The 57671-nt window shown below is 71.2% G+C and carries 37 protein-coding genes, 1 pseudogene and 1 riboswitch (1 of these 39 running past the window's edge); of the genes and pseudogenes, 20 read left to right on the top strand and 18 right to left on the bottom strand.

Features of this window, described 5'->3' with window-relative positions; genetic code table 11:
- Window positions 1–575: the end of a PA14 domain-containing protein gene (locus ACTOWY_RS40170; protein ID WP_441314842.1), read on the top strand. 6337 nt of this gene lie to the left of the window's left edge; only the last 575 of its 6912 coding nucleotides appear in the window; its start codon lies beyond the left edge, outside the window; its stop codon occupies window positions 573–575.
- A 7-nt stretch (window positions 576–582) separates the two neighbouring features.
- On the opposite strand, the gene ACTOWY_RS40165 is transcribed toward ACTOWY_RS40170, so the two are convergent.
- The 3 genes from ACTOWY_RS40165 to ACTOWY_RS40155 form a co-directional block, all read right to left on the bottom strand.
- On the bottom strand, window positions 583–1053 hold the full coding sequence (locus ACTOWY_RS40165) for a DUF4279 domain-containing protein (RefSeq protein ID WP_441314841.1): 471 nt from the start codon (window positions 1051–1053) through the stop codon (window positions 583–585).
- 23 nt (window positions 1054–1076) lie between these two features.
- Window positions 1077–1982 carry an NADP-dependent oxidoreductase gene (locus ACTOWY_RS40160; RefSeq protein ID WP_441314840.1) on the bottom strand — a complete coding sequence of 302 codons (906 nt, stop codon included), beginning with the start codon at window positions 1980–1982 and terminating at the stop codon, window positions 1077–1079.
- 75 nt (window positions 1983–2057) lie between these two features.
- Window positions 2058–5900: an nSTAND1 domain-containing NTPase gene (locus ACTOWY_RS40155; RefSeq protein ID WP_441314839.1), complete on the bottom strand. Its 3843-nt coding sequence runs from the start codon at window positions 5898–5900 to the stop codon at window positions 2058–2060.
- A gap of 103 nt (window positions 5901–6003) precedes the next feature.
- Between ACTOWY_RS40155 and ACTOWY_RS40150 the strand changes: the two genes are divergently transcribed.
- Together ACTOWY_RS40150 and ACTOWY_RS40145 are read left to right on the top strand one after the other, a co-directional pair.
- The gene (locus ACTOWY_RS40150; RefSeq protein WP_441314838.1) at window positions 6004–7038 is read left to right on the top strand and encodes a methyltransferase; all 1035 of its coding nucleotides are present in this window, start codon (window positions 6004–6006) and stop codon (window positions 7036–7038) included.
- Between the two features lie 353 nt (window positions 7039–7391).
- Window positions 7392–8153: an AfsR/SARP family transcriptional regulator gene (locus ACTOWY_RS40145; protein ID WP_441314837.1), complete on the top strand. Its 762-nt coding sequence runs from the start codon at window positions 7392–7394 to the stop codon at window positions 8151–8153.
- A gap of 25 nt (window positions 8154–8178) precedes the next feature.
- Here ACTOWY_RS40145 and ACTOWY_RS40140 read toward each other — a convergent pair whose 3' ends face one another.
- Window positions 8179–8487, bottom strand: coding sequence for an EthD family reductase (locus ACTOWY_RS40140; protein WP_441314836.1), 309 nt, complete (start codon window positions 8485–8487; stop codon window positions 8179–8181).
- Between the two features lie 166 nt (window positions 8488–8653).
- On the opposite strand from ACTOWY_RS40140, the gene ACTOWY_RS40135 reads away from it, so the two are divergent.
- Window positions 8654–11257, top strand: a complete 2604-nt coding sequence (locus ACTOWY_RS40135) for a LuxR C-terminal-related transcriptional regulator (protein ID WP_441314835.1) — start codon at window positions 8654–8656, stop codon at window positions 11255–11257.
- On the opposite strand, the gene ACTOWY_RS40130 is transcribed toward ACTOWY_RS40135, so the two are convergent.
- Both ACTOWY_RS40130 and ACTOWY_RS40125 read right to left on the bottom strand, forming a co-directional pair.
- Window positions 11236–15993, bottom strand: coding sequence for a type I polyketide synthase (locus ACTOWY_RS40130; protein WP_441314834.1), 4758 nt, complete (start codon window positions 15991–15993; stop codon window positions 11236–11238). The genes ACTOWY_RS40135 and ACTOWY_RS40130 overlap by 22 nt on opposite strands.
- On the bottom strand, window positions 15990–26306 hold the full coding sequence (locus tag ACTOWY_RS40125) for a beta-ketoacyl synthase N-terminal-like domain-containing protein (protein ID WP_441314833.1): 10317 nt from the start codon (window positions 26304–26306) through the stop codon (window positions 15990–15992). Before ACTOWY_RS40125 ends, ACTOWY_RS40130 begins: the two co-directional genes overlap by 4 nt.
- 193 nt (window positions 26307–26499) lie before the next feature.
- Between ACTOWY_RS40125 and ACTOWY_RS40120 the strand changes: the two genes are divergently transcribed.
- Genes ACTOWY_RS40120 through ACTOWY_RS40095 form a run of 6 tightly spaced genes read left to right on the top strand, consistent with a single transcriptional unit; the run spans window position 26500 to window position 33652 of the window.
- Window positions 26500–27540, top strand: a complete 1041-nt coding sequence (locus tag ACTOWY_RS40120; protein ID WP_441314832.1) for a methyltransferase — start codon at window positions 26500–26502, stop codon at window positions 27538–27540.
- Between the two features lie 29 nt (window positions 27541–27569).
- Window positions 27570–28898 carry an aspartate aminotransferase family protein gene (locus tag ACTOWY_RS40115; RefSeq protein ID WP_441314831.1) on the top strand — a complete coding sequence of 443 codons (1329 nt, stop codon included), beginning with the start codon at window positions 27570–27572 and terminating at the stop codon, window positions 28896–28898.
- A gap of 14 nt (window positions 28899–28912) precedes the next feature.
- The gene (aroF, locus tag ACTOWY_RS40110) at window positions 28913–29965 is read left to right on the top strand and encodes a 3-deoxy-7-phosphoheptulonate synthase (RefSeq protein WP_441314830.1); all 1053 of its coding nucleotides are present in this window, start codon (window positions 28913–28915) and stop codon (window positions 29963–29965) included.
- 9 nt (window positions 29966–29974) lie between these two features.
- The gene (locus ACTOWY_RS40105; protein WP_441314829.1) at window positions 29975–30244 is read left to right on the top strand and encodes a hypothetical protein; all 270 of its coding nucleotides are present in this window, start codon (window positions 29975–29977) and stop codon (window positions 30242–30244) included.
- Complete coding sequence (locus tag ACTOWY_RS40100) at window positions 30234–31832, top strand: class I adenylate-forming enzyme family protein (protein ID WP_441314828.1); 1599 nt, start codon at window positions 30234–30236, stop codon at window positions 31830–31832. Before ACTOWY_RS40105 ends, ACTOWY_RS40100 begins: the two co-directional genes overlap by 11 nt.
- Window positions 31829–33652: an FAD/NAD(P)-binding protein gene (locus ACTOWY_RS40095; RefSeq protein ID WP_441314827.1), complete on the top strand. Its 1824-nt coding sequence runs from the start codon at window positions 31829–31831 to the stop codon at window positions 33650–33652. Before ACTOWY_RS40100 ends, ACTOWY_RS40095 begins: the two co-directional genes overlap by 4 nt.
- On the opposite strand, the gene ACTOWY_RS40090 is transcribed toward ACTOWY_RS40095, so the two are convergent.
- Window positions 33640–34782, bottom strand: a complete 1143-nt coding sequence (locus tag ACTOWY_RS40090; protein WP_441314826.1) for a PucR family transcriptional regulator — start codon at window positions 34780–34782, stop codon at window positions 33640–33642. The genes ACTOWY_RS40095 and ACTOWY_RS40090 overlap by 13 nt on opposite strands.
- Before the next feature lie 129 nt (window positions 34783–34911).
- Window positions 34912–37734 (bottom strand): ATP-binding protein, encoded by a 2823-nt coding sequence (locus tag ACTOWY_RS40085; protein ID WP_441314825.1) that lies wholly within the window; start codon window positions 37732–37734, stop codon window positions 34912–34914.
- A 184-nt stretch (window positions 37735–37918) separates the two neighbouring features.
- Here ACTOWY_RS40085 and ACTOWY_RS40080 point away from each other — a divergent pair, with 184 nt between their 5' ends.
- On the top strand, window positions 37919–38350 hold the full coding sequence (locus ACTOWY_RS40080; RefSeq protein WP_441314824.1) for a hypothetical protein: 432 nt from the start codon (window positions 37919–37921) through the stop codon (window positions 38348–38350).
- Between the two features lie 194 nt (window positions 38351–38544).
- On the opposite strand, the gene ACTOWY_RS40075 is transcribed toward ACTOWY_RS40080, so the two are convergent.
- Complete coding sequence (locus ACTOWY_RS40075) at window positions 38545–39318, bottom strand: helix-turn-helix domain-containing protein (protein WP_441314853.1); 774 nt, start codon at window positions 39316–39318, stop codon at window positions 38545–38547.
- Window positions 39319–39441: 123 nt separating this feature from the next.
- Between ACTOWY_RS40075 and ACTOWY_RS40070 the strand changes: the two genes are divergently transcribed.
- The 3 genes from ACTOWY_RS40070 (at window position 39442) to ACTOWY_RS40060 (ending at window position 40776) form a co-directional block, all read left to right on the top strand.
- On the top strand, window positions 39442–39861 hold the full coding sequence (locus tag ACTOWY_RS40070; protein WP_441314823.1) for a nuclear transport factor 2 family protein: 420 nt from the start codon (window positions 39442–39444) through the stop codon (window positions 39859–39861).
- Complete coding sequence (locus tag ACTOWY_RS40065; protein WP_441314822.1) at window positions 39851–40252, top strand: hypothetical protein; 402 nt, start codon at window positions 39851–39853, stop codon at window positions 40250–40252. Before ACTOWY_RS40070 ends, ACTOWY_RS40065 begins: the two co-directional genes overlap by 11 nt.
- Window positions 40253–40449: 197 nt before the next feature.
- The gene (locus ACTOWY_RS40060; RefSeq protein WP_441314821.1) at window positions 40450–40776 is read left to right on the top strand and encodes a hypothetical protein; all 327 of its coding nucleotides are present in this window, start codon (window positions 40450–40452) and stop codon (window positions 40774–40776) included.
- Window positions 40777–40902: 126 nt separating this feature from the next.
- Here ACTOWY_RS40060 and ACTOWY_RS40055 read toward each other — a convergent pair whose 3' ends face one another.
- Entirely contained in the window at window positions 40903–42258 is a 1356-nt protein-coding gene (locus ACTOWY_RS40055; protein WP_441314820.1) for a haloacid dehalogenase-like hydrolase, read from the bottom strand.
- 11 nt (window positions 42259–42269) lie between these two features.
- Window positions 42270–43658 (bottom strand): fumarylacetoacetate hydrolase family protein, encoded by a 1389-nt coding sequence (locus tag ACTOWY_RS40050; protein ID WP_441314819.1) that lies wholly within the window; start codon window positions 43656–43658, stop codon window positions 42270–42272.
- Window positions 43659–43792: 134 nt separating this feature from the next.
- Between ACTOWY_RS40050 and ACTOWY_RS40045 the strand changes: the two genes are divergently transcribed.
- The 4 genes from ACTOWY_RS40045 to ACTOWY_RS40030 all read left to right on the top strand — a co-directional run bounded on the left by ACTOWY_RS40045 (window position 43793) and on the right by ACTOWY_RS40030 (window position 48493).
- Window positions 43793–45370, top strand: coding sequence for a PucR family transcriptional regulator (locus ACTOWY_RS40045; protein WP_441314818.1), 1578 nt, complete (start codon window positions 43793–43795; stop codon window positions 45368–45370).
- A gap of 164 nt (window positions 45371–45534) precedes the next feature.
- Window positions 45535–47175, top strand: coding sequence for a cellulase family glycosylhydrolase (locus ACTOWY_RS40040; RefSeq protein ID WP_441314817.1), 1641 nt, complete (start codon window positions 45535–45537; stop codon window positions 47173–47175).
- A gap of 104 nt (window positions 47176–47279) precedes the next feature.
- Complete coding sequence (locus tag ACTOWY_RS40035) at window positions 47280–48041, top strand: DddA-like double-stranded DNA deaminase toxin (protein WP_441314816.1); 762 nt, start codon at window positions 47280–47282, stop codon at window positions 48039–48041.
- Window positions 48038–48493: an Imm1 family immunity protein gene (locus tag ACTOWY_RS40030; protein ID WP_441314815.1), complete on the top strand. Its 456-nt coding sequence runs from the start codon at window positions 48038–48040 to the stop codon at window positions 48491–48493. Before ACTOWY_RS40035 ends, ACTOWY_RS40030 begins: the two co-directional genes overlap by 4 nt.
- A gap of 35 nt (window positions 48494–48528) precedes the next feature.
- Here ACTOWY_RS40030 and ACTOWY_RS40025 read toward each other — a convergent pair whose 3' ends face one another.
- Window positions 48529–48840 carry a DMT family transporter gene (locus ACTOWY_RS40025; RefSeq protein ID WP_185005597.1) on the bottom strand — a complete coding sequence of 104 codons (312 nt, stop codon included), beginning with the start codon at window positions 48838–48840 and terminating at the stop codon, window positions 48529–48531.
- A gap of 36 nt (window positions 48841–48876) precedes the next feature.
- A riboswitch (guanidine-III (ykkC-III) riboswitch) is annotated at window positions 48877–48941 on the bottom strand.
- A 76-nt stretch (window positions 48942–49017) separates the two neighbouring features.
- On the opposite strand from ACTOWY_RS40025, the gene ACTOWY_RS40020 reads away from it, so the two are divergent.
- Complete coding sequence (locus tag ACTOWY_RS40020) at window positions 49018–49998, top strand: aldo/keto reductase (RefSeq protein ID WP_441314814.1); 981 nt, start codon at window positions 49018–49020, stop codon at window positions 49996–49998.
- A gap of 19 nt (window positions 49999–50017) precedes the next feature.
- Here the strand turns inward: ACTOWY_RS40020 and ACTOWY_RS40015 are convergent, their stop codons facing one another.
- The gene (locus ACTOWY_RS40015; RefSeq protein WP_441314813.1) at window positions 50018–50797 is read right to left on the bottom strand and encodes an SDR family oxidoreductase; all 780 of its coding nucleotides are present in this window, start codon (window positions 50795–50797) and stop codon (window positions 50018–50020) included.
- A gap of 163 nt (window positions 50798–50960) precedes the next feature.
- Entirely contained in the window at window positions 50961–51704 is a 744-nt protein-coding gene (locus ACTOWY_RS40010; RefSeq protein ID WP_441314812.1) for an AfsR/SARP family transcriptional regulator, read from the bottom strand.
- Window positions 51705–51867: 163 nt separating this feature from the next.
- Here ACTOWY_RS40010 and ACTOWY_RS40005 point away from each other — a divergent pair, with 163 nt between their 5' ends.
- Entirely contained in the window at window positions 51868–53463 is a 1596-nt protein-coding gene (locus ACTOWY_RS40005; protein ID WP_441314811.1) for a BTAD domain-containing putative transcriptional regulator, read from the top strand.
- 9 nt (window positions 53464–53472) lie between these two features.
- Here the strand turns inward: ACTOWY_RS40005 and ACTOWY_RS40000 are convergent, their stop codons facing one another.
- The 4 genes and pseudogenes from ACTOWY_RS40000 to ACTOWY_RS39985 all read right to left on the bottom strand — a co-directional run.
- Window positions 53473–54288, bottom strand: coding sequence for an alpha/beta fold hydrolase (locus ACTOWY_RS40000; RefSeq protein WP_441314810.1), 816 nt, complete (start codon window positions 54286–54288; stop codon window positions 53473–53475).
- Between the two features lie 10 nt (window positions 54289–54298).
- Window positions 54299–55489 (bottom strand): cytochrome P450, encoded by a 1191-nt coding sequence (locus ACTOWY_RS39995; RefSeq protein WP_441314809.1) that lies wholly within the window; start codon window positions 55487–55489, stop codon window positions 54299–54301.
- Window positions 55486–57393: a B12-binding domain-containing radical SAM protein gene (locus ACTOWY_RS39990; protein ID WP_441314808.1), complete on the bottom strand. Its 1908-nt coding sequence runs from the start codon at window positions 57391–57393 to the stop codon at window positions 55486–55488. Before ACTOWY_RS39990 ends, ACTOWY_RS39995 begins: the two co-directional genes overlap by 4 nt.
- Before the next feature lie 151 nt (window positions 57394–57544).
- Window positions 57545–57671 (bottom strand): annotated as a pseudogene (locus tag ACTOWY_RS39985) (IS630 family transposase); the annotation flags it as partial.

Raw genomic sequence — 57671 nt, 5'->3', positions numbered from 1 at the left:
GGACCTACACGCCGTTTGGTGAGCCGTTGAAGGCTGACGGTGTTGTCGCGCCGGACAATGTGCCGGACAACCAGCCGGGGCAGATGGATTATGGGTGGCTTGGGCAGCACCAGCGTCCGTACGAACATGCCGGGGCACTCACGCTGGTGCAGATGGGCGCCCGGCCGTATCTGCCGGTGCTGGGGCGGTTCCTGTCGGTGGATCCGGTTGAGGGCGGTTCGGCCAACGATTACGACTACACCGCAGCGGATCCGACCAACAAGCTCGACCTGGACGGGAAGTTCTGGTGGGTGGTCGCCCGGCTGGCTTTCCAGGTAGTGGTGGTGGCGGGGCGCCTGCTGGCCCGGAAGATCGCCGCCAACGCGGCACGGGCGGTGGCCCGATACGCGGTGTCCAACTATCTGGCCAAGCACTACATCCGGGTGCAGGCGGTGCATATCTACCGGAGTCTCGTTTACCGGATCTATCTGTCTGAAAGGCAGGAGATTTCCCGATCGGTAGCGGAGAAACTGTGGGACTACTCCGCCAAGGTGTCGAAATGGTTTGCCTGCGCCAAGTTCGGGTGGTGCTTCTGAGCGAGGCTCAGCCGTACTCGTCGAAGTCGATGCAGGCGTCCACGGCCACCAGGAACCGCATCCACTCGGGTTCCAGCGCAAAGCCCAGTAACTGGTGCTGGCCGCCGAACTTCTGGAGGGAGGCATCCGGTGGGCTGAGTTCCTCCTCCTCACCGTCCTCGTCGTTGAAGTAGCGCACCACGTTCAGCTTCGCACCACCCTGGTCCGGATCAGCGAGTTTCAAGTCGCGGACGAGTTCGATGATCCGGGCCTGGTGTGGGCGGAGGCGGTTCATGACGTGCTCGATCTGGTCGTCGACGGTCAGGCCCGGTTCGTGGCAGACCAGTTTCCATGTGTGCGCTATCGGCCGTGGTGGATCGGCCTGTCTGCTGCCCCGGACGTTGGTTTCGTCCGGGGCCAGCGACAGCCGCTCGGCCATCTCCTGGGCGGTGGTAGTGCTGCTGTACAAGGCGAAATAGGTGAACTGGCTCATTCGCATCGGCCGACCGTAGCGCCATGCGGTCAGAAGCTCAGCGTGATTTTCCCGTTCCCGCCGCCCACCCCGAACCGTTCGTGCGCGGCCTGCACGTCCCGCACCGCGAACCCGGCCGCCACCCGCAACGTCACCGCCCCCGCGTCAACCAGCCCGCTGAGTTCACCCAACCCAGCGCCGTCCTCGACCACCTGGTTGATTGTCGTGCGCACGCCCCGCGCGGACAGGTCAGGCACCGGCCCCGCCTGACTGGCGATCGAGGCGTACCGCCCGCCGTCGACCACCGCGCCGGTGATGAACGCCCCGAAGGTGTCGAACACCGCGTCGTAACCACGATCGGCCAGGTCAGCCGGATCAGTGGTGGCGAACTCCGCGCCGAACCCCTTGACCACAGACAGCTGGGCCTCCCGGGAGACCAGGGCGTGTACCTGGGCGCCGCGGGCGCGAGCCAGTTGCACGGCCACACCGCCGACCGCGCCCGCCGCGCCCGCGATGAGCAGGCGGTCGCCCGCGGCGACGGCCAGCCAGTCCAGGGTTTGCAGCGCGGTCAGACCGGCCAGCGGCAGGGTGGCGGCTTCGGTGAGGCTGACCGTGCTGGGGGCGGGGGCGACCACGTCGGCGGCCAGGACGACCAGGTCGGCCCAGGTGCCGCGGGTGCTGGCCAGCTGGTGGGACATGGCGATGACCCGGTCGCCGGGGCGGAAATCGCTACTGCCTCCGTCCACGATCACGCCACCCAGATCCCAGCCCAGGGTGAGCGGCCGGGGCGGGGTGGCCTCGCCGATGGCGCCGGTGCGGGTTTTGTCGTCGACCGGGTTGATGCTGGTGGCGATGGTGCGGATGAGCACCTCGCCGGGTCCGGGGGTCGGCTCGGCGACTTCCTCGACCCGCAGGACCTCGGGTCCGCCGAAGCGGTGGATCCGGACAGCACGCATGAACAGCCCCCTCAGAACGCGATGATCACTGTCCTCTTGCAACAGTGCGGATGGCCCGCTGATTCCCGGGGGCGGTCAACCGCAGGGGCGGGGGTTCGCCACGCCGGGCAGGTGCTGCTCGCGCTTGCGGTCGGTCAGCACTCCCCGGGTGGTGGCGCAGACGCGCTGGATCGCCTGCTCGACGTCCAGATCGAGGAGGTGCACCGCGCCGGAGCCGTCGGCGGTGGCCAGGTGGCGGCCGTCCGGAGCGAAGGCCAGCGCGTAGCCGTCGCCGTTGCCGGTGCTGATCGGTTCACCCAGCGGGCCCGGCGGCGGGCCGGTGTGCCAGCGGCGGAGGGTGGCGTCGGTGCTGGTGCTGGCCAGGGTGCCGCCGTCGGGGCTGAAGGCGACCGCGGAGACGGATCTGCCGTGCCCGGTCAGCGCCTCGCCGAGTTGTTCCGGGGTGGCGGAGTCGGTGATGCGCCACAGCCGGACGCTCTGGTCGGCGCTGGCGGTGGCCAGGGACCGGCCGTCGGGACTGAAGGCGACCGTGACCACGGCGCCCTGGTGGCCGGTGACCTTGCCGAGCAGTCGCGGCTCGCGGGGATTGCCGACCTGCCACAGCCGCACCGTGTGATCACCGCTGGCGGTGGCCAGGATCCGGCCGTCGGGGCTGAACTCGGCGTGGCCGAGGTAACCCTCGTGACCGGTCAGCCTGGACACCGAAACCGGGCGCGCCGGATCGCTGATGTCCCGCAGCTGCCCGGTTTCCTCGGTGTCACCGGTGGCCAGGGTGCGGCCGTCGGGACTGTAGGCCAGCGCGGCGGTGTGCCGGGTGCCCAGGGTGAGCACCGGGGAGATCGGCCGGGGCCGGGCGGGGTCGGCGACGTCCCACAACTGGAGGATCCTGGCGTGGCTGAGCACCGCCAGGGTGCGGCCGTCGGGGCTGAACCTGGTGTAGGTGCGGCAGGCACTACAGGACTTGAGCACACCGGGCACGGCCGGGATCTCGCCCAGCTGCCGGGGAGTGGCCGGGGTGGCGGTGTCCCACAGGCGGACCGTGCTGTCCTTGGCGCCGGTGGCGGCGAGCCTGCCGTCCTTGGTGAAGGCGACCATGTTGACCGTGGAGCGGTGCCCGATCAGCTGCGCGGCAGGCAGCGACCACAGCCGGACCAGGTGGTCGGAGCTGCCGGTGGCCAGGGTGGCGCCATCGGGGCTGAAACCGACCGCGAACACATCGCCGCCGCCGGCCAGTGGCGTGCCGAGCGGGGCGGCGGTGGCCGGGTTGGCCACGTTCCACAGCCTGGCCGTGCCATCGGCGGCGCCGGAGGCCAGGATCGCCGGGTTGACCGGGCTGAAGGCGACCGACCAGACCCCGCCGGTGTGCCCGGTCAGCGGTGGGCCCAGCGGGCTGCCGTCGGCGGCGTTCCACAGCCGCACCGTGTTGTCCTGACTGCCGGTGGCCACCGTGCGGCTGTCGGGGCTGAACGTCACCGAGTGCACCAGGAAACCGTGTCCGGTCAACGGTTTGCCGCGGCGCTGCGGGCGGGCCGGATCGCCGATGTCCCACAGCAACGCGGTGGTGTCATCGCCACCGGAGGCCAGCGACCGGCCGTCCGGGCTGAACGCCAGCGAGCGCACCGGACCGGTGTGCCCGGCCAGTGGCCGTTCCAGCAGCACCGGGCGGGCCGGGTCGGCGACCTGCCACAGCCGGACGGTGCGATTGTCGTTGCCCGCGGCCAGGATCCGGCCGTCCGGGCTGAACGCGACCAGGTAGATCGAGCCCTCGCCGGTGCGCAGCGGCTCGCCCAGCCGGACGGGGCGGTCCGGATTGGTGAGGTCCCACAGCAGCACAGCGCCGTCCTCGCCGGAGCTGGCCAGCACGCGGCCGTCCGGGCTGAACACCGCCGCGCTGAGCCAGCCCTTGTGCCCGCTCAACGGCTGGCCGAGCAAGCGCGGACTGGTCCGGTCCCGCACGTCCCACAGCCGGACCTGGCCGTCCTCGCCCGCGCTGGCCAGCAGCTCGCCGCGAGGGCTGAAGGTGGTCAGGTAGACGTTGCCGCCGTGCCCGCTCAGCGCGGTGGCCAGCGCGCTCCGCTGGGTGCCGAGCAGCCGGGTGCGCACCTGCTCCTCGGCCGGGCGCAGCCGGTGCGCGGTCAGCAGCAGCTGCGCGGACAGCGAGGGGTCGCTCTCCCGCAGCCGGTCCGCCTCGGCCACGGTCTGCCGGAACACCGCCTCGTCCCGCTGGGCCAGCGCGGTCGAGCGCTGCTGCACGGCCACCACCGCCGCGGTCGCCGCGACCAGCGCGAACCCCACCACTGCCGCCACCAGTCTGCGCAGCCTGCGGTTCTGCCTGCCCGCCCTGGCCGTCTCGTCCTCGTGCACGGCCACGCTGGCGCGCAGGAACCGGGTCTCGCCCTCGGTGAGCATCGGCCGGTGCGCGACGGCGAAATCCCTGGCCAGGGACAGCCGGGTGCCGCGGTAGAGCGCGCCGGGATCGCGGTCCAGGCTCTCCCACTGGGCGGCGGCCTCGGTGAGCTGCCGGTGCAGGCGCAGGCCCTCCCGGTCGGTGGCCAGCCACTCGCGCAGCCGGGGCCAGCAGCGGATCAGCGCCTCGTGGGTGATCTGCACACTGTCGGTGTCCAGCACGATCAGCCGCGCCTCGGCCAGCCGGTCCAGCACCTCGGTCGCGGCCGGATCGGCCAGGTCCAGCTCGGCCCGGCGCACCCGCCGCCCGGTGTCCTCAGCACCCTCGCCGAGGGCGATCAGCCGCAGGAACAGCTGCCGCGCCCACGCCTGCTGCTCGCCGCTGAGTCCGATGTAGACGGTCTCCGCGGTGTGCGCGATGGCATGCGTGATCCCGCCACTGGCCTGGTATCCGGACAGGGTCAGCGCACTGCCCCGCCGTCGCCGCCAGGTCTCCAGCAACGCGTGCGAGACCAGCGGCAGCACTCCCGGCCTGCCGGTCGCCTCGGCGATCACCTGCGACACCAGCGCGGTCTCCGGCACCGCGCCCGCCTCCACCGCGGGCCGGGTGATCACCTCGCGTAGTTCCGCGGTGCTCAGCGGCCCGACCACGAGTTGCGCCGCACGCAGTACCGGCACCAGCTCCGGATACCGGGTGCAGTGCCCGTAGAAGTCGGCCCGCACACCCAGCACGATCCGCACCCGGCTGGTCGGCGCCCCGGCCGCGGTGCTCAGCAAGGTCAGGAACCGCGTGCGCTCGGCCTCCTCGGCGCACAGCGTGAACAACTCCTCGAACTGGTCGGCCACCAGCACGAGTTCGGTCTCCGGCGGCCGGTCCGCCAGCGCCTGCAACACGGTCAGGTGCAGTGCGGCCGGATCCGCGAACTCCCGCAGCAGCTCCGCGGCCGACCGGCCGGTCAGCGCGGCCAGCCGCACCGCGCATTCCTCCACCGGCCGGGGACCAGGGGTCAGCAGCACCGTGGGCAGCCCGCCTGTCCGCACCTGGTGCAGCAACCCGGCCCGTAACAGCGAGGACTTGCCCGACCCGGACGGCCCGACCACCGCCACGAACCGGTGCCGCCGCACCAGCCCGTCCAGTTCCGCGACCAGCTGTTCCCGGCCGAAGAACCGGGCGGCGTCCTCGATCTGGAACGCGCCGAGTCCGAGGTAGGGCTCCGGGCCGGGGGTGGCGGGCGGTGGCGTGTCGGCGAGTTCGGCGGCGACGGCGTGCCAGCGTTGTTCCCACCTGGCCACGTCACCGCCACAGGCCCGGACGTAGGCGAGGGTGACCACCAGGCTGGGCAGCTTGCGGCCACCGGCGGCCGCGGAGAGCACGGAGGCGGAGACGTGCGCGCGTTTGGCCAGGGTGCGGTAGGGGATGCCGCCTGCCTGTCTGCGCAGTGCGCGCAGGTCGGCGGCGAACCGCGGCAGTGCGCCGTCACCGGACTCCAGCGGCTGCTCCGCGCGTGGCACGGCGCTCCCTCCCGTGCTTGTGCTGACCCTCCGCGGTCAGTTCTACACGCTGTGCCCGCCGCGGTCCGATTCGGCGTTGACAGGTGTGCCACCGTGGATCTCCGTGAATGACCACCACGTCGCCAAACTCCGCGAACTGGCCGGGCTGGCCACCCCGATGGCGCTGCGGGTCGCGGTGACCCTGGGCCTGCCGGACCGCCTGCGCGGCACGCCCGCTACCGCCGAACAGCTCGCCACCGAGCAGCGGCTGTCCCCGATCGCACTCGACCTGCTGCTGGCCCACCTCACCGCCCTCGACGTCCTCGAACGCACCGGCGGCGGCTACCGGACCACCGAGTTCGGCGCGGCCCTGTGCACCGACGCGGACAACGGCCTGGCCAACTTCCTGCACTTCGAGCTGGCCGGTGGCCGCGCCGACCTGGCCTTCACCGAACTACTGCACAGCATCACCACCGGCGAGGCCGGCTACGCCCGCAAACACGGGCAGGACTTCTGGGCTGACCTGGCCGAACAGCCGCAGCTGCGCGAGTCCTTCGACCGGCAGATGACGCACCGCTTCCGCGAGCAGGTGCCGAGGATCGTGGCCGGTCACGACTGGGGCCGCTTCGAGCACCTCGTCGACGTCGGCGGCGGGGTCGGCACCCTGCTCGCCGCGATCCTGACCGCCCATCCCGGCCTGCGCGGCCACCTGGTCGACCTCGAACCCACCGCCGCCGTGGCCGACCGGACCTTCCGCGAGCAAGGGCTCGGCGACCGGGCGGTGGCCAGTGCGGGCAGCTTCTTCGACCCACTTCCACCTGGGGCGCAGGCGTATCTGCTGTGCGACATCTTGCACGACTGGGACGACGAGCACGCGCACCGCATCCTGGCCCGCTGCGTGGACGCGGGCGAGCACGCGCACCGCATCCTGGCCCGCTGCGTGGACGCGGTGCCCGCGGACGGGCGGATCCTGGTCATCGAACCGGTCGGCGGCCGCAAGGCCAACACCGAGTTCGAACTGGCCATGCTGGTGATCTTCGGCGGCCGGGAGCGCACCCTCGACGAGTTCCGCGCCCTGGGCTCGGCACATGGACTGGCGCTGGACGCGGTCACCGACCTGACCGACCAGCGCTGCCTGCTGGAGTTCCGGGTGAACTGACCCCCGCAGCCGGGACCACTTGGGCCAACTGGTACGCCCACTTGGGCCAACTCGGCGTACCGGTTGGGCCAACTCGCCGGACATCGGCCGGGTCCTGTTGGCAGGCCAACACAAAACCACCCGGATCCGCGCTCAGCACGCGCATCCGGTGACAAGACCGCGCCACCCCGTCCGGGCCAGACTGAGCGGGCGACACCAGCCACCCCGGTGGCCACTGCTCCCGGTGGCCACCGCCCGCGGCGGGCCGGACGGACCCCCAGCCGTTCGGCCGCCACCCGGCCGGTGCGCGGACCGCCCCATCCGGCCCCGGGTCCGCGCACCGGCCGCCCACCTGCGAAGGAGATGGCGGAGCTGTGCGGTTTCGGGTGCTCGGCGCACTGGAAATACCCCTCGGTGTACGGCCGGTGCGCGGCGGCAACCAGCGGGGTGTGCTGGCCCTGTTGTTGCTGCGACACAACTCGGTGGTCGCCACCGGCGAGTTGCTCGGCGCGCTGTGGCCGGGCAACCGACCGCGCACGGCCCGCAAAATGCTGCAGAACGCGGTGTGCGGACTGCGCGGCGCGCTCGCGGCGGAGGCGGCCACACCGGATTCGCCGTTGCTGCTGACCCATCCGCCCGGTTACCTGCTGCGAGTGGCCGAGGACGATCTCGACCTGGTCCGGTTCCGTCGGCTGGTGCAGCGCGGCCGGGCGGAACTGGCCGCGGGGGAGGCCCTGACCGCGGCCGGATCACTGTGGGCGGCGGCCGCGTTGTGGCGCGGACCGGCCCTGGCGGACCTGCCGATGAGCAGGGACTGGCCGGAGGTGGCCGGGTTGCGCCAGGAGTTTCTGTCCACAATGGAGGATTGGGCGGTGGCCGAACTGTGCGCGGGCGGGCATCGGCTGGTGGCCGATGAGCTGGAACCGTTGGTGCGGGCCGAGCCGCTGCGGGAACGGTTGTGCGTGCTGCTGATGCAGGCCTTGTACGCCGCAGGGCGGCAGGCGGACGCGCTCGCGGCTGGGCGGCGCAGCCGGATCGCGCTGGCCGACCGGCTGGGCCTGCGACCTGGACCGGAGTTGCGGGACACCGAACTGGCCATCCTCCGGCACGAACTGCCGCCCCTGCCCGGCCGGTGAGCCGGACCGGGGCGCGCAGCACGGCTCAGTCGACCTCGCCGCGCAGGATCACCACCCCGCCGGTGGCGAAGTTGACCACGTCCTCGGCGGCGGCCAGCCCGTCCGGACTGGCCAGCGCGGCGTCCATCACCTCGGCCGAGTCCGCGGCGATGTCGACCTTGAGGTGGTAGGCGGCCGGGGTGCCGTCCGGCTCGGGCCGGAACCTGGTGATGGTCGCCCCGCGCAGACCGCGGTCGAGCACCCGCTGGGCGAGCGGGGCGTGCACCCGGATGAAGTACTCGTCGAAGGCGGCCGGATCGGCCGGCTGACCGTACAGGGCGGTGAGGACGTGCATGAACTACTCCTTGGAACGAGGATTTCCGTTGGGGCACAAAGTAGACAGTCGCTTGGCGCGGGCAAAGGGGTGTTGTTCCACCAGACGGTCATTCGCGCTGGAGGCCGGGTCCGCCGGACCGGTGTACTGGATCACCACAACCGAGACAGGCCAAGGAGATCCGCGGATGTTGCTGGTGGAGCGGGACGAACAACTGGCCCGGCTGGCCGGGCTGCTGGTCGGGTGCGTGCGCGGGCGGGGCGCGGTGGTGCTGCTCGGCGGTCCCGCGACCTGCGGGCGGACCAGCCTGCTGGAGGTCACCAGCCGCCGGGCCGCCGACAGCGGATTCCTGGTGCTGAGCGCGAACTGCTCGGCCGCGGAACGCGACTGCGCGCTGGGCGTGGTCAGCCAGTTCGCTCCTGGCGTGCGGGACGCCGACGGGTTGGTGGCGCACGTGCGCGCGGCCGCGGCGGGACGGCCGGTGCTGCTGCGGATCGACGATGTGCACGAGGCGGACGCGGCTTCCTTGCACTGTCTGCTGTATCTCGTGCGCCGCCTGCGCACCGCGCCGGTGCTGGCCGTGTTCACCGAGGTGCCCCGGTCACGCCCCGACCTGGCCACCTTCCGCACCGAACTCCTCGATCTGCCGCACTGCCACCGGATCCGGCTCGGTCCGCTGAGCCGGGACGGGGTTGAGCTGCTGCTGGCGGACCGGCTCGGCCCGATCCGCGCTCGCACCCTGGCGCCGGAGGTCTGGGCGCACACCGGCGGCAACCCGCTGCTGGTGCACGCACTGGCCGAGGACGACGAGCAGGCGGCCTTCACCCAGGCTGTGCTGCGCTGCGTCCGGCGGGCCGACCGGGCCGCAGTGCGCCTGGCCGGGGTGCTGGCCCTGCTGGGCGCGGAGCTGACCCCGGCTGACCTGTCCGCGCTGACCGGGACCGGTGTGGAGCGGGTGGCCGAGGTGCTGACCGCCCTGTCCGCCGCCGGAATCCTGGACGGCCAGCACTTCCGGCACCCGGCCGCCCGCACCGCCCTGGCCGCAGAACTGTCCATAAAGGACCGTCGCGAACTGGGTGTACGGGCCGCCCGACTACGTTATGACCAAGGGGCTTCCGCGTTGGAGGTCGCCGGGCACCTGCTCGCCGCCGGACACAGCCGCGGCTCCTGGGGACCTGGCGTGTTGCGCACCGCGGCAGAACAGGCGTTGCTGGACAACAACATCGAGCTGTCCGTGCGCTGCCTGGAACTGGCCTTGCGCTGCTGCCAGGGCGAGCGGGAGCGACTCGCGATCCAGGTCACCCTGGCCAGGGTGGAGTGGCGGCTCAATCCGGTGGCCGCGGCCCGGCACCTCGATCCGCTGATCACCGCCGCGACCCAGGGCAGGCTCGGCGATCGGGACGGGGTGGAACTGGCCGCACTGCTGCTCTGGCACGGCAGGCTCGATGCGGCTTCCAGGGTGCTGGCGCACAGTCAGGCGCCCGCGGGCGAACTTGGCGCGGAGTGGCTGGCCCGGCTGTGCCCGCCGCTGGCCGGGGAACTGCACGGCAGCACCCGCCGGGAGTCGGTGACCGAACCCTGGCTACGCTGGTCGGCCTCGCTGCCGGACGAGCTGGGCCGCGGCGGCCGGGAGATCGCGGTGGCCCAGGCCGAACAGATCCTGCGCGGGATCCGGTTGCGGCACACCACCTCCTTCGGCTTGGAACCCCTGCTGCTGGCCCTGCTCACACTGATCTACGCCGACCGCAACGACCTCGCCCGGCCCTGGTGCGAACGGATGCTGGCCGAGGCCGCGGGCTGGCACTCCCCGACCTGGCTGGCCCTGCTGACCAGCGTGCAGGCCGAAATCGCGCTGCGCCAAGGAGAACTGCTCACCGCCCAGGAACTGGCCACCTCCGCACTGGAGCAGCTCGGACCCGAGGGCTGGGGTGTGGTGGCCGGATTCCCGCGGGCCTGCCTGGTGCAGGCGGCCACCCAGGCCGGCGACTACGACCTGGCCGCGGAATGCCTGGCCCAGCCGGTGCCGGAGACCATGTTCCAGACCGTGCCCGGCCTGCACTACCTCTACGCGCGTGGCGGCCTGCACCTGGCGATGGGCCGTTGGACGGCGGCGCTGGCCGATTTCCTGGCCTGCGGCGACCGGATGCTGGCCTGGCGACTGGACCTGCCAGGGGTGCTGCCGTGGCGGGCCGGGGCCGCGCAGGCCCTGCACCACCAGGGCCAGACCGGGGAAGCGGACCGGCTGATCGAGGAACAACTCGCCCTGACCGACGGCGAACACACGAGGAGTCACGCCATGGGACTGCGCCTGCGGGCCCTGCACCTGCCCTTCGCCCAGCGACCCCGGCTGCTCACCGAGGCGGTGGCCATCCAGGAGGACCGCGGCGACCGGGTCGAACTGGCCCGCACCCTGCTCGACCTGGCCTGCGCCTTCGAAGCCCTCGGCGACACCCGCCGGGCCGCCGGGGTGCGCAGGCAGGCCGGTCAGGTGGCCCGCCAGTGCGGCGCGGTGCCGCTCTACCAGGACGATCCAGCGGTCGCCGAGCTGGCCGCGGACCGGTTGCGTGGGCTCAGCGAGGCCGAACGCCGGGTGGCCGCACTGGCCGTGCTGGGCTACACCAACCAGCAGATCGCGGCCCGGCTGGTGGTCACCAGCAGCACGGTCGAGCAGCACCTGACCCGGGTCTACCGCAAGCTGCGGGTGCGCAACCGGGCCGCACTGCCCGCCGTGCTGGTGGGCGTGCCCGCGACCGGGGCACGCCGGCACCCTCAACTCGGCGGCGGGAAATAGCCGGCGCGCACGAAGAATTCCACGTAGGTGCTGAACAACTCCTTGTCGATACGCGGACAGCGCAGCTCGGGCAGCGCACTGTCGGTGTCGCCGATGTCGAAGGCGGGCAACGGCGGTCCGCCCGCGCTGGTGCGTGCGTCGAAGACCTCCAGCAGTGGCAGCGCCGCGTTGCCCCGGCTCGCGCGTACGGCCGCCTGCCAGTCCGCCCTGGGCACCGGGTCCAGGCGGTGGCCCAGTGCGCGCAGGGCGTCCGCGATCCAGCTCAGGCGGACGGGTTCCGGGTTGTGCAGGTGGAAGGTGCGGCCGAGGGAGCCGGGTCGCCGGGACAGCGCCACGATCGCGGCGCTGACGTAGTCGACCGGGGTGAGGGTGAACTCAGCCTCGGCGTCCTCGGGCAGCACACCCGCCTGCAGGCAGCCCTTGAGGCTGAGCCAGAGGAAGTCGTTGGGCTGGCAGGCGCCCGCGTGCTGGTCGCCGGAGATCACGTCCGGCCGGTACACCACCACCGGTAACCCCCGCTCGATTGCCTGCCGCACCAGCTGTTCGGCCGCCTGCTTGCTCTGCTGGTAACCACTGGACAGCGCGGCGAGCGGTCCGGTCGGATCCTCCGGTCGTTGTGCTGCGGCGCCCGCGGGTGGCTGGGCGAACACACCGAGGGAGGACACGTGGTGCACCGGCACGGTGCGGTGCCGGGCGGCCAGCCGCAGCACCTCCTCGGTGCCATTCACGTTGGCGGGGGCCAGTTCGCGGTAGGGGTGCAGCCAGTTCACCGCCGAGCCCGCGTGGTAGATCACCTCGATCCGGCGGGCCAGCTGGTCGAATCGGCGGGCACTCAGGCCCAGCCTGGGGGCGGCCAGGTCGCCGAGCACGATCCGGACCCGGGTCAGGTCGACCTCGGTCAGCAGGCCGTACCACTTGAGCTGGGCCCGCAGCCGTTCGGTCGCGGCGGTCACATCCTGCCCGCGCACCAGGCAGTGCACGGTCGCCTGGGTTTCCCGGACCAGATCGCGGAGCAGGAACGCGCCGAGGAAGCCGGTGGCGCCGGTGAGCAGGATCTGGCTGGGTGGCTGGCTCATCGCGATTCGTTCTTTCGCGGGGAGGATGTCCTCGGCCAGCTTCAGTTCGACCGGAAGTGGACTGTCCGAAGTGGACTCTCCGCCGCTGAGTCTGCGATCCAGGTAGTCGGCGAGTTGTCGCGGGGTGGGGTGTTCGGCTACCAGGGAGCCGGGCAGGGACAGGCCGGTGGCGGCGGCGAGGTGGGTGCGTAGTTCGGCGGCGGTGAGGGAGTCCAGACCGAGTTCCTTGAAGCTGGTGACCAGGTTGGGGTCCTCGGTGTGGCCGAGCACGGTGCGGATGGTGGCACGAACCAGGTCGAGCATGCTGGCCGTGGCCGGGGAGGCGGCACTTGCCATCCGTCGCTGGGGTCTGGTCGGTGCCGCGCGGGATGTGCGCGGTGGGGACGGGAGGGTACCGGGGATGATCAGGTCGGCGGTGAGCACCGGTTGGTTGGCGGGGCAGGTCGCGGTGAGTGCGTAGCCGTTTGCGGTGGGGGTCAGGTGGACCCGGAGCGTGGTCGCGGACACCGCGTGCAGGCGGAGGCCGTGCCAGGCGACCGGGGTGCCGATTGGGCGCAGGGCCGCGTCGAGCAGGTCCGGGTGCAGGTCGTAGCCCGCGCTGTCCGGCACCGTGACCTCGGTGTGGTCCCCGGCTGGTGGCCAGGGACCGGAGTGGTCGTCCTTGGCCAGAATGCCGGTGGCCCAACGAATCCAGTCCGAGTCCGCGGTGCGAATGGACACTGTCACCGGCCATTTGTCCACTTCGGACGGTCCCAGGAGCAGTCGCAGTTCGACTGGTTCGGGCGGCAGTTCGGTCTCGATGGTCAGCCGCTCCACCAGGTCGCAGCCTGCTTCCGCGCCCGCGCGCAGCACCAGTTCGACCAGGGCGGTGGTGGAGATCCCGGCCGGGAGCGAGCCGGTGAGCAGGTGGCCGCCGGGCTGGTCGATCACCGCGTTGAGCAGCGGATGACCTGCCGCCCGGCCGTCGCCGTGGGTGGGGGCGTCGAGCCAGTAACGCTTGTGCTGGAAGGGATAGGTCGGCAGGTTGGCTCGCGCGAGGCCGGGATGGCTGGGCCAGCGCACCGGCACGCCGTGCACGTGCAGGGTGGACAGGGACAACAGGAATCTTTCCCGGCCGCCCTGGTCGCGGCGCAGCGTGCCGGTGACCACGGCGGGGACGGTGTCCTGAATGGACACGGTCAGCACCGGGTGCGGGCTGATCTCGACGAACACCCCGTGTCCCGACTCGGCGAGTGCGCGGGTGGCCTGCTCGAAGCGGACCGGCAGGCGCAGGTTGCGGTACCAGTACTCGGCGGTGAGCGCGGTCCCGTCCACCCAGTCGGCCGCCGCGGTGGAGAAGAACGGCACCCTGCCTGATTGCGGGGTGTGCCCGTCGAGCTGGTCGAGCACCTGTTCATGCAGTTCCTCGACGTAGTGGCAGTGCGAGGCGACCCCGGCGGCGATCCGGCGCACCTGGATGTCCTCGGCAGCGCAGATCGCGGCGAACTCGGTGAGCGCGTCGTCGGCGCCCGCGACCACCACCGACCGCGGCCCGTTCACCGCGGCCACCGCGAGTTCCGCCGCCCACGGGGTGAGGCGCTGCTGGACCTCGGCCTCGGGCAGGGCCACCGACAGGATGCCGCCGCTGCCGACCAGTCTGGTCAGCAACCTGCTGCGGCGCACCACGATCCGGGCCGCGTCGGCCAGGGTGAGCGCGCCCGCGATGTGCGCGGCGGCGATCTCGCCCTGGGAGTGCCCGACCACGGCATCGGGTCGCACGCCGTGCGCCTGCCAGAGCCGGGCGAGTGCGACCATGATCGCGAACAGGACTGGTTGCACCACCTCGATCCGGTCCAGCTCGCCGCTGCGGAGCACGTCCAGCAGCCGCCAGTCCACGTGCGCCTCGATCGCCTGCGCGCACTCACCAAGGGCCTCGGCGAAAACCGGTTCGGTATCCAGGAGTTCCAGGGCCATGCCCGGCCATTGGGAGCCCTGGCCAGGGAAGACGAACACCACCTTGCCGGGGTTGGTGGCGATGCCGGTGACCAGGTTCGGTGCGCTGTCACCACCGGCCACTGTGGACAGTCCGGCGCGCAGCTCATCTTGGTCGGCAGCGATGAGGACGGCGCGGTGCTCGAAGCCGGTGCGGCCCCCGGCCAGGGTTGCGGCCAGGGCTGGCAGGTCCGGATTGGGTTGCGAGAGCAGGCGTTCGGCCTGGGCGCGCAGGGCTTCCGGGGTGCGGGCGGAGAGCAGGATCGGGACAGGTCCGGGTGGGGGTTCTGTCGCCGGTGCTGGGGGTTCGGGGTGTTCGAGGATGAGATGGGCGTTGGTGCCGCTGACACCGAAGGAGGACACCGCGGCCCGGCGGGCGCGGCCGTGTGCGGGCCACGGGGTGGCCGAGGTGAGCAGTTCGACCGCGCCGGAATCCCAGTCCACGTGCGGGCTGGGCTCGGTGATGTGCAGGCTGCGCGGCAGCATCCCGCGTCGCATGGCCATGATCATTTTGATCGTGCCGCCGACACCCGCGGCGGCCTGGGTGTGGCCGAGGTTGGACTTGAGTGAGCCGAGGTATAGGGGTGTCTCGCGGTCCTGGCCGTAGGTGGCCAGCAGGGCCTGTGCCTCAATGGGATCGCCGAGTTTCGTGCCGGTGCCGTGTGCTTCGACGGCGTCCACTTCGGACGGTGTGAGTCCGGCGTTGGTCAGTGCCTGGCGGATCACTCGTTGCTGGGCCGGTCCGTTGGGTGCGGTCAGCCCGTTGGAGGCGCCGTCCTGGTTGACCGCCGAGCCGCGGATGATCGCCAGGATCGGGTATCCGGCACGCTGGGCGTCGGAGAGGCGGGCCAGCAGCAGCACCCCGACGCCCTCCGACCAGCCGGTGCCGTCGGCGTTGGCGGCGAAGGGTTTGCAGCGGCCGTCCGGGGCGAGCGCGCGCTGTCGGCTGAACTCGACGAAGGTGCCGGGGGTGGCCATCACGGTCACCCCACCGGCCAGCGCCATTTCGCATTCGCCCTGCCGGAGCGCTTGCGCGGCAAGGTGAATGGCGACGAGAGAGGAGGAGCAGGCGGTGTCCACGGTGATCGCCGGGCCGGTGAGGCCGAGGGTGTAGGCGATCCGGCCGGAGGCGACGCTGCCCGCGCTGCCGGTGCCCAGGTAGCCCTCCACCTCCTCGGGGATCCGGCGGTACAGCCGGGAGGCGTAGTCGTTGTACATCACCCCGGTGAACACGCCGATCTGCCGGTCCCGCAACGTGATCGGGTCAATGCCCGCCCGTTCCACCGCTTCCCAGGAGGTCTCCAGCAGTAGCCGCTGCTGCGGGTCGACGGCCAGGGCCTCGCGCGGGGAGATGCCGAAGAAGCCCGCGTCGAATTCGGCTGCCTCGTGCAGGAATCCGCCCTCGCGGACGTAGCAGGTGCCCGGACGGGTGGGATCCGGGTCGTAGAGCCGGTCCAGGTCCCAGCCCCGGTCCACCGGGAAGCCGCCGATGGCGTCGGTGCCGGCGGCCACCAGGTCCCACAGGTCCTCGGGGGTGCGGATGCCACCGGGGAAGCGGCAGCCGATGCCGAGCACCGCGATCGGATCGGTGCCGCGCGCGGTCAGCGACTCGTTCTCCAGCCGCAGCCGCTGGTTTTCCTTGGCTGCCACGCGCAATGCGGTGACGAGCTGTTCGGGCGAGGTGGTCATGCCGTGTGCACTCCAGTTGTGGTGGCGCCCAGCACGTGCTGGACCAGCCGGTCGGCGTCCATGGCGTCGAAGAGGTCGGGCAGGTTGGGTTCCGGTTCGGCGGGCGCGAGTTCGGCGCGCAGCAGTTCGGCCAGTGCGCCGGGGGAGGGGTGGTCGAAGATCACCGTGGCGGGCAGCCGGAGTCCGGTGGCGGTGGTGAGCCGGTTGCGTAGTTCGACCGCGGTGAGCGAGTCGAAACCGAGATCCTTGAACGCCCGCCCGGCCACCAGCGCGGCCGGACCGGTGTGCCCGAGCACCTCGGTGATCTCCCGCTGCACCAGGGCGAGCAGCTTCTCCCGCTGGTCCGCGAGCGGCAGCGCGCGCAACTGGTCGGACCAGGACGTCTCGGCGGCCTCGGTCGCCGCGACCGGCAGGCGGCGGCGCACCAGGCCGCGCAGCAGTGGCGGGGTCTCACCGCGCAGGTCGGCGGTGGCCAGCCGGAGCGGCACCAGGTGCGCGTCCTCGCCGCGCAGGGCGGCGTCGAAGGAGGCCAGCGCCGTCTCGGTGCTCATCGGCAGGGTGCCGCCGCGGGCCAGCCTGCCGCGGTCGGCGGCGCTGATGTGACCGGTGAGCCCGCTGGCCTCCGCCCACAGTCCCCAGGACAGCGACAGTGCGGGCAGTCCGTCCGCCTGGCGCTGCCGGGCCAGGGCGTCCAGGACCGAGTTGGCGGCGGCGTAGTTGGCCTGGCCGGGGCCGCCGAGCACCCCAGAGGCCGAGGAGAACAGCACAAACGCGGCCAGGTCGAGGTCCTTGGTCAGCTCGTGCAGGTGCTGGGCGGCCTCGGCCTTGGGCCGCAACACGGTGTCCAGGCGGTCCGGGGTGAGTGCGGACAGCACGCCGTCATCCAGGGCGCCCGCCAGGTGCAGCACGGCGGTGAGCGGGTGGGGCAGTCCGGCGAGGAGAGCGGCCAGGGCAGTGCGGTTGGCGGTGTCGCAGGCGGCGATGGTCACCTCCGCGCCGAGCGCGGTCAGCTCGGCCCGCAGGTCCGCCGCACCGGGGGCGGCTGGTCCACGTCTGCTGGTCAGCAGCAACCGGCGGACGCCGTGCCGGGTGACCAGGTGCCGGGCCAGCAGGCCGCCGAGCACGCCGGTGCCGCCGGTGATCAGCACGGTGCCGTCGGGATCCCAGGGCCGACCAGCCGTTGATGGCCGCGCCCGGACCAGCCGGGGCACCCGCAGCTTGCCCGCGTGCAGGGCGAGCTGGGGTTCGTCGGTGGCGAGGGCGGTGGCGAGCTGGTCCGGGGTGAGGTCTTCGTCGTGGTCCAGCAGCACGAACCGGCCCGGGTTCTCCGACTGCGCGGACCGCAGTAGGCCCCACACGGCCGCGCTCGCCGGATCGGTGTCGGCGTCGCGGGTGGTGAGCACGAGCTTGCTGGTGCCGTACCGCGGATCCAGCCAGCGCTGGGCCAGGTCGAGGGCCTGGCAGGTGGCCTCCCGGACCTCGCCCGCCGGTGCGGGCAGCACCACGGCTTCGGGCAGCGCGGCCCCGGCGGTCAGTGCGGCGGTGAACGCGGTCAGGTCGGGGTACCGGGCGATGGGGACTGTGGTTGTGGGCAGCGGGACTTCGGACCAGGCGATCCGGTAGAGGGGTTCCGGCGCGGTGCTGAGTTGGTCGGCGGCGATCGGGCGCAGCAGCAGGGAGTCCACCGATGCGACCGGCGTACCCGTGGCATCGGCCAGCAGCAGTGCGATCGCGTCCTGGCCCAGGGGGGTCAGCCGGGCTCGTAGTACCGTGGCCCCGCTGGCTGTGAGGGTGACTCCGTTCCAGGAGAACGGCAACTGGTCGCGCGGGCCGTCTCCGAGCGGGATGGCGTGCAGCACCGAGTCGAGCAGCGCGGGGTGCAGCCCAAAGCCGTCGGACTCGGTGTCCAGGCGCACCTCGGCGTAGACCTCGGAGCCGTGCCGCCAGGCCTGGTGCAGGCCCTGGAAGGGCGGTTCGTACTGGTAGCCGGACTCGGCCAGCTCCGCGTACAGGTCGCCGATCAGCAGCTCCGTCGCGCCGGGTGGTGGCCAGTCTTCCAACCCTGGCAACGGTTTCCCGGTGCCAGGTGCGAGTACACCGGTGGCGTGGCGGATCCAGTCCGGATCGTCTTCGTGTTGGGAGTGCACGCTGATCGCTCGCCTGCCCGCGGCATCCGGCGGGTGCACCCGGACCTGGATGATCCGCGCGCCCTCGGGTGGCAGCAGGAGCGGGGTGGCGATGGTCAGTTCCTCCACCATCGCGCAGCCGGTCTCGGCGGCGGCGTGCAGGGCGAGTTCGAGGAAACCCGTGCCCGGCAACAACACCGCGTCCCGCACCGCGTGCCCGGCCAGCCAAGGGTGGGTGGCCAGGGAGATCCGGCTGCTGAACAGCACACCTTCGTCCTCGGCCAGCCGGGTCGCCGGGCCGAGTAGCGGATGGCCCTCGATCACGGCCGTGCGCGGGACCTCCAGCCAGTATCGCTGACGCTGGAACGGATAGGTGGGCAACGGGATCCGGTGTGCGGGCAGCCCGTCGAACCAGCGCGGCCAGTCCACCGGCGCGCCGCAGAGGTAAGCCTCGGCCAGTGAGTGCAGGAACCGGTCCCGGCCACCGTCGGCGCGCCGCAGGGTGCTCACGGTCCGGACGTCCTCGATACCGGGGACCAGCACCGGATGCGAGCTGACCTCGACGAACAGGTCCAGACCCTCCTCGGCCAGCGCCGAGATGGCCCGGTCGAAGCGGACAGGTTCGCGCAGGTTGCGATACCAGTAGGCGGCATCCAGGCCGAGTGGGTCGAACCGCTCGCCGGTGGTGGCCGAGTAGTAGTCGATGGTCGCCGCCCGGGGCCGGATGTCGGCCAGCGCGGTCAGCAGTTCGTCCCGGATCGCCTCGACGTGGTCGGTGTGCGAGGCGTAGTCCACCGGCAGCAGGATGGTCCGGATGTCCGCGCTCGCACAGGTTTCGGCGAACTCCCACAGCGCGTGGCAGTCCCCGGCGACCACGGTCGCGTCCGGCCCGTTGACCACCGCGACCGCCAGCAGCCCGTGCCAGGGCGCGATCAACTGCTCCACCTCGGCGGCGGGCCGGCGGACCGCGAGCATGCCGCCCCGGCCGGAGAGGGCCCGCAACGCCTTGCTGCGCAGGGTGATCACCTTCGCCGCGTCCGCCAGGGACAGCGCACCGGCGATGTGCGCGGCGGCGATCTCGCCCTGCGAGTGCCCGACCACCGCCTCCGGCTGCACGCCGTGTGCCTGCCAGAGCCGGGCCAGCGCGACCATGACCGCGAATAGGGCAGGCTGCACCACGTCCACCCGTTCCAGCGTGGGCGCGCGCAGCACATCCAGCAGCCGCCAGTCCACATGGGCCTCGATCGCCGCCGCGCAGTCGTTCAGCGCTTGGGCGAATATCGGGGTGCTGTCGAGCAGTTCCACGGCCATGCCGGGCCACTGCGCGCCCTGACCAGGGAAGACGAACACGGTGCGCGAGGTCTCAGTGGCGTTGCCACGCACCAGGTTGTCGGCCAGCAGCACGGCCCGATCCGGGAATCCGGCGTCGGTGGTGGCCAGGGTGTAGGCGAGATCAAGCCGATTGGTCTCGGGCAACGCGGCAACACGGGCGTCGAGTGCGGTGGAACCGCGAGCACTGAGCACGAGCGGCAGTGGGCCGGGATCGAGTTCCGGCCGCAGTTCGGCGGGCAGTGCGGGCGGGGACTCGATGATGAGGTGGGCGTTGGTGCCGCTCATGCCAAAGGCGGAGATCCCGGCCCGGCGTGGGCGGTTGTTCTCAGGCCACGGGGTGGCCTCGGTGAGTAGTTCGACCGCACCGGAATCCCAGTCCACGTGCGGACTCGGCGCGTCGAGGTGCAGGCTCTGGGGCAGTATCCCGTGCTGCATAGCCATGATCATCTTGATCGCGCCGCCGACACCCGCGGCGGCCTGGGTGTGGCCGAGGTTGGACTTGAGCGAGCCCAGGTACAGCGGCCGGTCCCGGTCCTGTCCGTAGGCGTCCAGCAGGGCGTGTGCCTCGATCGGATCGCCGAGTGTGGTGCCGGTGCCGTGTGCCTCGACGGCGTCCACTTCGGACGGTGTGAGTCCGGCGCTGTCCAGGGCCTGGCGGATCACGCGTTGCTGGGCCGGGCCGTTCGGGGCGGTGAGGCCGTTGGAGGCGCCGTCCTGGTTGACCGCCGAGCCGCGGATGACCGCCAGCACCGGGTGGCCATTGCGCTGCGCGTCGGAGAGTCGTTCCAGCAACAGCATGCCCGCGCCCTCGGCCCAGCCGGTGCCGTCCGCACCGGCCGCGAAGGGTTTGCAGCGGCCGTCCGGGGCGAGTGCGCGCTGTCGGCTGAACTCGACGAAGGTGGCCGGGGTGGCCAGCACGGTCGCGCCACCGGCCAGGGCCAGGGTGCACTCGCCGCGCCGGAGTGCCTGGGCGGCAAGGTGAATGGCCACCAGTGAGGAGGAGCAGGCGGTGTCCACGGTCAGTGCGGGGCCGGTGAGGCCGAGGGTGTAGGCGATCCGGCCGGAGGCGACGCTGGCCGCGCTGCCGATGCTGAGGTAGCCCTCCACCTCGGCCGGGATCCGGTGGTACAGCCGGGCGCCGTGGTCGTGGTGGGCGACCCCGGTGAACACACCGACCGGTTCGCCACGCAGTGCACCGGGGTTGAGGCCCGCGCGTTCCACTGCCTCCCAGGCGGTTTCCAGCAGCAGGCGTTGCTGCGGGTCCATGGCGAGGGCCTCGCGCGGGGAGATCCCGAAGAAGGCGGCGTCGAAGTCCAGCGCACCGGTGAGGAAACCGCCGTGCCGCACGTAGCTCCGGCCGAGGGCCGCCGGGTCGGGGTCGAACAGCTCGTCCAGGGGCCAGCCCCGGTCGGTCGGCAACCCGGTGATCGCGTCCACGCCGGAATCAACCAGGCGCCACAGCTCTTCCGGCGTGGTCACCCCGCCGGGATAGCGACAACCCATGGCCACCACCGCGATCGGCTCCTCAACCGCGGCCCGGCTGGTGGATCCGCCGGGGGTGCCGGAGCCGGACAGCAGCGTGTGCAGATGCTCGGCCAGGGCGCGTGGACTGGGGTGGTCGAACACCACTGCGCCGGGCAGGGTGAGGCCGGTGGCTGCGGTCAGCCGGTTGCGCAACCGCACGGCGGCCAGGGAGTCGAAGCCCAGTTCCTGGAACGCCAGATCGGGGGTCACCGCACTGGCTTCGGTGTGGCCGAGCACTGCTGCCGCGGTCGTGCGCACCAGATCCAGCAGGTCGGACCGGCGTGGGGTGACGGCTTCCGGCTTGCTGACTGGCTCCACGCGTTCCGGACCAGCGCTGTCGAGCCAGAATCGTTGCTGCTCAAAGGGATAGGTCGGCAGCTCGGCCGGTAGCCCGGCAGGGAAGAGCACCGACCAGTCGACGGGCGCGCCGTGCACGTGCAGGGCAGCCAGTGCCGCCAGGAATGATTCGGCCTCATCCTCCCCGGCGACCAAGGCGGGTGTCGCTACCGCATCGGGCAGTGAGTCCTGAGCCATCGCGGTGAGTACCGCGTCCGGCCCCAGCTCCAGGAACCCGGTGGCCCCCAGCTCACCCAGCGCCCGCACCCCGTCGGCGAACCGGACCGGCTCACGCACATGCGCCACCCAGTACCCGGGATCACCCAGCCGGTCGGTGATCAGCTCGCCGGTCAGGTTGGACACCACCGGCAGCCGGGCCGGGTGGTAGGTCAGCCCGGTCGCGATCCGGCCGAACTCGGCCAGCATCGGCTCCATCCGGGCGGAGTGGAAGGCATGGCTCACCTGGAGCCGCTTGACCCGGCGACCCGCCGACCGCCACCGGTCCGTGACCGCCAGCACCGCCTCGGTCTCGCCGGAGATCACCACCGACCGCGGCCCGTTGACCGCGGCCAAGGAGACCGCCGGTCCGGGCAGCGAGTCCAGCGCCTCCGCCTCGGTGGCCTCGATCGCGGCCATCGCGCCGCCCTCGGGCAGTGCCTGCATGAGCCTGCCGCGCGCGGCCACCAGGGTCGCGGCATCCGGCAGGGACAGCACCCCAGCCAGGTGCGCCGCGGTCAGCTCGCCGACCGAATGCCCGGCCAGCGCCACCGGGTGCACCCCGAAGTGCGCGGCCAGCCGGAACAGCGCCACTTCCAGTGCGAACAACGCGGGCTGGGCGTACTCGGTGCGGTGGATCAACTCGCTGTCCAGCACATCCCGCAACGGCCACGGCAACAACGGATCCAGTGTCGCGACCACCTCGTCGAACGCCTCGGCGAACACCGGGAACCGCGCCCGCAGACCCTGTCCCATGTCCGGCCGCTGACTGCCCTGCCCGGTGCACAGGAACGCGATCCGGGGTGTGCCGTGCGCGCTGCCTTCGACGACCGTGGGGGAGGGGCGTCCCGCCGCGAGCGCGGCCAGCCCGTCCCGGTCACCACCGAGCACCACCGCCCGGTGCCGGAAATGCACGCGTCCGGTGGCGAGCGTGCGGGCCATCCCGGGAGTGTCCACAGTGGATAAGAGCTGAGTCGCGCTGGCGCGTAGGGCTTCTGGTGTACGCGCGGATATCAGCCATGGTCCCGGAGCATCGACCACCGGGAGGTCGGCGGGTGCTTGTTCGAGTACCACGTGGGCGTTGGTGCCGCTGATCCCGAACGCGGACACCCCGGCCCGCCGCGGCCGGTCCACCTCGGGCCACGGCCTGGTCTCGGCGAGCAGCTCCACCGCACCGGAATCCCAGTCCACGTGCGGACTCGGCTGATCCAGGTGCAAAGTTCTGGGCAGCACCCCGTGCCGCAGGGCCGCGATCATCTTGATCACACCCGCGATGCCCGCCGCCGCCTGGGTGTGACCGAGATTGGACTTGACCGAACCCAGCAACAGCGGCCGCTCCCGGTCCTGCCCATAGGTGGCCAGCAGTGCCTGTGCCTCAATGGGATCTCCCAGTCGGGTGCCGGTGCCGTGCGCCTCCACCGCGTCCACTTCGGACGGTGTCAGTCCGGCATTGGCCAGGGCCTGCCGGACCAGTCGCTGCTGAGCGGGTCCGTTGGGTGCGGTCAGCCCGTTGGAGGCGCCGTCCTGGTTGACCGCCGAACAGCGGATGACCGCCAGCACCGGATGCCCATGGCGGCGGGCGTCGGAAAGCCGTTCCAGCAACAGCATGCCCGCACCCTCGGACCACCCGGTGCCATCGGCGCCGGCCGCGAAGGGCTTGCAGCGTCCATCCGGCGCGAGCGCACGCTGCCTGCTGAACTCCACGAAGTTCGCCGGGGTGGCCAGCACGGTCGCGCCCCCGGCCAGCGCCATCGAGCACTCGCCCTGTCGAAGTGCCTGCGCCGCAAGGTGAATCGCAACCAGCGAGGACGAGCAGGCGGTGTCCACGGTGAGCGCGGGACCGGTGAGTCCGAGGGTGTAGGCGATCCGCCCGGAGGCCACACTGCCCGCTGTGCCCAGCCCGGCGTAACCCTCCAGATCGGCGGGCACCCGGCCGCCGTAGTCCGTCGACATCAGCCCGGCGAACACCCCGACCGGCTGCTCCCGCAACGAAGTCGCGCTGATCCCGGCCCGCTCCACCGCCTCCCACGCGGTCTCCAGCAGCAGCCGCTGCTGCGGGTCCATGGCCAGTGCCTCGCGCGGGGAGATGCCGAAGAAGGCCGCGTCAAACCCGGCCGCGTCGGCGAGGAAACCGCCCTGGTCGACATAGCTGGTGCCGGGCTGGTCCGGATCGGGGTGGAACAACCCGTCGAGATCCCAGCCCCGGTCAGTGGGGAAGCCGCCCACCACATCGGTTTCCGCGATCAGCAACCGCCACAGGTCCTCGGGCGAGGCGATCCCACCGGGGAACCGGCAGCCCATGCCCACCACCGCGATCGGCTCGCCGGTGACCCCGGTCGCCGTCACCACGGCCCGCTCGCCGGAGCGCACCGCGGCCAGTTCCCGGGTTAGCGCCAAGGGATCCGGGTGGTCGAAGGCAATCGTGGCGGGCAGGGCGAGCCCGGTCGCCGCGGCCAGCCGGTCACGGAGCTGAACCGCGTGCGCCGAGGTGAAGCCGAGGTCCTTGAACGGCCGGTCCGGCTCCGGCAGTTCGCCCTCGGGCAGCCCGCCCACCGCCGCGGCCGCGGCCAGCACCAGCTTAAGCAGCCCGCCGTCCCAGCCGTCGAGCACCGGAGCCTCGGCCACTGGGGCACGCTGGGCCACCACCGCGGGCCGGTTCACGGTGAGCGCGGCGTCGAACATCGGCAACCAGTCCGCCACCGCAACCCCAAGGAACACCGCAGGCTCCCCCGCCGCCCGCCGCTCCCCGGCAAACCCCACCCCCCACCGTGTTGGCCGTTGTCGTACGGTGTCTTGGCCGTTCTGGACGGTGTCTTGGCCGGATGGGTGTACCGGTTCGGCCAAGACTGGGTACGACAACGGCCAACACGCCGGCGAGTTGGGGATCGGAGCCTCGGCCAGCAGGACAAACGCCGACAAACCTGTGGTCACCCGGTGCAGCACCTGCGCGCTGGCCAGGTCGCCGGTGTGCACCACCCCGCCCACCTGCCGGACCAGTGCGGCGACCGCCTGCTCATCAGCGAGATCGCAGGTGGCCAGGGTGACCGTGGCACCCAGCTCAGCCAGGCCGTGCTCGTCGATCGCCGCCGTGCCCGCCGCACTGGACCCGATCAGCAACAGCCTGCGCACCCCGTGCGCGCCGACCAGGTGCCGGGCCACCATCGCGCCGAGTTCACCGTCCGCACCGGTGACCAGCACGGTCCGCTCGGGGTCGAAGACCATCGGCGGTGCGCTGGTCCGGGTGGGCACCCGGGTCAGCCGGTCGGCCTCGAACAGCGACTCGTAGTGCGGCGTGCCCACCGCCACCAGCCGCGCGGGCTGGGTCACCAGCTCATGCCGCCGCACCTTGCCCGAGGCCGTCCGCGGGATCTCGCGGACCGCGTACACCTGCTCCGGCACCTTGAAGTAAGACAACCGCTCCCGCGCCGCCACGAACAACGCCGCCGGCTCCGCCGCCCCCACCACATAGGCCACCGGAACCTCGCCGAGCACCTCATGCGGCTGCCCGGCCACCGCCACATCGGCCACCCCGGGCACCTGCCGCAGCACGTCCTCCACCTCGCCCGGGTGGATGTTCTCCCCGGCCCGGATGATCAGCTCCTTGCTGCGCCCGGTGATGGTCAGAAACCCCTGCTCGTCCTGGCGCGCGAGATCACCGGTCCGGTACCAGCCGTCGGTCAGTACCTCTGCCGTCTCGTTGTGGTACCCGGCCATCACACTGGCCCCACGCACCCACAACTCACCCTCCGCGCCCGTCGGCACATCCACGCCCTCAGCGGACACCAGTCGCACGGTCAGCCCCGGCAACGGTTTCCCACAGGACCCCGGCGGGGCCGAACCATCCGGCGGACTCACCGCGATCGGCCCACAGGTCTCGGTGCAGCCGTAGCTGTCCAGCAGCGGCACGCCAAAGGTGTCCACAAAGGACTGTCGCAATGCGACACTGCTCGGCGACCCGCCGGCCACGCAGATCCGCGGGAACTCAGGCAGGGATTCCCCGGTCGCCAGCACCTGGTGGTACATGGTCGGCACCGCGGACAGCACCGTGTGCGCGCCAGTCCGCAACTCGGCCAGCAGATCGGGCACAGAAAACCCGTCCAGCAGCCGCACGCTAGCCCCCACCGCGGTGGCCCCCAGCACGCACAGGTGGTGTGACATGCAGTGGAACAACGGCAGCGGCCACAGCAGCGAGTCCTCTTCGGACAGTCCATGCACCGGCGCGTACAGCGATGCGAGGGACCACAACGAGTTCCGCAGCGTGGACAGCACACCCTTGGGGCGCCCGGTGGTGCCGGAGGTGTAGAGCAGCCAGCCGATCTCGTCCACCCCGAGGTCATCCCTGGCGGCCACCCCCGGATCCGCCCACGCCGCCGGGTCGTCGACCAGCAGCACCTCCGGTGCCGCCGCGAGCCGTCGCACCTGGTCCAGGCGCGGTCGGTCGGTGAGCAGTACCGTCGCGCCGCTGTGGGCCAGCAGCCGGTCCAGTTCGGCGTCGGCGGCCTGCGGGTTCAACGGCACCCCGATGGCACTGGCCCGCGCGATCCCCAGGTACGCCTCGACCGTCTCCACCCGGTTGCCCAGCAGCATCGCCACCCGGTCACCCCGCTCGCAACCCAGTTGCGCCAGCCGCCCGGCCAGGTGCCGGGTGCGCTGGTCCAGGTCGGCGAAGCTGACGCCGCGGCGCGTGTCGGAGTAGGCGGTCCGGTCGCCGAAGCGGGCGGCGTTGGCCGCCAGCAGTTCCGGTAGCGGCCGGATCAGGTCGGTTCGCAGCACAGTCATCACACCTTCAGGGAGAAACCCGTTGCCCGGTCAGCCTCCGGCCGCCCGCCCCCGGCGATAACCCCTGTGCGCCCCCTGCCCGCTCCCCAGTCCTGCCCGCCCGAGCCCAGGTCGCCGGGCAGGCGAGAACCGGGGGGCGGTAGGGGAGTGACTGGGGTTATCCCCGGCAGGACGGGCGGTGAGGCTGTGCGGCATGACGACGACCCCGACCCGGCTCAACGAGCTGTTCTGGGCCCGCTGGCAGTCCAAGGTCCTGCAGAGCGCGATCCGGCTCGGCGTGTGCACCGAACTGGCAGGCGGCCCACGCACCGCCGAGGAACTCGCCCAGGCCCTGGACCTGCGCGGGGACCGCCGCGCCACCCAGGACTTCCTGGACTCGCTGACCGCGGTGGAACTGCTGCACCGTGAGGGCGACCAGTACCGCAACAGCGCCGAGGCCGCCACCTACCTGGACGAGCGCACACCCGGCACCTACCTGGGCGATGCGCTGGCACAGATGCTGGACCTCCAGGACTTCGACCTCACCGCCGCCCTGCGCCTCGGCGCGGCCACCGGTGACGGCCGCGACTTCTACCAGCGCCAGTACGGCACCGAGCAGGGCGCCCGGCTGTTCCTGCGCCTGATGACCGCCTTCAGCCTGGGCGCGGCCTCGGTACTGGCCACCAAATTCCCCTGGCAGCACTACACCAGCGTGGCCGACCTGGGCTGCGCCGAGGGCGCGCTGCTCACCCGGATCCTGGCCCGCCAGCCACATCTGTCCGCGATCGGCTTCGACCTGCCCGCGGCGGAAACGGGCTTCACCGAGCACACCACCGCACTGGGTTTCGGCGACCGGGCCGAGTTCCGCGCGGGCGACTTCTTCCAGGACCCACTGCCTGCCGCCGACGTGCTGATCTTCGGCCAGGTGCTGCACAACTGGAACCTGGCCGAGAAACAGCAGCTGATCGCCAAGGCGTACCAGAGCCTCACCCCCGGCGGCGCGCTGATCATCGACGAATCGCTGGCCGGCACCGGCCAGAACTTCGTGGCCGCCATCCTCAGCCTGCTGATGAACCTCTCCGTCGGCGGCGGCTTCGACCTCACCGGCGCCGAATGCGAGAACTGGTTGCGGCAGGCCGGTTTCACCAACACCAGCATCGAACACTTGACCGGCTCCCGCTCCATGGTGGTCGGCTTCAAACCCGCCGTCGCGGCCCGGCCCTACCAGCCGCAGGCCACCAGCTGCCTGCTCTGAGCATCCACCTCAACCGAAGGATTTCCCTGATGTCCCAGACAATCCTGGCCGAGGAGCTGACCACCAGCGCCGCCCTGCTCGCCCGCACCAGGGCGGTCATCGCCGGCGGTGGCAGCAGCAACATGCGCAACGCCGGCATGAGCACGCCGCTGGTCGTGGACGGCGCCCGCGGCTGCCGCCTGCACGACGTCGAGGGCAACGAGCTGATCGATGTGAACATGGGCTACGGCCCGCACCTGTTCGGCTATGCCGACCGCGATGTGCTCGACCCGGTGCGCGAACAGCTCACCAGGGCCGCGGTCACCGGACTGCCGCACCGGCTGGACCACCAGGCCGCCGAGCTGATCACCGAACTGGTGCCCTCGGTGCAGCAGGTCCGCTTCGCCAACTCCGGCACCGAGGCCATCACCTCCGCACTGCGGCTGGCCCGCTTCCACACCGGCCGCAGCCTGGTGCTCACCTTCGAGGGCCACTACCACGGCTGGAGTGAGACCGTGCTGCGCCGCTCCGCGATCACCGCGGGCCGCCCGCAACTGCACCGCCCGCGCCCGGAACCCGGCGCCCCCGGCATGATCCCCGGCGCGCTCAGCCACACCCTCGAACTGCCCTGGAACGATGTGGCCGCACTGGAACGGGCCTTCGCCCAGGACGGCAACCAGATCGCCGCGGTCATCCTGGAACCGGTGTGCGGCAACGCCGGCGTGGTGCCGCCGCGACCCGGATTCCTGTCCCGGCTGGCCGAGTTGACCAAGAAGCACAACTCGCTGCTGGTCTACGACGAGGTGATCACCGGCTTCCGGCTGGCCGCCGGTGGCGCGCAGGAGCTGTACGGTGTGCTGCCGGACCTGACCATCGTGTCCAAGGTGCTCGGCGGCGGATTCCCGGTGGCGGCCTTCGGCGGCAGCACCGCGATGATGGCCCCGCTGGCCCGCAACGAGGCATTCCACGCCGGAGTCTTCGCCGGCAACCACGCCGCGATCACCGCCGCGACCGCCATGCTCACCAAGATCAAGAATGACCCCGGGGTCTACGGCAGACTGGAACAGACCTGCGCCGGATTCGAGTCCAGGCTTAGGGAAATCTTCGCCGCGGCAGGACGTCCGGTGCGCATTGCCCGCTCCGGCTCGGTGCTCTCGGTGGCGCTGCTCGCCCGGCCGATGAACACCGAGGAAGCCTACGACGGCGCGGTCTCGCTGATCGCCTATCCGGTGCACCGCAAGCTCCAGCTGCTCTGCCAGCAGGCCGGCGTCTACTTCCACCCCAACCCCCTGGAGCCGTGGTTCCTCAGCACCGCACACGGACCGGCCGAACTGGACCGGATCACCGAGACCATCGCCGCCGCGCTGCACCGGCTCTGAAGGGGCTGACCACGTTGACCAACTGCCTGGCCCTCACCCGCCGCGGCCTCGACGAACCCGCCCTCACCCGGCTGCTGGACCGGGTGCACGCCCTCGGCGCCCGCGCCGCCTGCCGCGCGCTGGCCGACCGGCACCTGCTGGTCGCCTGGCCGGAATCCGGCACCCGCCTGGCCACCGCGCTGGCCGCACTGTCCGAAGTGGAGACCGTGCTCGCCGAAGGACACGTGCTGCCGTTGGCCTCCAGGGACTTCCAGCCCACGGACAGCTCCGTCACCGTCGGCGGGGTCATCCTCGGCGGCCCGGCCACGGTGACCATCGCCGGGCCCTGCTCGGCCGAACACCCCGACGTGCTGGTGGAAACCGCCCGCTCGGTCCGCGCCGCCGGAGCCGCCATGTTCCGGGTCGGCGTGTTCAAACCACGCACCTCCCCCTACAGTTTCCAGGGCCTGGGCGCGGCCGGACTGGCCGCACTGGCCGAGGTGCGCGCCGAGATCGGCATGCCGATCGTCTCCGAGATCCTCACCGTGGCCGACCTGGACGCGATGAGCGAGGTGGTGGACGTGCTCCAGGTCGGCGCCCGGAACATGCACAACTTCGCCCTGCTCGCCGCACTCGGCCGGGCCGGGAAACCCGTGCTGCTCAAACGCGGGATGGCCGCCACCGTCACGGAATGGCTGCACGCAGCGGAATACCTCCTCGCACACGGCAACGACCAGGTCGTGCTGTGCGAACGCGGCATCCGCACCTTCGAGCAGTCCACCCGATTCACCCTGGACCTCAACGCCATCCCGGTGCTGCGTGAACGCACCCACCTGCCCATCATCGTCGACCCCAGCCACGGCACCGGACACGTGCGCTACGTGCCCGCGATGGCCAGGGCCGGACTCGCCGCCGGCGCCGACGGGGTGATCGTGGAGGTGCACCCGCGCCCGGCTGAGGCCCTCTCCGACGGCCCGCAATCCCTGGACCTGGACGCCTTCGCCGCCCTGTCCGCCGAACTGCGCACCATCGCCGCCGCCATGGGCCGCGAACACCAGTCCGCAGCCCTGCCCGCACTGATCGGCTGATTGTCCACTGTGGATGATGAGCTGCGCGTCAGGGTCCACGACCTGGCCGGTTACCTGGCCCGCCGCGGCCTGGTGCGCGGCGTCACCGCCACGGTGACCATGCCACCCGGGATCACCCGGCTGGCGGTGCTGCTGGCCCTGGCCCGCAACGGAGTCCGGGTGGAACCGGGCGCATCAGCCCGGTTCCACCTGACCTCCCGGCCCTCACCGCTGCCGGAGTACACCGACGAACCCGAGATCCACATCGCCGAAAGCGAGTCCCCCCACCATGATCAATGAGCTTGAACGCGCCACCATCAGCGCCGACGGCCTGCTGGGCGCGGGCAACGTGCTGCACCGCCTGCTCGCGCACGGCCGCAACCCCGACGAACAGGTGCTGTGGACCGATCAAACCTGGCAGGCCCCCGACGGCAGCACCCCGGAGGTGCTCACCCTCGGCGAACTGGACCGGGCAGTGCGGGCCTGCGCCGGATTCCACCACCACAACGGGGTGCGCCCACGCGATGTGGTCGCGGTGATCACCGGCTCCAGCACCGAGTACGCCCTCCACTTCCTCGCCTTGTCCTCCCTCGGCGCGATCCCCTCCCTGGTGCACGCCGACCTTCCCGCCGACACCCTGCGCGCTTACCTCGACCGCCAGGACGCGGTCGGCGCACTGGCCACCGACCACCTCCACGAACACCTCACCGGACTGGGTTTTGTCCACTCCGGCAAGGACATCCGCCCCGAGGACGCGGAACACCTCCCAGCCGACTACCCGTGGCGGCACCACCCGGACGACCCGGTGATCATCACGCACAGCTCCGGCACCACCGGCGTGCCCAAGGCCGTCCCGCACACCCATCGCACCCTGCTGCTCGCGCCCCTTGAGCGGATCCGCCTTGGCGACAACGGTGATGAGGGCCGTCGCCTGGTCGCCCTGCCCGGCAACCACAACGCCACCATCTCGGTACTGCTGTCCGCCCTGCTGCTGCGCGTCCCGGTCCTGCTGTCCAGCGACCGCGGCGGCGCGGCCGTGCTGGCCGGGATCGAGCGATTCCAGCCCGGTGCGGTGTTCGCCTTCGCCAGCACCTACGCCGAGCTGTCCACAGTGGACCTGGACGCGCACGACCTGTCCGGCATCGGCGCCTGGTACAACACCGGCGACGCCGCCCACGAAACCCACATCCGCGCCCTCACCGCACACGGCAACCACATGATCTCCGGCCCCGGCCCGTCCCTGCGGCAGGTCCCCGGCTCGCTCTTCCACGACGGCCTGGGCTCCACCGAGATCGGCTACGTGCTGTTCCTGGTCACCCACCGCCCCGGCGACACCGGATTCGGCCGCCGCATCGGCAAACCACTCGGGTTCGCCCAGGCAGTGGTGCTCGGCGACGACGGCTCGCCGCTGCCCCCTGGCCAGGTCGGCAGGCTCGGCGTGCGCACCCCGACCCTGACCCCCGGCTACTGGAACGACTCCGGCACCTGGCACCGCCAGCAGCTCGGCGGCTACTGGCTCACCGGCGACCTGGTGCACCAGGACCCCGAAGGCGAGTTCTACCACCACGACCGCGAACCCGACGCCATCCGCACCACGGCCGGGACCGTGCTCAGCACCAGCACTGAGGAACTCCTGCTCCAGTCCCGCCCGGAACTGCGCGAGTGCACGGTCATCGGCCACAACGGCGAGGCCCACGCCCTGCTCCAGTTCGCCAATGGCCTTGCCCCGCAACAGGATTTGACCGAGTGGGTGAACGAGGTGCTGACGGCGGAACACCTGCCGCCAGTGCACCGGGCGCGCGCGGTGACCGCCGCGGAGGTGCCGCTCGGGGTCACCGGGAAGGTGCTCAAGCGGGTACTGCGCGAACGCCTCGGAGCGCACCGGTGACGGTGGTCTGCATCGTCGGCGCCGGACCACGCGGCACCTCGGTGCTGGAACGCCTGTGCGCCAACAGCCGTGCCCTCGGCACCAGCCTCGAAGTGCACGTGGTCGACCCCTACCCGCCGGGCGCAGGTGCGGTGTGGCGTAGCGACCAGGCCGCGGAGCTGCTGATGAACACGGTGGCCGCCCAGGTCAGCCTGTTCACCGACGCCAGCGTGTCCTGCGCCGGACCCGTCGAGCCGGGCCCGAGCCTGTACGAATGGGCGGGCGGCGCACTCGGCCCCGACGACTACCCGACCCGCGCCCAGTGCGGCCGCTACCTGGAATGGGTCTTCCAGCACATCCTCGCCACCGCGCCCGCCGAGGTCACCGTCCAGGTGCACCGGGCCACCGCGGTCGCCCTGGCCGACGAACCCGGCGGACGGCAGGCGGTCACCCTGCACGACGGCCGCCGCCTCCGCGGCCTGGACGCGGTCGTACTCGCCCAGGGCCACACCGACGTGGTGCCCACCGCCGGTCAACGCCAGCTCACCCGGCACGCCCGTACGCACGGCCTCGGCTACCTGCCCCCGGCCAACCCGGCCGACGCCGACCTCTCCGCCATCCAGCCCGGTGAGGTGGTCGCCATTCGCGGACTCGGCCTGAACTGCTGCGACTACCTGGCCCTGCTCACCCAGGGCCGCGGCGGCCGGTTCGAGCCCACCGGCACCGGACTCACCTACCACCCCAGCGGCGCGGAACCCGTGCTGTACGCGGGATCCCGCCGCGGCCTGCCCTACCACGCCCGCGGCGAGAACCAGAAGGGCGCCTTCGGCAGACACCAGCCCCTGTTCCTCACCGAAGAGGTCATCGCGGGGTTACGCCGTCGCGGCGGCCTCAGTTTTGGCACGGACATCTGGCCACTGCTCGACGCTGAGGTGCGCGCCGTCTACCATCACGCCCTACTATCCACAAAGGACGGTGAGTGGCGGGCAGCGGACTTCCTGGCCGAGTTCACCGCCACCCGCGACCCGGAACTCCCCGCCCGCTACGGCATCGAACCCGCGCAACGCTGGGACTGGAACCGGCTGGCCCGCCCCTACCACGGCAGGTGGTTCACCGGCCGCGCCGACTTCGAACTCTGGCTACTCGACCATCTCCGCGCCGACCTCACCCAAGCCCGGCTGGGCAACGTCGCCGGACCACTCAAGGCCGCGCTGGACGTGCTGCGCGATCTGCGCAACGAGATCCGGCTGCTGGTCGACCACGGCGGCCTCACCGGCGAGTCCTACCGGCGCGAGCTGGCCGAGTGGTTCACCCCGTTCAACGCCTACCTCTCCATCGGTCCACCCGCCAGCCGGATCGAGGAGATGATCGCCCTGGCCGAGGCAGGCGTGCTGCGCTTCACCGGACCCGGCATGCGGGTCCGCCCGGCTGACCGCGGCTTCCTCGTCGACGCCACCACCATCCCCGAACGACCGGTCACCGCCACCACCTTGATCGAGGCCAGGGTGCCTGACGTCGACCTGCGCCGCACCCGAGATCCGTTGCTGCGCAGGCTGATCGCCACCGGCGGCGCCCAGCCCTACCGCATCCCCGACCCGGTGGCAGGCCCCGTGCCCTGCGGCGGACTCGCGGTGACCACGCGTCCCTACCGAGTGGTCGGTTCCGATGGTCGGCCGCACCCCCGGCGCTTCGCCTACGGCGTGCCCACCGAGGGCGTGCACTGGGCCACCGCCGCCGGGGTGCGGCCCGGCGTGGGCTCGGTGATCCTGGCCGACTCCGATGCCATCGCCCGCGCGGTGCTGACCCCGGTCCGCGCCCCGCAACGGGCTCAATCCCGGTGAGCGGGCAGCAGCTTCCGTGCCGACAGGGCCATCATCAGCTCCAGCCGCGCCCTCGGCTCCTCCAGCGCCGGGCCGAACAGTGTCCGTAGCTGCCGGATCCGGTTGCGCACGGTCTGCGCGTGCACGTACAACCTGGCCGCCACCGACTCGGTGTCGTGCCCGCTCTGCAACCAGTGCAACAGGGTCTCGGCCAGCAACTCCTGCTTGTCCGCCCGCAACGCCAGCAGCGGGGCCAGCCGGGTACGCACCAGCAACCGGGCCAGATCCTTGTCCCGCAACAACATCAGCGTGCTCAGGTGATCAGTGCAGTGCACCAGGCCGGCGTCAACGGTGGTGACCGCGAGCAGATCGCGGGCCCAGCCAAGGGACTGCCCGGCCTGGTGCAGCGGCACGGTCGGCCCCACCGCCGCGGTCCACCCGCGCAAGGTCCTGGCCAGCTGGGCGGCCCGCCCCGGCCCGTCCGGATCGGGCACCAGCAGCACCGGCCGTCTGCGATCCACGTCGATGAGCACATCCGGCGGCAGCATCAGCAACCGGTGCTGGCCCACCCCCGGATCGGCCAGCGCCACCGCGGCGATGGTGCTCGGCAGCGGCCAGTCGTTGGTCTCGGCCAGCTCCTTGACCAGCGGCGACCCGGCGAAATCCTCGGTCAGCACCGCATCGAGGAGCTTCTGCCGCTGGCAGCGTAGCCGGTCGCTGACCCGGGCCGCGGTCTCCTTGTACGCGGTGACCACCTCGGTGGCGACCTCGTCCATGTAATCCAGCACCTGCACGCCGAGCCGGGCGATCGCGGCCGAGTCCAGGTGCCGCTCCGCGTTCACCTCGGCCACGTGCTGCCAGACCACCTTGGTGGCCACCGCCAGACAGCAGCGCACCACCTCCACCGGCACCTCGTGGTGGTAGAGCCTGCGGCCCAGCGACCAGCAGACCTCCAGCCGCTCCGGCCCCGGCGGCCTGCCGTCCCGGATGCCACCGATGAACAACTCGATCAGCAGCCGCGCGCCCTCGCGCAGGAAAGTGGAGTCGGGCAGGGTGCACATCGGTGGCCTGGCCACCATTTCGCGCCAGATCGACTCGCTCGTCTCGGCGACGAAGGGATCCAGCAGTTCCGCCAGTGATGCGGGAAGCACAGGGTGGCCTCGGTGATTGTTGACGACTGAGTAAACGAACCCGGAATGTGAGAAAGGTTCGGCCAGCAGGCGAGCGGAAACACTGGCCAGGTTGCGGGTTACTCGGCGGTAACTTGACCTGGGAGACGATTACCCGGTGCCTTCGGGTTCGCGGGCGAGCAGCGTGGCCAGTTCCACCCGGGAACTGAGGCCGAGTTTGGCCAGGATGTTGGAGACGTGGAACTGCACCGTCCGCCGGGAGACGAACAGCCGTTCGGCCACCGCCGGATTCGACAGCCCGGCCGCGACCAGCTCAGCCACCCGGCGCTCGGTCTCGGTCAGGCTGACCAGGCCGGTCTTCGGCCTGCTGCGGGTGCCCCTGGCGCCTCGGTGCACGCCGTGCGCGCGCAGCCGGGACTCGGCCCGGTGCATGTCCCAGTCCGCGCCCAGCCGCAGGTACACCGCCAGCGCGGCGTCAAAGGGCGCCCTGGCGGCGGCAGGCTCGCCGGTGGCGGCCAGCACCGCGGCCAGGTCCTCCTCGCAGCGGCCCCGGAACAGCACCCAGGAGGTCCCCTGGTACAGCCGGGTCGCCTCGCGCAAGGCCGCCGGATCCTGGTGCAGCAACCCCTGACAGTGCTGGTCCACCGCGTGCAGGCTCGCGCCCGAACCGGGTCCGAGCAACACCCGGATGTCCACGGTCAGCCGTTCGGCCAAGGCCCGGTTCCCGCAGTCCAGGGCCAGGCCCACCAGACCGGGGTACAGCCAGGCCAGCGAGGCGCGGATCTTCGGCGTCAGCCCGCGGTCGGCGGTGGCCAGGAACCGGCGCAACGCCTCCTGCGGACCGCGCTCGCACAGCTCGACCAGGCTGTGCGCCCACAGCGGCAGGAACTCGTAGAAAGGCGCCCCGGTGGTGGTGCGCACGGTGCCGGCCACCGCGTCCAGGTAACCGCGGGCGGCGGCCAGGTTGCCCCGATGCGCCTCGATGATCGCGGCCAGGCTGTGCAGCGGCAACGCCTCCCACCGCTCATCCGGCTCCGGCCCGGACCGCACCTCGGCCAGCGCGTCGTCCCAGTTGCCGCAGGCCAGCAACACCACCGCGCGATCGAGCTGGCACTGTGCGACCAGGGTGCCCCAGCGTTGTTCGGCGATCCGGCGGGCCAGCCCGGTCTCGGCCTCGGCCGCCTCGGCCCGGCCGAGTTCGAGCAGCGCGTAGGCGCGGATCAGGTGCAGCGCGATCAGCCGGTCCCCGGTGATCTCCGCGGCCGGGGCCAGCCGCAGCGCGCGGGCGGTGAAGTCCATCGCGTCCTGGCTGTGCCCGCGTAATCGGTGCACCACGGCCAGGGTCTCGTAGGCGTCCACCAGCGACCGGGTGTCGCCGAGTTCGCGGGCCTGCCGTTCGGCCTCCCACGCGTATCCCTCGGCCCGGCCGAACTCGCCAAGGGTGAACAGCACCACTGAGGCGAAGGCGCGGAACCGGGTCGCCTCCAGCGGGGACACCGCGGGGGAGTCCAGCGCGTGCCGGATCTCGGCCAGGGCCAGGTCGGGCCTGCCGTCCGCGTAGGGCGCGTGCGCCAGCAGCCAACGCAACGTGCACTCGTCCCCGGGTTCGGGCCGCGCGGCCAGGGCACGCCGGGCCTGGTCCTCGGCCGCGCCGACCTGTCCGCAGCGCATCAGCGCACAGGCCAGGTGCACCCGCAACCGGGCCAGCAGCGGGTCGGCCGGATCGCCCAGCGCGGTGGCCGTGCCCAGCAATGCCACCGCGGTTTCCGGCATGCGCAGCGCGAGCTGCTCGGCGCATTCGCTCAGCCAGGCCAGCACCCGGGCGTCACCGGAGGGTTCGCCCGCGGTGAGCTGCTCGGCCACCCGCTCCACCGTGACCCCGGCGCTCGCCAGCGCCAGCCCCGCCTCCAGGTGTCGCACGGCACGCAGGGGCGCGGGCATCGCGTCGTGCAGGGCCTGCCGGATGAGGTCGTGCTGGAAGACCAGGCGGTCCTGCTCGACGATGAGCACCCCGGCGGCCACCGCGTCGGCCAGCGCCGCGGTGGTGTGCGGCACCGACTGCCCGGTGACCACGGCGATCTCGGTGACGGTGTGCCCGGACCCGAGCAGCGCACAGGCCCCGAGCACCTTGGTGGTCCGCGGCGTGAGGAAGTCCAGCCGGTCGAGGATGGCCGCGCTCAGCGACCCCGGCACCTGGCGCACGGTGGCCTCCGCGGTGCCGTCGGCGATCACGATGCCCGAGTGTCGCAGCAGTCCGTCCAGCAGCTCCCGCACGTACAGCGCATTGCCACCCGCCGTGCCCAGCAGCTCCAGCAGCACCGGCCCCACACTCGCCCCGAGCACCTGCTCGGCCAGCTCACGCACCGCAGCCGGGGGCAACGGACCCACCGACACCAGCACCCCGCCCCGGCTGACCAGGCTGCGCCGCAACTGTTCCAGCGCCGCGGTGCGCGGCACCGAACGGGCCGCGCCGATCAACAGCACCGGCAGGTCCCGCAAGGCTTTGCCCACCTGGTGCAGCACCTGGACGCTGGAGGTGTCGGCCCAGTGCAGATCGTCCATCACCAGCGCGAGTGGCCCGTCCACGCACAGCTCGTCCAGCAGCGACAGGATCGACTCCACCACCACCAGTTCCCGGTCGGCCACCGGCACCGCCAGCCGGCCACCGTGCCGGATCTGGTGCGCGATCGCGGCCCGCCGCCAGTCGGTGGCCGAGGTCCGCAGGTCCAGCGCGCCGGAGACCGCGGCGAAGGGCAGATGCTGCTCGATCTCCTCCGCACATCCGGAGAACAGCTGAATTCCCCTGCGCAGCGCGGATTCCAGCACCGCGCCGAGCAACGCGGTCTTGCCGCAGCCAGGGTCGCCGTCGAGCAGCACCGCGTGCCCGGCCCCGGCGACAACCTCGTCGAGCAACGGATCGATCCGGCCCAGTTCCGCGGACCGGCCGAGCAACATCCGGCTCGACAAGCTCATCCTCGCCACCTCCGGCCCACATGAATACCCGCGGATCAGCCGGAACCGCTAGCTCCGTTCAGGGTTGTACAAGGTCAATCACATTTTTCAAGTAGCCATCCGACACCGTTCAGTCTCGGCACTTCCCATTCCCGCTCGCTTTCTGACAAGAGAACCAACCCCAACCCGAGCAAAATTCACTCAGGTGACACCAGTAATCACCCATCCCACCGCCACCACCGCCACGGACCGTCTGCACCACCGCCACCCCCACATCCGCCGCCTGCTCGCCCCGCCCCAGCACGGCTGGACCGTGCACCAGCGAGACGCCCTCGGCCGCCCACCCGAGTTCGCCCTGCACCGGATCAGCGCGGACCGCTGCGGCGTCACCGTGGTGCAAGCGCTGTACGTGTGCGCGGACGGCACCGCCGCCGCGGTCTGCCTGTGCCGCACCGGCACCGAGTGGGTCCGCACCTGGTCCGTCGACGGCACCCTGCCCGACCTGGTCGACCTTCTCCTGACCGCAAGCGATCCCACCGACCCCACCGGCCCGCCACACCGCCGCCGTCCGTCGGTTCCCAGCCCCGCCGAAGCTGGCTACAGCGAGTTCTGGGAGCGCTCCCAGAGACGCCGGTAGGTCGATCCTCAAGGAGGAGGGTGGCATGGCACACAACAGATCCGCCCCCGGCGTAACCGCCTGGCGCGGCTCTGGTGGCGAGTTCGCCCTGGCATGCCGATGTGTCGGCGAGTTGGGCCAACTGGTACGGCGGTTTTGCCCAAGCGGGCGTACCAGTTGGCCCAAGTGGTACTGGAGTGAGGAATGTCGTTGTGTCACAACGGCGAGACTGCACGCGCTGGCCAAGCCAGATCATCCACCGCCAGCCACTGCCCCCCAGCCACCGCCACCGGCGTGACCCCGCTGAACGCCACCACATCCCGATGCAAATGCGACTGATCCACATACCCGCCCTCAGCCGCAACCCGCCCCACCCCCACCCCACCCGCCAGCCGATGCACCGCCCAATCAAACCGAACCAGCCGAGCAGCCCGCTTAGGCCCCAACCCAACCTGCCCCCGAAACCGCTGCCACAACCGCTTCCGACTCCACCCGACCTCGCCAGCCAGCTCCTCAACCCGAACCCGCCCGCAACTCCGCAATATCCGACCCCAAACCCAAGCCACCTCCCCATCCACCGAACCCCCACTCGCGCCCCGCCCAGCCAGAAACCCCTCCACCAAAGCAAAACGATCCCGCCACGAAGAGACCTCCCCCAACCGCTCCCGAACCCGAACCGCCTCCCGCCCCCACAAATCCTCCAGCGCCACCACAACCCCATCCAACTCCGCCGGCGCAACTCCCAACACCGCCCGCGCGATCACCGGCGACAGCCGAACCTGCAAACACTCAACCCCCGCACCCCGAACCCGCAGCCCACCATGCAGATACCCGGCAACCAGATCGCCCCGCCGCTGACGACCACTCGCCACATCCACCACCAGCGGGCCGTTGCCGAACTCCAGCACCAGCGTGATAGCCGGATGCGGCACCACTCGCACATCAGCCGGACCGACCGCCCGGAACCCGGCCAGTCTGATCCCGGGCATCCGGCTGAAACCCGGTCGCGTGACCTCCCACTCCGCAGCGGTTCGCATCAGCCCATGCTAGGCGGAACCCACCTGGAACATTTGTCCAAGACACCACCGCACCCTCCCAACCAGAGTGCGGGCATGGACATCATCCAGAACGCCTTCCAGGCGCTTGCCAGTAGCGACCCCGACCGGATTGCCGCCGTGTTCGCCGAGGACGCGGAATGGTTGTCGCCGCCGGAGAACGCGGTCGCCGTGGCGCTCAAGACAACCCATCACATGGTGGGGCGGGCGGCGATCGTGCGGTTCTTCGCGGTGGACTTTCCCGGCCTCTTCACCCGGGACGTGGCCGTCGAGTTCCGCGGGCTGCACGGCGACGGTGAACGAGCGACCGTCGAGGCGACGTTGGCGGCGACGCTGGCGAACGGCAACCACTACCGCAATGACTACTGCTTCGTCTTCGAGTTGCGAGGCGGGTTGATTCACCGGGTCCGGGAGTATGTGGACACCGCTCGCGGGCACCGCCAGGTGTTCGGCCTAGGGTATGGCGGTGAGCGTTGAGTTTGAGGCCTGGGTTACCGAGTTGGTCGGGGATGCCATTGAGGCGGGGCTGGTGCACCGGATCGAGGTGCGGTGGTCCCAGGTCCGGGGAGACCAGGTGATCAAGGTCGAACTCACCGGGCCCACGCCGCACCGGCTGGTGTTGCGGGTACAGCAGGGCGGGGCGCTGCTCGACGTGGACGGGTCCGCGGCGATGGAGTTCGCCGAGGACGACGAGCGGGATCTGCGGGACCTGGAACACGTGCTGCGCGCCTACTGCCGCGGCGAGCTGGAGGTCCTGGTCGACCTGGGCGATGGCGGCTACCGCGCGTTGCGGGCCAGTGGGGGACAGCTCGGGTTCCCGGGGTCGGCGGTGCGGCTCGGGCGGGGGGAGTGGCGCCGGGTCGGCTGAGCGCGAGGCTGGCAGGATGCTGCCGTCGACTGGCCGGAGTGATCACGGCGGGGCAGGCTTGCCGGGTGATGTGCTGGTGTCGGAGTGGATCGGTCGGGACCCGGGCGGCCGGGGTGTTGCTTGGGCTGGGATTGCTTGCGGCGTGCGGGAATCCGGCGCCACCGGCCAACCCGGCTTCGGCATCGGCGGAGACGAGTGTGACCACGGTGCCGACCTCGGCGACTCCGGCGGCCAAGCCGCATGTGCTGGAGCTGGAGGTGACCGGCTCTGCCGTGATCACCACGCTGACCTTCACCCTGGACGGGCAGGTCAGCGAGGAGAAGGGGGTCAAGCTGCCCTGGCGCAAGACGGTCGAGGTGCCCTTCGGCGGCGGGAAGCACGAGTGGCGGCTGACCCTGCAGCACAGCGGCGGGAACATGATCGCGACCAGCATGGTGAACGGGAAGCCGCTGACCCGGACCGGTGGCAGTGGGTCCCCAGGCAGCACCAACACCGCCAACCTGTCCGGCACCTTCCGAGACTGACCGCCGCCAACGCCACCGTGTTGGCCGTTGTCGTACGGCGTGTTGGCCATTGTGGACGGTGTGTTGGCCGATTGGCGTACCAGTTCGGCCAACACCGTGTACGACAACGGCCAACACGCCGGTGGGTTACCGGTCCTGCTGGTCCGGGATCACGGTGCCGTCGGCGCGCAGCAGGGGGCCGCGGGTGCCGTCGGGGTGGACCGCGCCCGCCGTCGAGCACGGGTACGGGCCAGTCTTTGCGGGCATCGGGTCGATGAACATCGGGTTGGGCAGCCAGCGGCCGTCGGCGTTGTCGTAGGCGCGGCACATCAGCTCGGGCTTGTTGCGGTTGAGCGCCAGGTGCGCGCCGGTGGCGTCGGCGACGAAGGTGACGTCGGTGTCGGCGTCGCCCGCGCCCAGCGCGATCCGGTGCGCCGGGTCCTGCTGGTTCCAGGCCGCCTTGCCCTGGACGCCGAAGATTTCCTGGTTGACCAGGCAGCGTTTGCCGTCGATGTAGGGCAGGGCATCGGGATCGTCGCCGCAACCGAAGGACTCGGTGGTGAGGCGGCCGTGCCGGGTCTGGTTGCGGATGCCGATGGTGTGGCCGCGGCTGACGCCCACGCCGCCGGACCAGGCCTCGGCGATGGGCTCGGCGCTGGCGGAGACGATGTAGACCTCGAAACCGGCCCGCCGCAGGGTGCGGATGAGGTCCTTCTGCTGGTCGTAGTAGCGGATGTAGCCGGCGATGGTGTGCGTGCCGACGGTCTGCTTCGCGCCGATGGGGGCGCGCAGCTGTTCGGCGCGGGCCTTGCGGGCGAAGGACATCAGCGTCGCGGGGGTGTGCCCGGCGAACAGGTTCGGCACCCACACGTAGGAGGGTTCGGTGCGGCGGTGGTTCCAGTCGCCGACGAAGGCCGCCGCGCCGCCCATGGTCCGTGAGCGCTCGCGGATCTCCATGATCTCGTCAGTGCAGGCGGTGTTGGCGGAGGTGGGCAGCGGCCTGCCGACGGGAGTGGCGGTGCCGCAGGCCGCGGTGAGGGCCTGATCGGCGGCGGGGGAGAGCCACTTGCTGGTGCTGGTCCAGCTCTGCGGGCGCAGGATCTTGTCGTGTTTGAGCGCCCAGGCCAGGGTGGCGTCGGTGATGTCGTTCTTGATCACCGTGTTGTCCCAGTCGAACACCGCGACCGGGCGTGGACCGGGCTTGCCTGCGCAGCGGCCGCGTTCGTCGATCATCCGCTGCAGCTTGGCGCGGTTGTCGCCGTGCCAGGGCAGGCCGGGGTCCAGCTGGGGGCAGTGCGCGGACTCGCCTGCCGGTGTGGCCTGGGCCGGGGTGACACCGGTGAGCAGGCCGAGCGCGGCGCACAGCAGCACGGTGGTGGCCTTGCGCGGGGACATCGTGCGCACAGTGATCATCTCCAGGTTGTGGTGACCGGCGCCGCGATCATTCACCGCGGCTCCCGGATCCCGCAACCCGCTGTGCCCGTTGGTGTCCGCGATGTCCACTTCGGACTGGTCTAGCCCGCCTGCTCGGCCCCGCCTGCCCGGAACCGGTTGGTCCACACCGTGTTCATCGGGTACAGCCCGGCCAGCCCGGCCCCCGCGCGCACCTGCTCCCGCACGAACCCCTCCCGCGCCTCCTGCTCCACCGCCGACCGGGCCACCTCCTCGGCCAGCCCCGCTGGCACCACCAGCAACCCCTCCGCATCCCCGACCAGCACATCCCCCGGCTGCACCAGCACCCCACCGCAGGCCACCGCGACCTGGGACTCCCACGGCACATGCCGGGTCTCCAGCCCCGCCGGATGCCCGTCGCGGTGGTACACCGGCAGCGACAGCCCGGCGAAGGACCCCGCCGCCAGCAGCGGGCCGTCGGTGACGATGCCCGCCGCGCCCCGGCCGGCCGCGCGCAAGGCCAGGATGTCGCCGATGGTGCCCGCGCCAGGGTCCTGGCGGGCGTCGATGACCAGGACCTCGCCGGGGGCGATCTCCTCCACGGCGTGGGCGCGCACGTCCAGGCCGGACTGGTCCAGCCGCCAGATGTCCTCGCGCACCGGCAGGCAGCGCAGGGTGCGGGCCACGCCGACCAGGCGCAGGTCGGGGCGGGTGGGGCGGACGCCGGTGATCAGATGGTTGGCCACGCCGTGCTGGCGCAGCTGGGCGGACAGCGTGGCGGTGCTGACCTCGCGCAGGCGGGTGATCGTCTCGGCGGCCAGGGTGCCGGGGCCGTGCGCGGCCTGGCGTTCGGTCTCGCCGAAGGCGGGCTGGGCGCCGGGCACACCCAGGGGTTCGGGGTCCTGGCGGATGCGGGCACGCAGCGGTGGACAGCCGGTGAGGGTGACCTCGACCCGGTCGCCGGGGTCGACCAGCGGGGCGCGGGGCGGGCCGCCGGTGAGGATGAGGTCGCCGGGTTCCAGGGTGAGGGTGCGGGAGAGGTCGGCGACCAGGTAACCGAAGTCGTGAGCGAGGTCGGCGGCGGTGACCTGGTGGGCGAGTTCGCCGTTGATGTGGCAGGTGAGTTCCAGCGTGGACAGGTCGGTGGTGCGCAGGTCCAGGCAGGCCGGGCCGAGTGGGGTGGAACCGTCGATGCCGTTGCTGCGCAAGGCCGAACCGTCGTCGGCGGCGTGCAGGTCGAACACGGTGAACTCCAGCGCCGCGGCCAGGCAGGCGATGCGGCCGAGGGCCTCCGCGCGGGTCACCCGGCGGGTCCGTTCGCCGATCACCAGCGCGAACCGCGCGGTCGCGCCCAGCGCCAGGCAGCCCTGCGGACGCAGCACCACCTGGTCGTCGCCGGTCAGCGCGGTGGCCGGCTTGAGGTAGTAGGAGGGGTGCCCCGGCCGGTGCGCCCGGACCGCGATGACCTTGCCAGGGCGCTGGGATAGCGGGCCATCGTCATCGGCGGGCACCGGGAGTCCCTTCCGCTGGAGGCGAGAACTGGGTCTTCGCAGCTTGCTACTCCGGCGTCAACCTGGACAATGGCGGTCCCGCCATACTTCACCGGGGCACCGGTGTCGGATCCGACATCAGCCGAGGAGGAGCCGTGACCGCCGCCCGCATCACCCTGGCCGAACTGGTCGAGCTGCTCGGCCCCGCGCTGGCCGGGGTGGTGTGCGCGCCGCACGGCCTGGCCCACCCGGTGGGTGCGCCGGAACTCCTGGACACCACCGATCCGGCCCCGGTCGAACCGGCCGCGCTGCTGCTGGGCATCGGGCTCGCGCCCGGCCAGCTCCGGCTCACCACCGCCATCCAGCGGGCCGCCGCCGGGCAGGCCGCGGCGCTGGTGATCAAGAGCAGGGGGCGGTCCCTGGACACGGTGCGCGCGGCAGCCGAACTGGCCGGGCTGGCGGTGCTGGACGCGGCCGCCGAACTGCCCTGGCCGCGGCTGCAACTGTTGTGCGCCACCGTGTTGCGCACCGACACCGTGGTGACCGGCCCGGTGCCGCCGCTGGCCGCGCCATTGGCCACGGTGCCCACCGGGGACCTGTTCGCGCTGGCCAACGCCACCGCGGCACTGGTCGGCGGGGCGGTGGCGATCATGGACACCGACCACGTGGTGCTGGCCTACTCCAGCCTGGCCGGCCAGCGCATCGACGAGACCCGCCGCCGCGGCATCCTGCTCCGCCGGGTGCCCGAGGACGCGCTGCCCTACCACCTGCTCGCCGAGGTCTGGCACAGCCAGGAACCGGTCCGGGTGGCCCGGCCCGGCGACATGGTGCGGCTCGGCCTGGTCATCCGCGCCGGGCCCGAGGTGCTGGGCTCGCTGTGGGTGGTGGTGGAGGACGAGGTCGATCCCGCCGACTGCACAGCCGCCCTGCGTCAGGCCGCCCACCTCGCCGCCCTGCACCTGCTGCAGTTGCGCAGGCACGCCGACGCCGACCAGGACCGCCGCAACGCCGCGCTGCGCACCGCGCTGGACTCCGCCGAACACGCCACCGGCCTGGACCTGCCCGCCTACCTGCTCGCCCTCGCCCCGCCCGCCGAGGCCGAACCCACCCAGCGCAGGCTCACCGGCAGTCACCTGCTCGACCTGGCCGTGCTGGCCGGCCGCGCCTTCGGCATCGAGGTGGCCGCGACCCTGGCCCAGGACCGGCTTTACCTGCTGCTGCCCGGCGGCGAACCCGAGCGCACCCAGGCGGTGATCTTCGCCGGACAGCTGCTGGACCGGGCCAAGGCGAGTCTGCGCGGGCCGTGCCGGGCGGTGCTGGGCGGGTTGATCACCACCCCGGCGGAGTTGTGCGCGCAGCGCGCGGATGCCGACGCGGCCCTGACCCACCTGCACCGCACCGGCGTCACCGGGCTGGCCGAGCTGGACGGGCTGCGCACCGAGATCGTGCTGCGCCGGGTCACCGACCTGGTGGCCGCCCGCCCCGAACTGCGCACCGGCCTGGCCGAGCGGATCCGCGCGCACGACGAGCGCGGCGGCGCCGAGTACGGCCACACCCTGCTGACCTACCTGCGGGCTTCCGGCGACATCAGCGCCACCGCGGAAACCCTGCACGTGCACCAGAACACCGTGCGCCAGCGGCTGCGCCGGGCGGGCGAGCTGTTCGGCATCGATCTTGGCCGCCCCGAGACCCGGCTCGCGCTGTGGCTGGAGCTGACCGCGGCGCAGGGCTGATTGCCGGGAAATCGTTGACATCCTGGCCAAACGAAGGAAACCTTCCTAACTAACCGCCGCTGCTCGTCCCATCCCTGTCAGTTCAGTGGGAGGCACAAGTGGCACTCCGCCCTCGATTATTCGCCCTGTTGGCGGCCATCGCGATGGTTGCGCCAACCTCGGCCATGGCCAGCGCGGCCCCGGCCCCGGCCGAGTACCAGGCCGAGACCGCGACCATCTCCAACGGCGTGGTCGAGTCCAACCACGCCGGGTTCACCGGCGCCGGCTTTGTCAACTACGACAACGAGACCGGCAGCTACGTGGAGTTCACGGTCAACGCCGCCACGGCGGGACCGGCCACGCTGATCTTCCGTTACGCCAACGGAACCACGGCCAACCGGCCGCTGAACATCACGGTGAACGGCACGGCCGCGGTCAGCGGGCTGGCCTTCCCCGGCACGGGCGCCTGGACCACCTGGCGCACCGCCACCGCCTCGGTCACCCTGACCGCCGGGGCGAACAAGATCCGCGGCACCGCGACCACGGCCAATGGCGGCCCCAACCTGGACCGCCTGGACGCCGAGACCGGCAGCGGTGAGCCGGACGTCGAACCGCCCACCATCCCAGGGAATCTGCGCTCCACCGCGGTCTCGGCCACCAGCGTCACCCTGGCCTGGAACGCCGCCACCGACAACGTCGGCGTGGCCGGGTACGAGGTCCAGCGTGACGGTGTGACCGCGGGCAACCCGACCGAGACCGGCACCACCGTCGGTGGCCTGAGCCCGAACACCAGCTACACCTTCTCGGTGCGGGCCAAGGACGCCGCGGGCAACCTGTCCGGCTGGAGCGCGAGCATCCAGGTGAAGACCTCCACGGGTGGTGGCGGTGGCCGCCCGGCCGACATCAACGGGCAGCTGCGCGTCTGCGGCGTCAAGCTGTGCAACCAGTACGGCAAGCCGATCCAGTTGCGCGGCATGAGCACGCACGGCATCCAGTGGTACAGCCAGTGCGTGAAAACGGCCTCGCTGGACGCGCTGGCCACCGACTGGGGCGGCGATGTGCTGCGCATCGCCATGTATATCCAGGAAGGCGGCTACGAGACCGACCCGCGCAAGTTCACCGACATGGTGCACGGCTACATCGAGGAGGCCACCAAGCGCGGCATGTACGCGCTGGTCGACTGGCACCAGCTGACCCCGGGTGACCCGAACTACAACCTGGCGCGGGCCAAGACCTTCTTCACCGAGATCGCCCAGCGGCACAAGGACAAGACCAACATCATCTACGACATCGCCAACGAGCCCAACGGCACCGCGTGGGCCAGGATCAAGACCTACGCGGAGCAGATGATCCCGGTGATCCGCGCGCAGGACCCGGACGGCGTGGTCTTCGTGGGCACGCACGGCTGGGGTTCCTTCGGTATCTCCGACGGCCGCGACGAGTCCGACATCATCAACAACCCGATCAACGCCACCAACTTCATGTACACCTTCCACTTCTACGCGGCCTCGCACCACGACGAGTACTTCAACTCGCTCCAGCGGGCCGCCACCAAGATCCCGATCTTCATCACCGAGTTCGGCACCCAGACCTCCAGCGGCGACGGCGGAAACGACTTCGCCTACTCGCAGAAGTACCTGGACTTCCTGGCCGCCAACAAGATCGGCTGGACGAACTGGAACTTCTCCGACGACAGCCGCTCCGGCGCGGTGTTCAAGGCAGGCACCTGCGCCGGCAGCAACTTCACCGGCACCGGCGTGCTGAAGCCGGCCGGGGTCTGGATCCGCGACCGCATGCGGACTCCGGACGAGTTCCCGACCGGCTGATCCCGGACGCGGGCGGCCGTCGCACGGCGGCCGCCCGCGTTCACCGCACCTTGTCACGGTGGTCCTCGATGCCACCATGAGACGGTGTCGAGCAGGGGGTTGCTGTGGGTGGGCCGACGATCGCGCAGGTCATCGCCGGAGTGCGACAGGCGCTGGCCAAGGTCGAGGACGGCGCGACGGCGCTGGGGCAGGCCGCGGACGCGCTGGAAGAGGCCATCAACACGAGTGACGAGTGTTTGGTCGGCGGGTCCGGCTGGGACGAGGTGGTTCCGCCGATCCAGAAGGCCCGCGAGCGCGTGCTCGATGACCTGAAGCTGTGTCAGCGGGTGACCGGCCTGGGCAACACCATCATCACGACGCTGAGCGGACCGGCCCCCGGCACGGCTGTCCCGCCCGCGGTCGCCACCGGCACGGCAACCCGGCAGCCACCCCGCAGTGCGGATCGGTCGGCGGTCCCTGTCGACCCGGAGTGGTCCACCCGCGCACGGGCGCGGCTGCCCGCGCGCAGACCTGGCGGCCAGACCCACGGCGAGTACGTCGACCAGGATGGCATCACCCACGCCGTCGTCAGCGGCACCGAAGAAGGCGTCTCCACCGAGCTGGGTGCGTTTCTCGGCCGGCAACGGCTGATCCCGCCACGGTTCCGTGGCGGGGTGGACACCATCACGCATGTGGAACTCAAGGTGGCCTGGCGGATGCGAACGAGCGGCACTAGCCACCTCACCCTGGCGATCAACAACAAGGTGGACACGGGCATGTACGGCTGTCATCGGCTGCTGGCCTGGGTGCTGCCCACCGGCTATACCCTGGAAGTACATGATGATCTGGGCAAGCACATCTACAAGGGCAAGGGCGGAATGCGATGACCTGGACCGCGTCGTTCGAAGTCCAGACCGCGGACGGGCTTGAGGAGATCACCGCGACCAGCCCAAGCGAGATCGACGGCGCGCTGGCCCGGCTGCTGAAGGCCGACTATGTCCACATCCCGACCGTCCATATCGTCGAGCGGCCCACGTTCGGCCCGGCTGAGATGCCCGACCACGGACTCAAGATCGATTTCTGCGTGCCCCGGCAGCTCGGCGCGCTGGCCTACTTCGGCGAAGTCCCCGAAGACCCGGAAGGCTGGGCGTACATGAGCCTGGCCACCGAACCGGTCACCGACCCACCTGAGCTGTACCGGGACCTGGGTGGACCCGTGGCGTTCCCGGCCAACGCGGTGATCCCGTTCGACGCGGTTGAGCGAGCGGTGATCCGGTTCTGGGAGCTGGGCGGGCAGCGGCCGGACAGTGTGGCCTGGCAACCAGCGGAGAGCTGGTAGGGCTCCGACCGGCGAACACGCGCGGCCGCCCGCGTTCACAGCACCTTGAGCCCGACAACTCCGGCCACGACCAGCCCGAGGCAGAGCACCCTGGCCACGGTCACCGGATCCTGGTTGGCCACCATGCCGTACACCGTCGCGCCCACCGCGCCAATGCCCACCCAGGCCAGATAGCCGGTGCCGACCGGGATCTGCCGCAGCGCATAGGCCAGGCCGCCCATGCTCAGCACCAGCCCCACCACGAACACGATCGTGGGAACCGGCCTGCGCAGACCATCGGACACACTGAGCGCGACCGCCCACACAGCCTCGAAAACACCAGAAATGACCAGCACAACCCACGCCATCAGACACCTCGCAGCAGCAAGTAACCGACATTGCCCACTGCGCCGTCTTGTCGAAGCCGGGTACGACGCGCTCGTCCGGGGCCGCCGTCGCCGACGACCACCACCAAGCTAACACGCGCCGCGCGCGGGACAGGACCTATGCTCTGCCTGAGCGTTCGAACAGGGAGAGTGCGCACGGTGGAGAAGCGAGTTCTGGGGCGGACCGGCAGGCAGGTCGGCGTGGTGGGGCTGGGCGCCTGGCAGCTCGGCGCGGACTGGGGCGAGGTCGAGGAGGACCAGGCCCTGGCGGTGCTGGAGGCGGCCGCCGCGGCGGGTGTGACGTTGATCGACACCGCCGATGTCTATGGCGATGGCCGCAGTGAACGCCTGGTCGGCCAGTTCCTGAAGTCCCACGGTGACGGGATCACCGTGGCCACCAAGATGGGCCGCCGGGTCGAGCAGGATCCGGCCAACTACACCCTGGACAACTTCCGCGCCTGGACCGACCGTTCCCGGGCCAACCTGGGCGTGGACACCCTGGACCTGGTCCAGCTGCACTGCCCGCCCACCGCGGTCTTCTCCTCGGATGAGGTCTTCGACAACCTGGACACCCTGGTCGCGGAAAAGCGGATCGCGGCCTACGGCGTCAGCGTGGAGACCAGGGCGGAGGCGCTGACCGCGATCGCCCGCCCCGGTGTGGCCAGTGTGCAGATCATCCTCAACATGCTCCGGCTGGGTCCGCTGGCCGAGGTGCTGCCCGCCGCGGCGGCGGCCGGGGTGGGCATTCTGGCCAGGGTGCCGCTGGCCAGTGGGCTGCTTTCCGGGCGGTACAACGAGAACACGGTCTTCGCGCCGAACGACCACCGGACCTACAACCGGCACGGCGAGGCCTTCGACGTCGGCGAGACCTTCTCCGGTGTGGATTTCGCCATCGGCCTGGAAGCGGTGCGGCGACTGGCTCCGCTGGTGCCGGACTCGGCGACGATGGCCCAGTTCGCGCTGCGCTGGATCATCGACCAGCCGGGGGTGAGCGTGGTGATCCCGGGCGCGCGCAACGCCGAGCAGGCCCGCGGCAACGCAGCCGCGGCCGATCTCGCGCCGCTGGACACGGAGATCCTTGCCACGGTGCGGGCGGTCTACAACGAGCTGATCGCACCGCAGGTCGCCGACCGCTGGTAAGGCTGGGCAACAGGTTCGGTCAGCCCCGGCCGATCAGCGGCATCGTCGTGGCCACCACGGTCATGAACTGCACATTCGCGGCCAGGGGCAGACCGGCCATGTAGCGCACCGCCTCGGCCACGTGCGCCACGTCCATGGTCGGCTCCGGCGCCATCGACCCGTCGGCCTGCAGCACCCCGGCCTTCATCCGCTCGGTCAGTTCGGTGGCCGCGTTGCCGATGTCGATCTGCCCACAGGCGATGCCAAAAGCCCTGCCCTCCAAGGAAATCGACTTGGTCAGCCCGGTGATGGCGTGTTTGCTGGCGTTGTAGGCGATCGCGTTCGGCCGCGGCACCTGGGCGGAGATCGAGCCGTTGTTGATGATCCGCCCGCCGCGTGGGTCCTGGTCGCGCATGAGCCGGAAAGCGGCCTGGGCGCACAGGAACGCGCCGGTGAGGTTGGTGTCCAGCACTCGCTGCCACTGATCGAGGGCGAACTCGGCCAGGGGAGTGGCGGGCGCGTTGACCCCGGCGTTGTTGAACAGCACGTCGACCCGGCCCCAGCGCTCGCGCACGGCGGCGAACAACGCGTCCACCGAGTCGGGCAAGGTGACGTCGGTGGGCAGCACGAGCACCGACTCGGGCGGGGCGTCCGCGGCGGTGTCGGTGAGCGCGTCGGCCCGCCTGCCCGCCAGCGCGACCCGGTGGCCGGCGGCGAGCAGTTCGCGGGCAACGGCGCGGCCGACGCCCGAACCCGCGCCGGTCACCACCGAGATCGGCGCTGGTGCACCGGTGATGTACCGGTCGTCCCTACTGTCCATCGGGTCAGTCAACCAGAGCGGGTTCTGGACCGATGACCATGATGTCGGGACTCGGCAGCAGCACTCGCGACCCGCCTCCCGTACCACTTGGGCCAACTGGCACGCCCACTTGAGCCAACCCGGCGTACCAGTTGGGCCAACTCGCCGGGACATCGTGGCGTGGTCAGGACGCCGGTGAAAGCACCCGCAGCCGCGCGGTCTGGAGGTCCCGACCCGGGGTGATGCCCAGTTCCTCCCACAGCAGTTCCTGGATGTGCCGGTAGGCCGCCAGCGCGTCCGCCCGCCGCCCCGCCGCCTCCAGTGTGGTCACCAGCCGTGCCCACACTCGCTCGTCATACGGCTGCGCCGCCACTGCCTGGCGCAACACGGCGACCGCCTCGGCGTGCCGGTCCTGGGCCAGCAGCGCGGTCACCAGTCCGGAGCGGCCGCGGTCCCGCAACTCGGTCAGCCGGGTCTGTTCCGGGAGCGCGCACAGTCCCAGCGCGCTGAACGGCGTGCCCCGCCACAGCCCCAGCGCCGCCTCGAACCGGTTGGCCGCGGTCCCGGGATCCACCGCGGCCAGGGCGTGGTGGCCGTCGGCGAGCAGGGTCTCGAACTCGGCGACGTCGAGGAGGGAAGCGCCGGGGTTGAGGCGGTAGGCGCCGCGTCTACTGTCGATAGACAGGGTGCCCAGGGGGCTGAACCGCTTGCGCCACTGGCAGATGAAGGCGCGCAGGTTGATCAGCGCGGACGGTGGTGGGTGCTCGCCCCACAGCGTCCCTACCAATCGGTCGGTATCGCACCACTGGCCGCGCCAGAGGGTCAGCGCGGTCAGCAGGGCCTGGGGCCTGGCCGGTAGCAGCGGTAGCGGCCGGTCCGCGTGCCACAACTCCAGGTGGCCGAACAACCGGAGCACGGTCTGGCTCATGGGGTGCCTTCCTCCCGTGGGGAGCACCCACCCTGGGCAGCGGCGGTTCAGCGGGCGTTCAGGGACGGTATTGCCGGGTACTGGCGGTGTTCCTGCCACTACTGGTTGCCATAGTTTCGCTGTGCCATGCTCGGGTGGGCAGGGAGGAGTCGAGGGGGCCAGGGTGCTGTTCCGGGTGTTCGGCGTGCTGGAGGTGCACGGGCCTGCCGAGGTGCTGGCCTTCGCCGCGGACAAGCCCCGCCGGATGTTGTCCGCCCTGCTGCTGCACGCCAATCGCTGGGTGCCCGACGACGAGCTGATCGAGGCGGTCTGGCCCGCCGGCCCGCCCCCGTCGGCCGCGGGCAACCTGAAGAGTTACGTGAGCCAGGTGCGCAAACTGCTCGCCCCGGTCGACACGCACGCCAACCGCCTGGAACGGCAGCCCGGCGCCTACCGGCTCACCGTGGCCCGCGCCGAACTCGACACCATGATCTTCGAGGATCTCCTCGGCCAGGCTGGCGACGCGCTCGGGGAGGATCCGGCGGGCGCGGTGGCGCTGGTGACCGAGGCGCTGGCGCTGTGGCGCGGGGAGCCGTTCGAGTCCCTGGAGGTGGAGGCGGCCCAGGTCGAACTGGCCCGGCTCACCGAGTTGCGCTGGTCGGCCCGCAACACCCTGGCCGACGCGCTGGTCGCGGCGGGCAGGCACAGTGAGGCCATCGGCCTGCTGCGCGCGATGACCACCGAGGACCCGCTCAGGGAACCGACCTGGCTGCGCCTGCTGGACGCGCTGGACGCGGGTGGGCGGCGGGCCGAGGCCCTGCTGGCCTACCAGGACGCGCGGCGGGTCATCGTGGACGAACTCGGCATCGAGCCGGGCGCCGCGTTGCGTGCGGCCCATCAGCGGTTGCTGGCGGCCGACGCGCCCGCCGGGCCGGGCAGCGGGCAACCGGCGGAACCGCCGACCACGTCCGCGCCGCCCGCACCAGCACCAGCCGCCACAGCCCCGCCCGCGCCCTCGGCGACTGGTCGGCGGCGGCCGCGGCGGTCCAGGATCATCGTGGCCGTCTCGCTCGCGCTGACCACGGTGCTGGCCGCCGGGCTGGTGATCGCCACCCAGTGGTGGCCGAAGACCTCCGGCGGATCGGCGATCACCGCGGCGGAACGGTACGGCTGGGGCAGACCGGTGCGCGCCGCGGAGTTCAGCACCGGTCTGGACGGCTGGATCGCGGCCGGACCCAGACCGGGGCAGGGCGGCCGCGGCCAACAGGTCCCGGAACAGATCAGCGTGCGGGACGATCTGGTGACCATCACCGGCGACACCAACGGCAACACCGGTTACCTGAGCCGCGCCGAGGGTTCCTTCCGCGGCCGCTGGGAGGCCAGGGTGCGGCTGCCCCCTGGCTGTGCCTGCTACCGCCCGCTGCTCACCCTGTGGCCGGTCGCCAACGACGACTTCCCGGCCGGCGGCGAGATCGTCTACCTGGAGGTCTTCGATCCGGAACGGCAGCGCGCGCAGTTCTTCCTGGCCAGCGGGAAACACCGGGATCGGTACAACGCGCAGCGCGCGGTCGACATGACCCAGTGGAACCACTTCGCGGTCGAGTGGACCGAGCACGGCCTCACCGGCTATGTCAACGGCGAGAAGTGGTTCCACACCGCGGAAAAGGACCGGCTGCCACCGCGCCCGATGCGTCCGACCATGAAACTGGACCTGGCGCAGGAGAACGATCTGCGGCCGGCGAGCATGGAGATCGACTGGATCCGCGAGTACCCGGTGTGACTCCCGGCGTCAGGCCGAGGCCGCCAGGTGTGCGCGGACCTCGGCCAGGTAGTCGGCGGGGCGGGTGAGCAGCAGTGAGTGCCCGCCGTCCGGGAAGAGCCGCAGCGTGTGGCCGGGATGCAGGTCGAGCAGTCGCCGCCGGTGGGTCGCGGTGATCAACAGGTCGTCCTCGGCGGCGAGGAACAGGGCCGGGCCGTCCCAGCCAGGCCGCAGGTCGCCGGAGTGCCGGGCCAGGTCGAGCAGCGTGGCCAAGGAGTTCGCCAGCCCGTCCCGCCCCGACCGGCGGTAGCCCGCCTCGACCTGGCCGATCCAGAACTCACCCTCGGCCGAGTCCTGCCACACCGAACGCAACGCGGTCCGCGCGGCGTCGATGGTCTGCTCCCACGGCGTGTTCCGGATGTCGTCGACCTTGCCCGCCAACCGGTCCACGTCCTCCGCGCCGTAGAGCCCGGTCCCACTGAACACCACCGAGGCCACCCGCTCCGGCGCACGCTGGATGAGCACCTCGGCGAGCATGCCGCCCGCGGACTGCCCGACCAGGTGCGCCCGGCCAATGCCCTCGGCGTCCAGGATGGTCAGGATCCCGTCGGCGAGTTCGGTCAGGGTGGTCGCGCTGGGCGGGTAGTCCACGGTGATCGTGCGGTAGGCGGGGTGCAGCGCGGGTGCGAGGTCCAGCCAGCTGATGCCGATGCCCGCGCCACCGGGCAACATCAGCACCGTTTCGCCCGCACCCGCGACGTAGTACCGCCACTGGCCCAGGTCCTTGGTCCGGTGCACCCGGTGGAACTCGGCCGCGCGCTGCTCGATCGTCTCGCCCCCATGCATGCCTACATGGCTACCAGGTGACCGGCAGGCTCACCAACCCGCCCGGCAGCAGGTTGTCCAGGAGTTCCAGTTCCTCCACCGGCACCGCCAGCTCCATGGTCGGGAAACGCTGGAACAACCGGCTGAACACCGCCTCCAGTTCCACCCTGGCCAGGGTCGCGCCAATGCACAGGTGCCTGCCGCTGCCGAAGGACAGGTGCGAGTTGGTCTCCCGGGAGATGTCGAAGGTGTCCGGGTCCTCCCAAAAGCGCGGATCCCGGTTGGCGGCGATGCCGCTGATCAGCACCGCCTCGCCGAAGTTGATGGTGACATCGCCGACCTTGATCTCATCGCGGGCGTAGCGGACGAAGTTGCCGCCGCCGGCGTCGGTGAAGCGCAGCATCTCCTCCACCGCCGGTTCCACCAGGGACGGATCCTCCAGCAGGCGCTTGCGCTGTTCGGGGTAGGTGAGCAGGTGCAGGGTGCCGAATTCCACCAGCACCACGGTGGTCATGTGCCCGGCGAAGAGCAGGCCGGTGGCCAGGCCCACCGCGTAGTCCATGTTGAGCTTGCCCTCGTCGTAGGCGCGGGCGATGTCGGAGATCACGTCCTCGCCGGGGTCCTTGCGGCGCTTCTCGATCAGCGAACCGGTGTAGGCGCGCAGTTCGGTGAGTTGTTCCAGGGAGTGCTCGCCGTTGAACATGTCCGCGGCGCCCTCGGACCAGATCCGGAACTGGTCCCGGTCCTCATACGGCACGCCGAGGAGTTCGCAGATCACCAGTACTGGCAACGGAAAGGCGAGTTCCTGGTGCAGGTCCACCGGCGGGGTCTTCTTGGCCATCTCGTCCAGCAGATCGTCGACAAGGCCGCCGATGCGGGGGCGCAGCATGCGCATGCGCTTGGCGGAGAAGGAACCGCCGAGCAGGTTGCGCATCAGGGTGTGGTCGTAGTCCTCGGTTTCGTAGGTGCCGACGGGGCCGCCCATCATCGCCGACTCGCTGACCTTGGCGGCGTTCTCCGGATCCGGGTGCGAGCGGATCAGGCGAGGGTCGGTGAACAGGGATTTGGCCTCGTCGTAGCGGGTGACCAGCCAGGCCTCATCGCCCATCATGGTGCGCACCTTGGTGATCGGGCGCTCGGCCTGCAGCGTCCGCAGCATCGGTGGAATGTCCAGGATGGTCGGACGGTCGAAGGGCAGGGCAGGCATGTCCTGGGTGGTCATCGGGCTTCTCCCGTCAGTGCGGTGTCGCAGACCTGGTATTCGGGCAGCATGTCCAGCATCTGCTCCAGCAGGTTGGCGCAGTACAGGCCGTTGGCGAGCGGGTCGTCCTCATCCGCGCAGACCTGCTTGTTCTTCCCGGTGAAGTCCAGGCGGACCCGGCGGACCGCTGGGTCGTCCAGCAGCTTGCGCTCGATGAGTTCGGCGACCAGGTGCGGCGGCAGATCCACCGTCATGTGGTGCTCGCCCAGCTCGAAGATGTCCACTTCCTTCAACGGCACCCCGGGTTCCTGCACCGGTTCGATGTAGGGGTAGGGCCGGGCCACCATGTCCAGCTCGAACAGCGCCCGCACGGTCGGATCCGACCACCACGGCTGGCTGGCGGCGAACTCGTGCATCAGCCGGTCGTTGTCCTGCCGCATGCTGTGCTGGATCCGGTGCGCCACCAGGCCGCCGTTGCTGTACTCGTAGTGGTCCAGGGTCTCCACCGAACGTTTGATGTAGCGGCACAGCTCGAAGTCCTGCCGCTCCTTGAAGAACGCTATCGCCGCCTTGAACACCTCGTCGAAGGGCGCGATGCCCTTGCGGTCCAGGTAGCTGGAGACGAAGTACAGCCCGCGCGAGTCGTACAGGGACAGCAACGCGTACCAGAACCACACGCCTTCGTCGTACTGCTCCCGGTTGACCCACTTGGTGCGCACCACCAGTTCGGCCTCGCCCACCGGGTTGGGCACCCGCTCGGTGACCACGCCGAAGATCTCCCGCTGCTCATAGATCGGCGTGTTGTGCAGCAACAGCTGCGGGTACACGTTGATCATGTCCGCGCCGGTGCGGCACAGCTGCACGATTCCGTCCACATAGGACGCCAGGGTTTCCCCGGGCAGCGGCCAGATCAGTTCGATGAAGGAGGGGATGTTGCGGGCCCGCAGGTCGCGCTGGAGTTCGGAGTAGGTCTCCCGCTTGATGTTCTTGCGTTCGATCAGGGTGAGCGCCTCGTCGCTGACGCTCTGCAGCGAGATCGGCTGGCGGGTGATCAGCCCGCCGCGCAACAGGATGTCCACGATCTTGGACACCCGCTCCGGGCTGTTCTTGGCCGACTGGATGGTCACCCAGTACGGGAAGCCATATTTTTCCTTGCACTCCACGATGTACTCGGTCAGCTCCACATCGCGGGCGGACAGGCCCCAGTTGGCATCGGCGATCATCACCGCGTAGATGTTGTTCTTGGCGATCCACTCGATGTCGGCCTTGACCCGGTCCATCTCGAAGCGGTGCACCTTGTCGTTGGTGGCCGCGCCCCAGTAGCAGAACCCGCAGCGGAACGGGCAGCCGCGGTTGGTCTCCAGCACCGCCACGTGGTAGGTCGAATCGGTGAACAGGTTGGCCACGAACGGACTCGGCACCTCGGTGAGTTCCTTGATCCGGGCGGCAGGCAGGGTGGTGGTCACCCGGCCGTCCCGGCGGAAGCTCAACCCGGGCACCCGGCCCAGATCCGGGGTCTCGCCCGCCAGTTCGCGCAGGTACTCCAGGAAGGTGATCTCGCCCTCGCCGTTGCACACCGCCACGTTGTGCGCCCCGGCCGGGATGTAGTCCTCGCCGTGGTTCATCACCTGCGGGCCGCCGAGCAGGTACTGGGCGTCAGGCCGCAGCCGGACCAGGTCCTCCAGCACCTCGCGGACCAGCGTGCCGTTCCAGATGTAGCAACTGAACGCGTAGATGTCGCTGTCCAGCGCGGCCAGCTCGGCGACCAGGGCGACCCGGCCGTCGGAGGTGTGCCGGGACAGGATCTCGAACTCGTACCGCTCCGCGATCGTCTCGTCCTGGCGGGCATAACTCTGCAGATAGCCAGAGACCAGGGGTAGGAAGCTGTGCCAGGAGTGGATCTCCACCAGTGCCACGGTCGTCATCTTGGTGCGCCTCCGTCCACTGGGCACAGAGCCCAAGGCGATGTCGGTCCCGGACCCTACGGAGGTCCGCTTGGCGCCGGACTGCACCAGACCTGGACGCGGGCCCCCAGCTGCTCCAGTGCCGGTGCAGCCGCATGACCAGCGCGGTTCTCTAAGCACCTGGCCAGAAGTCTTGTCCGAAACCTTCGGGTAGCCAGGGGCTGGTCCAAGGGGCGGCAGTGGTGAGGTGCTGCTCGGTGGTTCGGCTGCGGAAGTAGGCGTGGGTCTGGCGGAGGCGG

It is taken from the genome of Crossiella sp. CA198 (assembly GCF_052078295.1).
Lineage (GTDB): Bacteria > Actinomycetota > Actinomycetes > Mycobacteriales > Pseudonocardiaceae > Crossiella.
Note: the sequence above shows the minus strand (reverse complement) of the source record. Positions and strands in the feature narration are given on the sequence as shown.

Bases quoted from the DNA above. Each gene is read 5' to 3' on its own strand.
- ACTOWY_RS40010 (WP_441314812.1), bottom strand. From the start codon at position 51,704: ATGAGCCAGACCGTGCTCCGGTTGTTCGGCCACCTGGAGTTGTGGCAC.
- ACTOWY_RS40030 (WP_441314815.1), top strand. From the start codon at position 48,038: ATGACCTGGACCGCGTCGTTCGAAGTCCAGACCGCGGACGGGCTTGAG.
- ACTOWY_RS40115 (WP_441314831.1), top strand. From the start codon at position 27,570: ATGTCCCAGACAATCCTGGCCGAGGAGCTGACCACCAGCGCCGCCCTG.
- ACTOWY_RS40165 (WP_441314841.1), bottom strand. From the start codon at position 1,053: ATGCGAATGAGCCAGTTCACCTATTTCGCCTTGTACAGCAGCACTACC.
- ACTOWY_RS40070 (WP_441314823.1), top strand. From the start codon at position 39,442: ATGGACATCATCCAGAACGCCTTCCAGGCGCTTGCCAGTAGCGACCCC.
- ACTOWY_RS40140 (WP_441314836.1), bottom strand. From the start codon at position 8,487: ATGCACGTCCTCACCGCCCTGTACGGTCAGCCGGCCGATCCGGCCGCC.
- ACTOWY_RS40130 (WP_441314834.1), bottom strand. From the start codon at position 15,993: ATGACCACCTCGCCCGAACAGCTCGTCACCGCATTGCGCGTGGCAGCC.
- ACTOWY_RS39990 (WP_441314808.1), bottom strand. From the start codon at position 57,393: ATGACGACCGTGGCACTGGTGGAGATCCACTCCTGGCACAGCTTCCTA.
- ACTOWY_RS40075 (WP_441314853.1), bottom strand. From the start codon at position 39,318: ATGCCCGGGATCAGACTGGCCGGGTTCCGGGCGGTCGGTCCGGCTGAT.
- ACTOWY_RS40120 (WP_441314832.1), top strand. From the start codon at position 26,500: ATGACGACGACCCCGACCCGGCTCAACGAGCTGTTCTGGGCCCGCTGG.
- ACTOWY_RS40000 (WP_441314810.1), bottom strand. From the start codon at position 54,288: ATGCATGGGGGCGAGACGATCGAGCAGCGCGCGGCCGAGTTCCACCGG.
- ACTOWY_RS40085 (WP_441314825.1), bottom strand. From the start codon at position 37,734: ATGAGCTTGTCGAGCCGGATGTTGCTCGGCCGGTCCGCGGAACTGGGC.
- ACTOWY_RS40125 (WP_441314833.1), bottom strand. From the start codon at position 26,306: ATGACTGTGCTGCGAACCGACCTGATCCGGCCGCTACCGGAACTGCTG.
- ACTOWY_RS40040 (WP_441314817.1), top strand. From the start codon at position 45,535: ATGGCCAGCGCGGCCCCGGCCCCGGCCGAGTACCAGGCCGAGACCGCG.
- ACTOWY_RS40025 (WP_185005597.1), bottom strand. From the start codon at position 48,840: ATGGCGTGGGTTGTGCTGGTCATTTCTGGTGTTTTCGAGGCTGTGTGG.
- ACTOWY_RS40160 (WP_441314840.1), bottom strand. From the start codon at position 1,982: ATGCGTGCTGTCCGGATCCACCGCTTCGGCGGACCCGAGGTCCTGCGG.
- ACTOWY_RS40015 (WP_441314813.1), bottom strand. From the start codon at position 50,797: ATGGACAGTAGGGACGACCGGTACATCACCGGTGCACCAGCGCCGATC.
- ACTOWY_RS40100 (WP_441314828.1), top strand. From the start codon at position 30,234: ATGATCAATGAGCTTGAACGCGCCACCATCAGCGCCGACGGCCTGCTG.
- ACTOWY_RS39995 (WP_441314809.1), bottom strand. From the start codon at position 55,489: ATGACCACCCAGGACATGCCTGCCCTGCCCTTCGACCGTCCGACCATC.
- ACTOWY_RS40135 (WP_441314835.1), top strand. From the start codon at position 8,654: ATGTTGCTGGTGGAGCGGGACGAACAACTGGCCCGGCTGGCCGGGCTG.